The following is a 55,143-nucleotide window of genomic DNA, read 5'->3' as shown; positions in this document are numbered from 1 at the left end:
TTGCCTGCATCGAAATCAGCATCGCCGCGGCGATCGCCCGAATGTCCTGACGGCGCTCCGCCAGGGCCGGAATATCGATTGGCATCACATTCAACCGCCAGTAGAGATCTTCGCGGAACCGGCCGTTTGCCACTTCGTCTTCAAAATCCCGGTTCGCCGCAGCGACGATCCGGACATCCACCTTGATCGGAGCGGTTTCGCCAACCGGAAGAATTTCGCCTTCCTGAAGCGCGCGCAGCAATTTGGCCTGCAGCATCAGCGGCAGCTCGGTAATTTCATCAAGAAACAGCGTTCCGCCATCGGCTGCCCGGAAGAGTCCTTCGGCAGCGCCGGTGGCACCGGTAAATGCACCTTTCTTGTGACCGAACAAAATCGCCTCAACCATGGTTTCGGGAAGTGCGGCACAGTTTACCGCAACGAAGGGCTGGTCTGCACGTTCGCTCTGGTTATGTACGAACTGCGCCATGCCTTCCTTGCCGACACCGGTCTGTCCCATGATCAGGACATTGGCATCACTTTTGGCAACGCGGCTGGCAAATTCCATCTGTTTCGCACTGGCAGGTTCGCCAACGGCCGGGCTATTGCCGCCACGGACCGCTTCGGAGATCAGCGCATGACCAAAGGCCATGTCTTCAAATCCGAATTCGATCCGCAGCGGCAAGCCATCATTAGCGGGGACTAATGACGGGGGACCAGCTCGGAAACCGATAATAATGTCTCTGTAAGTGGCGCGGTCCATCTCGGTATCGAGAAGCACACGCACATGATCGCTTTTCTCGCGCTTGATGTCGGCATTCACGGTCGCGTCAATCCAGGCGCCCCGCAGCCAGTCGAGCAATGTTGGCAGTTGTTCCTTTACCGCTTCGCTGATTTCGCAATTGATCATAATGTCCCCGTTCCCACTTCCATTTTGATCCAGGCGATTGGTCCGTTTGCCTGGCCCAAACCAATATGCAAAGCGCGTGCCAGTTTAAAATCGTTGTTTTTCAACAGTTTATTTTAAGGTGCCGGAGAGTGTCGGGTTTTCGACAGTTGGAAAACCGGGGCGTTCGTCGGCTTTCCGACAGAAAAAATCGCTCCCCTCATAGCCGAAACCGCCAGAAACAGCCCCCGGCAATCGGGTATTTTCCACAATTTTTCAGCTACTTGTGAATTTATCTAAAGGAAACCCCATGGTCACCGTTAACGCTTCTGAGGCCGCTTTGGATGAACTGAGCCGCCCCGACCAGTGAAGTATGAAAGGAATACCAATGACTGTAATAGGAACAAACGTGTCGGCGCTGCGTGCGTCCACCGCTTCCAACTCGGCGGAGATGAGTCTTGCAAAGTCCATCGAACGCCTGTCCACGGGACAACGTATCAACAACGCAGCTGACGATGCTGCCGGTTTGGCCGTTGCCACCCGCATGACCTCTGAAGTTCGTGGCCTGAACATGGCCATCCGGAATGCCAATGACGGCATCTCGCTGGCTCAGACCGCAGAAGGCGGCATGAACGAAATCACCAACATGCTGCAGCGTATGCGCGAACTGGCTGTTCAGTCTGCCAACGGCACACTGTCTGCTGGTGACCGGACCAACCTGCAGGCCGAAGTCGGCGAACTGATCTCCCAGATCGGTGATGTGGCTTCGCGTACCCAGTTCAACGGTGTTGCACTGCTTGACGGTACCAACGCATCGCTGGCCATTCAGACCGGCTCCAATGCTGCAGAAACGGTTTCGATTGCACTGACCGACGTTGATGCAACCGCACTGGGTGTGAACGCAACGTCTGTTGCCACGGTTGCGGATGCCAACACGGCCCTGACCACCATCGCCACCGCCCTGGATACGATTACCACGGCACAGGCTACGCTTGGTGCGTCCCAGAACCGTCTGCAGACCACGGTCAGCAACCTGACCGACCGGGTCACCAACATCACGGAATCGCGTTCGCGGATCATGGATGTGGACTTCTCGGCCGAGACCACAAATCTCGCCAAGTCGCAGATCCTGAGCCAGGCTTCCACAGCCATGCTCGCACAGGCGAACCAGAGCCAGCAGGGTGTTCTTTCCCTTTTAAGGTAAGCCCGGACGCCGAGGTGGAGGCTTCCTTCTGAGACGGTACTTGAGACCAGCCGTCCAGGAGGATCCCACCGGGCAGACGAAAAGAAACCCCCAGTCCTCCCGGGCTGGGGGTTTCTCTTTTGGGGAACAGCAAAGAAATTTTATCTGTCGTAATGACCTGCCAGCATCTCCCGCAACTTGTCGGTTGCACTTTTCTTGATCTGGCAGACCCGGCCGGCGCTGATGTCCATCGTCAGCCCGATTTCATCGAGGTTCATTTCCTCAACAAAATAGAGCTGCAATACCATCGCCTCGCGTTCCTTCAGCTTGCCGATGCACAGAGCGAGCACCTCTTTCATCTGCTTGCGTTCCAGCACGTCATCCGCCTTGTCTTCGACATCGGCAAACCACATGTTGTGATCCGAATAGACCTCATCCATCGAATCGATCGCGATATTCTGTGCCCGGTCATATTGTTCCCGGAAGGTCTCGATATCCATGTTCAGCGCCGCCGCAATTTCGATCTCCGAGGGCGCGCGGCCCAATTCCTGTGACAGCTGGTGCTCGGCTGCCTTGACCTGTTTCTGCAAGGCCATGGCCGAGCGGCAGATATTGCTGATCTTGCGGATATGATCGATCATCGCCCCGCGGATACGCATGCTTGCATAGGTGGCAAAACCATAGCCGCGGTCTTCATAATTCTGCGCAGCTTCAACCAGCGCGACCATGCCGATCTGGATCAGATCCTCCAGCTCAACCGATTTCGACATCCGGCCATGCACATGCCAGGCAATCTTGCGCACCAGCGGAATATGCCGGGTTGTCAGCTCCTCGGGTCCGGCATCGCCCGGATTGCGGTTATAGGTCAGTGACTGGGGTGGAACATGTTGCATTTCCCGCATTTCCTCTTCAAGAATCTGACATCATCTGACCGGACTGCGGGTCAGGAAGACTGTTGGGTTCGCCGGTGCCGACACTGGCCACCACTTCCACCGCCTTGTCATCAGGCAGTTCAAGGAAGGACAGCACCGGTGTCTCCGGGAACCGGGGTTTGAGCAGCCGGGACAGGGCCCGGCGGGCAATCGGCGAAGTGATGATCGCGAAGCTGCGCGCTTCCGCCATGATTGGCATCGCGGCATTTTCGATCGAGGTGACAATGCGCTGCGCCAGATTGGGTTCGATGGGATGCTCGGCTTCCGCACCGACTTTCATCGCCTGGGCGAGAAGGGTTTCCAGCTCGCCATCCAGCGTCACCACCGGCAGCGGCATGTTCACCGGGACCAGCGACTGGATGATGATCGAACCAATCCGCTGCCGCACACCTTCGACCAGCGTCGGCAGATCCGCATCGGGTTCGGCCGCTTCGATCATTGCCGAGCAAATCCGGCGGAAATCCTTGAGCGGCACGCCCTCGGCGAGCAGCGAGCGGCAGATCGCCGAGACCATGAACAGCGACAGGGGCTGCGGTGTCAGACCTTCGACCAGTTGCGGTGCGCTGTCCTTGAGATGCTCCAGCAATTTCTGCGCTTCGTCCATCCCAAACAGTTCGCTGGCGTTGAGGCGGATCATCTGGTTGAGATGCGTCGCCACCACGGTGGAAGCATCAACAACCGTGTAACCGGCGATGACAGCCTCGCTGCGCTTGTCCGGCGAAATCCAGAGTGCATCCAGACCGAAGGTTGGATCCTTGCAGGGCTGCCCTGCAATTTCGCCCTCAATATCCCCGCTGTCCAGCGCGAGCAGATCATCCGGATAGATCTTGTCTTCCGCAAGGATCATCCCGCCAATCGTGATACGATAGCTGTTCGGTTCGAGCGCCATATTGTCGGTGACACGGACCAGCGGAATGACAAACCCCAGTTCCTTGGAAATCTGTCGGCGGATTCCGGTGACCCGGCGCATCAGCGGTTCGCCCTTGCGCTCGTCGACCAGCGGCACCAGTCCGTAACCGATTTCCAGTCCCAGCTGTGCGCCTTCCGATACATCGTTCCACTCGATCAGATTGGGATTTTCCGGTTCAACGGGCGCAGGCAGCTCTTCTGGCTGATCATCCTTGTTGCGCAATCGCCAGGCGATAAAGGCGGCCAGCGCACCGGCCGGCAAGATGATCAGATGCGGCATGCCGGGCAGCATACCGAGGATCAGCAATATGCCCGCCACCGGGGTCCACGCCTTGCTGAGTCCGAATTGCGAGGAAATCTGACCGGCGAGATTGTGGGGTGAAGCGACGCGGGTGACGATCGCCGCCGCGGCAATCGAAAGCAGCAGTGCCGGAATCTGGGCAACCAGTGCGTCACCGATCGACAGCAGGATATAGCTTTCCGCCGCCTCCCCGATCGACAGGCCATGGCTGACTGTACCCAATATGATGCCACCGATAATATTGATCGTCAGGATCAGCACGCCGGCAATGGCATCGCCTTTGACGAATTTCGAGGCACCATCCATCGAACCATAAAAGTCCGCTTCTGTCGCAACGTCCTGCCGCCGCTCTTTCGCTTCTTCGGGGCTGAGCAGGCCGGCATTGAGATCGGCGTCAATCGCCATCTGCTTGCCTGGCAAGGCATCGAGAGTGAACCGGGCGGACACTTCCGAAACGCGTCCCGCACCCTTGGTGATCACGACCAGATTGATAATCATCAGGATCGCGAAAACAAATATACCGACGACATAGTCGCCGCCGATCAGGAAGCTGCCAAAGGCCTCGATTACCTTGCCGGCGGCGTCACCACCATTGTGGCCGTCGACCAGCACCACGCGGGTCGAGGCGACATTCAGCGCCAGGCGCAGCAGCGTTGCAAACAGCAAAACCGTTGGAAAACTCGAGAAATCGAGCGGCTTGTTGGCATTCAGCGCCACCATCAGGACTGCGAGCGAAATCATGATATTGGTGATGAATCCAATGTCCAGCACGGTAGCCGGCACCGGAAGCACCATGAATATCACCATCATCAATGTGGCAACAGGGAGCACGGAGGCCTGAATGCCGCCGAGCCAGTTGATTTTCTTGGGGGCCAGCTCACTCATCGGGGTGTCGCTCCGAGAGAGGCGAGAAGCATGTAGGCCATATGTGCACTTTCATTGTAGGTCGGGGTCGAAGCTGCCACCGGCCGGGCAGCACGCTGGCTGGCCAGCCGGACATAATCGGCAGGTTGGACGGTGTTGGTGACAGGAGAAGATTCCCCGCCGGGAGCGGAAGGCCGATGAGCCTCCACGCCCGGTGAGAACCGTTCCAGCTTGGCGGCAAATCTTTGCCGGATTTCGTCAAAGCTGCGCGGAGCGCCGCCTGTGGTATAGAAAATCGATTTGTTGGCACCGGCTGCCCGCATCATGTGCGGTGCCGCGGCACCGTCGGGATTGCGCTCGTGCAAAGACAGGAATTTTCGCGCACCGGCAGGACCGAGAAAATGGGCGAGATACAGGTCCACCGGAGCGGCGCGTTTGCCAAGGCGGCCTTCCAGATAATCCTTGTTGTCCGACGCAAATTCCGCCGCCATCAGCGACGCGATTTCGGGATTTTTGCGCAGGTCCAGGATCTGGCTTTTCAGGCTGCTGTCGGCAACCTGAAAGCGGCCTCTGCTGTTTTGGGAAATTGCCGCTCGCGCCCAGTCGAGGCCATGTTTGTGGCCATGCTTTTCGATCACGCCAAGCCAGCTTTGATCAATAAACTGAAACAGTCCGGTCGCACTGGAGGTCCGGGCCCTGGCCTGGGGATCCAGACCGCTTTCGATTTTGGCCTGTCCGAGGAGATAGTTGAAATCCACCCCGGTACGCTGGGCAGAACTGGCAATCGCCCGGGTCACGCGGTCGTGACCGATGCTCCCCGCTGCCGATATGTTTGCCATGATATTCCCCAAAATTTGTCTTCGGGAATATCAAAGCAACTACCGTGCCAGTTTTGTTGTTGAAGCGAAAATATATTGTGGTTTTTATGCCTGTTCCACAATAGGTTAACAGGAAGCTGTCAAAGCGGGCTGTAGGTCTGGCTGTCGCCCTGGTTGGCGATCATGAACATCCGCGCGCGGCACATGTCGTGCAGGAACCGGATCCGGTAACGAGCCGCGAGATTAAGCTCCTCGATCTCGCTGATTTTTTCTTGCGACAGGGAAGTGTCGGAGCCCCCGCTTCTTGCGCGCAGGTCATCCGATGCCTGCTGCAATTCTTCGCAACAGATCAGAATCTCGTCGGCCGAATGGCCGTCCAGCGCTGCCACAAGATTGCGCTGCGCGGCTTCAAACTCGGAAATATTGAGGGAAGCCATCAGTCCCGCCCGCTGTCCAGATCCAGCGCGATCATCTGCTGGGCGATCTTTTCCGGATCAACCGGATAACGACCTTCCGCAATCGCTGCCTTGATCATGGCAATTCGCTCTGCATTGACCGGTGCGCCCTGGCTGGCAATTTCGGCTGCCACGCTGCGCACGACCGGCTGGGACGGATCCGTTTTGGCTTTTTCGCCCTGACCTTCGCTTTTCGCGACTTTCGGGGCAGCAAGATTCCGGGCCAGATCACTGGCGGAAATTCCCTGTTGCGAAATCGGTTTCATTGCTCGTGTCCTTCAAAATATTCTCGCGTATGCCTGATAACGGCCGCTCGCGGGATTTCTTTAACAAAAAATTTATGGGGTCGGCAGAATGACCTGCCCATTCCCCGTGACTTCGGCCAAAATCCGCGGACTGCGGCGATCCTGGCGGACGGCAATCAGGTCGCCAATGGCCCCGTTTTCATCCGCGATCATCTGCTTGCTGAGCGAAAAACCCGCGCCGCGATAGACCAGAATGACATTCTGACCCCGCCGGATCAGAATTTCGGCTTTCTCCGGTTGTGCTGCCCGGGATTTTCCCTGCGCATCCATGTTGAGCGGCACCCTTATGCGCCAGCCCAGCTCCGGACACCGAACGATGGCCGCTCCAAATACCGGGCCTTCTACCCGCGGTTCTGCCGGACATGTTGCGAGGCGCAGGCGATTGTCTACTGCCGTTCTCGCTCCACCTGGCTCACCGATTTCAGCACCGATTGTCTCCGAAACCAGCCGGTCGAGACCGGCCGTGTCCTGAAACTGGCTGGCTGCGCCAGCGGGCCCGGAAACCAGGGCCAGCGCGGCAGCGGTAACTGTCATTGTCGTTCGGACCATGTGCATCATCAATACCTCGTCACATTAAATATCGGAGCTTCCGAAGCAAAAAGGATGCCAGTTATGCACGAGGCTGACGAAATGCCTATTTCGTGCGCAGCTCCAGCGTGACATGCGCAGGGCCTTCGCTCACCGCAGAATCTGGCATGCGAGGTACAATCCGGTCTTCGGCCACACCATTTTGACGCAGCTGCCAGGCAATCGAGGCCGTCCTCGCCGCCGCCAGTTCCCATCCCTGCAACCGGTCTTCCCGGGTTTGTTCGACGGGAACACGGATGTGGACGATATTCTGACTCTCTGAAACCTGGCGGGAAAGCGTCTGTATCCGGACGATGCCTTCGGCGGACAGCCGTGCTTCCTGGTTTTCGAATATCTGGTCAACGGGCATAGGCGGCAGTGAAGCCACTAGGCCGGGTCCGCCAAATGTATCGGATACGGCCTCAAGGACGCGATTTCCCTCAAGCTTGTTGGCAATCAGCAATGCCATGGCACCCAGCATGATCAGCACAAGATCCAGAAATGACGTCAGCCAGCGGGGCCGGTGCATCAGGCGCATTGGCTAAATCCATCGGGACTGAACCCGCGCCCGGAAACCGGCGACGCCACGCCCGAAAGGCCGGTTTGATATTCACGTTCGGCGATCCGGCACAGTTCCTCGGCAAATTCCCGCTGCCAGGCAATCTCGCTTTCCGAGGCGCGGGCCAGTCGGATGGCCAGCGGACCGGCAATCAGATTGGCGAGAAGCAGGCCATATAATGTGGTCAGCATCGCCACCGCCATCGCGCGGCCAATCGCCGCCGCATCTTCGACATGGCCAAACATCAGCACCAGACCAATCACGGTACCGATCATGCCAAGCGCTGGCGCAATCTCGGAAACGGTGGACCAGTATCGCGCGCCCGGAACGTGCCGGACCTCGCGCTCGTGAATATTTTTCATGGCCCAGTCACGAAAAGCAGCCGGGTTTTTCTGATTGGCCATTTCGCGGATTACCTGTTTGACAAACAGCGGATCCACCTTGACCCGGTCCGCGGTGTAGATTCCCCGCTTTTCGACCATGCGCTCGACCCGTTTCACGGCCGCTTTGGCAATTTGGGCATCGGCATGCTGGTCGTTACGGAATGCCACGGGCAAAGCCGACATGGCACTGGCGAAGCTGCGCCACCCTTCCTGGGTTCCGGCGAGAATGAGGCTTCCCAGCACCACCAGACACAGGGCCAGCGGATCCACGAACACCATCGCATTGGTCAGACTTTGCTGCATAAACCACCTGCCCCTTCCGGACGCGCATATGTAAACCGGCAAATCCTTGCCGCTTCCGGATGCCGTGTTGCCGCATCTCCGGAAAACCGGCGCAAATCCGCGACACGAGCCACCCAAATTCCATCATAAGGCAAACTGGCACACCGTTTGCATGTTCGTTGGGGCTACTCGTGCCACACAAGCAAAAACGGCGGGAGAAGCGAAAGATTTAACGCGGACGAGCAGAGGCTCGCCAGGAAATGGACGATTGATATGCCCGGTGCAGACAAGATATTTGGCATCCACGGAACCGCACTCGCCTTGCGATCCCAGCGGCTCAACATGCTCGCCTCCAACATCGCCAATGCCGGAACACCCGGATACAAGGCGCGCGATCTCGATTTTGAAAAAGCCATGGCGATGACCGACCAGGGCAAATCGATGAGCCAGATCATGGCGACAAGTTCCGGTTATCGCACGCCGCTGCAGCCATCGATGGACGGCAACACGGTCGAACTTTCGACAGAACAGACCCTGTTTGCAGAAAATGCCGTGCAGTACCGCACCACGCTCTCTTTTCTCGAAAGCCGGGTGAACGGCATCAAGCGCGCATTGAAAGGAGAATGACAATGTCGGGTCCGATGAACATTTTTGATATCAGCGGTCGCGCCATGTCAGCCAATCTGACGCGGCTCAACACCACCGCTTCCAATCTCGCGAACGCGCGCACCGTCTACAGCAATGAAGAAGATGCGTTTCGTTCACTCAAGCCCGTGTTCCAGACGGCCTATGACCGCGCTGGCGTGGCGACGGTCGATGTCGCCGAAGTTGTCCAGTCCGACATGAAACCGGTCAAGAAACATGATCCGCACAACCCGCTCGCCAATGAGCAGGGATATGTCTGGGAAGCCGGCGTCGATGAAGCCGCCGAGCTTGTCGACATGCTCGAGACCGCCCGACACTACCAGAACAATGTTCAGGTGATGCAAACCGCCAAATCACTCATTCTCGAAACCATAAGGATGGCAAAATGACGTCAATTACCAGTAATATTCCAAGCGATCTCACGCTGGCCCAGCCGGCCAATGCGACCGGCAACAGCGAGTTGAGCCAGGAGTCTTTCCTGAAGCTTCTGACTGCCCAGCTGCAGTACCAGGACCCGTTCAAGCCGGTCGATAACCAGGAAATGGTTGCCCAGATGGCGTCGATCTCGACCAGCACCGGGATCACCGAAATGAAGGAGTCGCTTGAAGCTATCGCCAGTTCGCTGAATTCCAGCCGGCTCGCTGACACGGCGAGCTGGATAGGGCATAGCATTCTTGTGCCTGGCCAGTTCGCGGTTGCTGACACCAACGGAAATTATGGCGGCGAATTCAATCTCAATGAAGACACGGACAGCCTGTCCATCGACCTGCTGAACAGCAGCGGCGAGATTGTCCAGTATGTCGAGCTGGGCGCCCAGAAAGCAGGCCCGATCGCTTTTTCGTTCGATACTGAAAATACCGATCTCGGACGCCTGCGTGTCCGCGTGAATGGCGGCCAGATTTCCGATCTGGCGACCTGGGTGCCGGTGGCATCCGTTGCCTCACCCGCCAGCGGACAGGATGCCAAACTGGTGACGCCTGTCGGCAATTTTGATCCTTCAGAGGCACTGCGCCTCGGATGATGCGACAAAACTCAACTATCAAAGGAGTAGACTATGTCATTTTTTACATCACTTAGTGGCCTGAAGGCGGCGCAGACGAGCCTGTCGGTGATATCCAACAATATCGCCAATACCAGCTCGACCGGCTTCAAGAAAAGCCGCGCGATTTTCGGTGACCTGTTTGCCTCTGCACCGACCCAGTCAACCAAGATGATTGCGGGTCAGGGTGTCCGGCTCAACGGCATTACCCAGCAATTCACCCAGGGGACCCTGGAGTCCACCGACAAAACGCTCGACATGGCGATCGCCGGTGACGGCTTTTTCATGGTGCGCGGACAGCCGCCTCGCCAGGATACCAGCTTTACCCGCAATGGCGCCTTTGCGGTCAATGTTGATCGCGAAGTGGTCGACACACTCGGCAATATTGCACAATTGCTGCCGGTCGATGCCAATGGCGCCGTTACCTCGACCAATCTGGCGGACGCGTTTGACTTTGTGCTGCCCGACACCGATCCCGGTGACGCGACAGCCATTTTGTCCAATATCAACGTCAATAATGAAGGCACGGTGACCGCCACATTTTCCAACGGCAACCAGATTGCCCTTGGAGCGATGGCAATGGCCAGCTTTACCGCCATTGAAGGCCTGCGTCCGATCGGTGATGCGCACTGGCAGTCGACCGGAGATTCCGGCCCGCCAGTAATCAACCAGGCGGCCAACGGCCCGCTTGGCTCGATCCGTTCGGGTGCCCTGGAAGGCGCGAATGTCGATATCACGGAGGAACTTGTTTCCCTGATCTCGGCGCAGCGGAATTTCCAGGCCAATGCCCAGGCGATCGAAACCGCCAACAACATGACCCAGACAATCGTGAACCTGCAGGTCTGATTTAGCAGGTTCCTCGAGTGCGGCGGCGCCCTGATCGGTCTGGTTCCCGATCTGCGCGCCGCCGGCTAACCGCCGACAGGAGAGACAGCATGGACAAGATGATCCACACCAGCCTGAGCGCGATGCGCGGTATCATGAACCGCCAGACGGCTATTGCCAATAACATGGCAAATGCCGACACGATCGGTTTTCGCGCGGAAGTGGTCAATGCCAGGGCCCGGTATCTCGATGGCCCGACACATGACAGCCGGGCCCTGTCGAAAGAAAGCGTCCTGACGGCTGACATGAACGGCGGACCCGTGAAATCTACCGGTCGCCCGCTGGACATTGCGCTGGATGGAGATGCTCTCCTGGCCGTACAGGCACCGGACGGCGATGAAGCCTATACACGGCGCGGAGATCTGCAGACGACCGACAGCGGCCTGCTGGTCACCGGTGACGGACATCCGGTGCTGGGCGAAAGCGGACCGATCACGATCCCGCCCAATGACAGCATCAACATCAGCTCCGACGGCGCGATCTTCATTGTTCCGCGCGGTGGGGATGCCAGCCAGCCCCAGGAGCTCGACCGGCTAAAAATGGCCAGCCCGGCGGGCAGCGATATCATCAAGCATAATGACACGCTCTTCCGGGTGAAGGATGGCGGGATTTTACCCGGCGATCCGGACGCGCGGCTGACGGCCGCGTCACTGGAAGGATCCAATGTCAACATGTCTGCCGTGCTGGTCGACATGATTGAAGCCAGCCGCGCCTGGGAGACCCAGGTCAAGCTGCTGACAACGGCCAAGGATCTCGACGAAAGCGGCGCGCGCATCATGAGCATGCCGACCTAGAAACAGCCTGATTCAGAACGGAAAGGACAGATTATGAGCAACGGAGCATTACAGGTCGCCCGAACCGGGCTGGACGCGCAGAACATGAAAATGCGGGTGATTGCCAACAACCTCGCGAACGTGAACACAACCGGATTCAAGCGCGACCGGGCGAATTTCGAAACGCTCGCCTATCAGCAGCAGATCACCCCGGGTGCCAAAGCAGATGCGCAAAATGACTATGCCGTCGGCCTGTCACTCGGCACCGGCGTGAAAGTCTCCGGCACCGCCCGGATCGACACCCAGGGTTCGCTGCAGATCACCGGCAATGCGCTCGACATCGCGATCGAAGGCGCCGGCTATTTCCAGGTCGAGCTGCCGGACGGACGCAACGCCTATACCCGGTCCGGCAATTTCAGCCTGACCCCCGAAGGCACGATGGTCACATCCGAAGGTCTGCCCGTGGTGCCGCAGATTACCATTCCCCCGGACGCGACCGGACTGACAATCGGCAGCGACGGCACGATTTCGGCGACGCTTGCCGGACAGACCGAAGCGACCGAGCTGGGGCAGCTGGAACTTGCGACGTTCGCAAACAGCGCCGGCCTGCAAAATATCGGCAACAATCTCGTGGTTGAGACCGGTGCAAGCGGCAATCCCATTGTTGGTGCCGGCGGTCTCGAAGGGCGAGGCAGCCTTCGCCAGGGCTCGCTGGAGCAATCCAACGTCAACATTGTCGAGGAGCTGGTGACGATGATCGAGACCCAGCGCGCCTATGAGGTCAATTCCAAGATGATCTCGGCCACCGACGAGATGCTCCAGTTCGTCAATCAGCAACTCTGAGTTTAGCAAAAGGTTCATGACATGACTGTTTTCCCAACCAAATTCGCCGCCCTCGCTGCCGGGATTCCGCTGCTTGGCCTGTCCGCCTGTCTGGGCGGAGGAGCGACCGGTCCGAACCCGGCCTATGCCCCGGTTCTGGCACAGCCCGCCCCGGCTCCCGCAGTGGCAAATGGCGCGATATTCCAGGCGGTCAACGGCTACGCACCGCTCACCAGCGGCGCGCGAGCCGCACAGGTGGGGGATCTTGTCACCATTACCCTGGTGGAGCGCACCCAGGCGACAAAGTCGAACAGCGCCACGACCGGAAAATCGAGCGACTTCGGCCTCACTCCTCCGACCACCGGGCCATTTTCGTTATTCTCGCCCAGCGATATTGCGCTGAGCAGCGATTCCTCGTTCAGTGGCAATGGCCAGGCCCAGCAATCCAATGCGCTGACCGGCGAGATCAGTGTGACCATCGCCGAAGTCTATCCCAATGGCACCATGCTGGTGCGCGGCGAAAAGCTGATGACGCTGAACCGCGGGGAAGAGCAGGTCCGGATCAGCGGCATCATCCGTGCCGCCGATATCGGCCCGGACAACCGCATAGCCTCCAGCCGCGTTGCCAATGCCCGGATCATCTATGGCGGATCCGGCGAAATTGCGACCGCCAGCAAGCAGGGTTTCCTGACCCGCTTTTTCTCCGCCATCAGTCCGTTTTAACCCCCTATCGGGAGAACCGTTGTGGCTCGACTTTTTTCAAACCGGATCATCAGCCTGATCACCATCTTCATGGCAGCCCTGTTGCTCTTCCCCTCGCCGGCCATGGCCGAGCGGATCAAGGATCTGGGCACCTTCCAGGGCCTGCGCGCCAACCAGCTGACTGGCTATGGCGTGGTGGTCGGCTTGCCGGGCACGGGAGATGACAGCCTCGAATATGCGACGCTCGGCGTGAAAGGCATGGCCAATCGTTTCGGCCTGACCCTGCCTCCCGGCATTAATCCCTCGCTCAAAAATGCGGCTGCGGTCATGGTGACCGTGGAACTGCCACCATTTGCCAAACCTGGTCAAAGGCTGGACGTCACAGTGTCGGCGATCGGCAAGGCCAAGTCGTTGCGCGGCGGCACTCTGATCATGATGCCGCTCTATGGCGCGGATGGACAGGTCTATGCCATGGCCCAGGGCAATCTCGCCGTTGGCGGGCTTGGCGTCGGGGCTGCCGACGGGTCCCGGACCACGGTCAATATTCCCTCGGTCGGACGGATTGCCGGCGGTGCCACCGTTGAACGCGCCGTCGACACCGGTTTCAACCAGTCGCCCTATCTGACTTTCAATCTCTCCGAATTTGACCTGACAACCGCGCTTCGTGTGGCCGAGGCAATCAATCAGAAGTTCCCCGAAGCCCGGGCCGAGGCGAGCGATGGCGTGTCCATCCGCATTTCTGCTCCGGCATCTGGCAATGAGCGGATGATGATGATGGGGCTGATCGAGAATATCGAGGTCACTCCGGCCGACGCACCGGCACGCGTCATCATCAACGCCCGCACCGGGACCGTTGTGATCAATGGTGCCGTCAGGATCAGCCCGGCAGCGATCAGTCACGGCAAACTGACCGTTAAAGTGGACGAGAACCCGACCGTTATACAACCTGAACCCTTCAGTCGGGGCCAAACTGCCGTCGAACCATCGAGCGAAATCACGATTGAAGAAAAAACCGCTCCAATGTTCGAACTGGCACCCGGTGCCTCGCTGTCGGAAATGGTTGCAGCCATCAACGCCATCGGCGTCACGCCTGGCGATCTGGCTGCCATATTGGACGCGCTCAAACAGGCTGGCGCACTCAAAGCGGAGTTGATCATCATATGACCAATATTCCCGGTCCCGCAGCACAAATGGCCGCGTCCCACGCGTCCCTCACCCCTGCACGGCCTCCCCTCGACCCGTCTGCCGGTGCGACGGCGGACAAGGCCGCACAGGCCGAGGAAAAGGCGGAACTGAAAGCGGCTCTCCAGGCCTTTGAAGCGATTTTTGCCCGGCAACTGGTTTCGACCATGCGCGCCGGATCGCTCGGTGATGACCTGTTCGGCAGCGCAGCCGGTGACCAGTTTCGCGACATGGCGGATAGCCGTCTTGCAGACGACATGGCCTCGAAAGGGGCACTGGGCCTGGCCGACATGATGCTCAAGCAATTTGGATATGATGATGAATGACCTGTTTGCCATCGGCCAAGGGGCGCTCAAGGCTTTTACCCACTCGCTCGCGACCGTTTCGCAGAATATCAGCAATGCTGAGAATCCGGACTATGTCCGCCGCTCGACACAGCTCGCCGATGCGACGCTGACCGGCCGGACCAACCCGCTCTATACCACCAGCAAGGAACATAATGGTGTCCGCATTGTCGGCATCGCCCGCTCTGCCGACGAATTTCTCGAAGCTTCTGTCCGGCAAAGTGGCAGCGCCCTGATCCGGACCGAAGTTACTGCCCAGTGGCTCGGTGCGATTGAATCGGACCTCGGCAATGGTGGTCAGGATGTTGGCGGAAAACTGACACAGCTGTTCAGCCGCGGCGAACAGCTCGCGGCGGCGCCGTTTGACAATGCCCTGCGTCAGACCTTCATGGCGGACATCCAGGAGACCGCAGACGCCTTCAAGCGGACTTCGCAGAGCCTGACCCTGACGTCCGACCTGATCTATCAGTCGGCCGAACAGGAAACGGCCAAGCTCAATACCGCAATGAGCCAGCTGGCCGAAGTCAATTTCCAATTGCTGAAATCACGCGACGGGACGGCCTCCCAGGCCTCGTTGCTCGATCAGCGGGACACTGCTCTGGCAGTGATCACGGAACAGCTGAACGGCGAAATCAGCTTTGGCGACAAAGGGGTCGCCAGTGTGACCTATGCCGGCCAGCCTCTCGTGACGGTCAACAATCCCGCCACGGCTTCGATCAGCCGCAATGCGGATGGCAGCTTCGCCCTGGCGATTGACGGTTCCGCCGTCGCCGCACCTTCTGACGGCGCGCTGGCAGGGCTCAGCACCTCGGCGCAGACTCTGGTTTTGCGTCAGCAGAATCTGGAAACGCAGGCGCAGACCTATGTGGATGATATTAATGCCTGGCAGGCGGCCGGGGAAACCGATGCTGGCGCCGCTGGCGGACCATTGCTGTCGATGAGCGGAGATGCCTCGACCATCGCGGTGCTCAGCGAGGATTCCGCGGATCTTGCCCTGGCAGCACCAGGAGGCGCCGCCAACGGGAATATTCTCGCACTGGCCAGTTATCGCGGCCCAGGCGGCAGCGAGCAGGCCTGGACGACTCTGGTCGGCAACCATGCCATAGGCCTCAATGCCGCGCGCGGTGCTGAAGAAGCCGCGACCGCGTTTCATGCCAATACCAGCCGCGCCCGGGATGATGTATCTCGTGTAGACCTCGACCGCGAGGCAGCCGATCTCATCCGTCTGCAGCAGGCCTATTCGGCGGCTGCACGTGTGATTCAGGTCGCCCGGGAAACCACCCAGTCGGTATTGAACATATTCTGATCAGCAGGAAGTGACCATGGAATCCGTTAACCGCAACCGCGCCCCATACGCCATTCAGCAGCAGCTCGATATCTCGCGGATCATCAGCGAAAAGCAGCAGGAAGTGAGCACCGGACAAAAGATCGACCAGCCGTCGGACGATCCGGCGGCCTGGCTGGAAATCTCCAACATCGCCCGGCGTCAGGCAGATGAAAGCGCCTGGCAATCCAATATCGGCCGGGTCGAAACGCGGGCCGGCAGCGCCGAAACGTCGCTTCGCTCGATTTCCAGCGGATTGATCCGGATGCAGGAACTGCTGATTCAGGCCAATAACGACACTTACAGCCAGGCGGATCGCGAGACGATCGCGATCGAAATGGAAGGGCTGCTCAACACATTTCGCGACAGTCTCGCCGTCAAGGACAGCTTTGGCGGAGACGTTTTCCAGAACGGACCACCGCTGGAAATCCCGATCAATGAAGATATCCTGGTAATTTCGGCACCCAGCATCCAGACCGTGACAGAGAATATTCCCCTCGGAAATGGTGGATTCTCGGACTTTGAGACGATCATCACGGACACCATAGCGGCCGTTCGCAGCGGCACCGCGCAGGATCGCACAGATGCATTCCAGCCGCTTCGCAATGTCGAAAACCGGATCACCGACATGATCGCCCAACAGGGAATTGTCGGTAATCGCCTCGAAAGCGCCCGTTCCTATCTGGAGGAAAATGCGATCACGCTGACCGAACGCCGTTCGGCGCTGGAAGACACGAATCTGAGCGAAGCCATTTCCCGGATCCAGTCCCTGCTGGTGAATCTGGAGGCCGCACAGGCCGTCTATGGACAGATCGAACAGCGGACATTGTTTGATTATCTCGGTTAATCGCATCTCAACCTAAAAGTCCCGCGGCAAATGCCGTTATTCCCTAGTGAATTAGAACTTTTTCCGGTTTTCCAGCGGGAAGACCAGATCCATTTTGACCGGGGAAAACCGACATGTTTCCAGCCATAGGCCTTGTTGTACTGATTGTAATGGTCTTTGGGGGCTTCATCATTTCGGGCGGTGATATCGGCCCCGTGCTCAAAGCTTTGCCTGTGGAAATGACCATCATTGGGGGCGGCGCCATCGGTGCGCTGATCATCGGCAACTCCAGCCCCAAGCTGAAAGCGCTGATGGGCGGCGTGACCAAGGTTTTCAAGGGCCCGAAATATGTCAAAGAGGACTTTCTCGACTGCATCTTCCTTGTCTCCAAGCTGATGAAACTGCTCCGTACGGACGGGCCGGTGGCCGTCGAACCACATATTGAAGATCCCCAGAGTTCAGCCATTTTTGGGGAATTCCCGAAATTGCTCGAGGACGAGACCCTGGTGCACCTGATTGCCGACACCTTGCGATTGGTGGTCATTTCTTCGGGCACGCTGGACATTCACGCGGTGGAAGACGTCATGGACAATGGCCTCAAGACTCATCATCACGAAGCGATTGAACCGGCGGACAACCTGCAGGGCCTCGCCGATGCGTTGCCAGCACTGGGGATTGTTGCCGCTGTTCTGGGTATCGTCAAAACCATGAGCGCGATCGACCAGCCACCGGATGTTCTGGGCGCGATGATCGGTTCGGCTCTGGTCGGAACCTTTTTGGGCGTCTTGCTGGCCTATGGCCTGGTTGGTCCTCTGGCGAACCGCTGCAAGCAGGTCATCGAAAGCGATGCCGCCATTTACCAGATGGTCAAGCAGATCATCATCGCCAGCCTACACGGCCATCCGCAACCGCTCGTCATCGAGGCGGCCCGGTCGAGCCTGGCCCATGCCAATCAGCCAGCCTTTGCCGAAGTGTTTGACGGCATGAGGGGACGCTAGACATGGCTGCCAAGGGCAAACAGAATGAACCGCCTCCCCAGCCGATCATCGTCAAGAAGATCATCGAAGAGGGCCATGGCGGGCACCATGGCGGCGCCTGGAAAGTGGCTTATGCCGACTTTGTAACGGCAATGATGGCCTTCTTCCTGATGATGTGGCTCCTGGGCGCGACTGACGAAAAACAGCGCAAGGCGCTCGCCGACTATTTCACACCCACGCTCGTGGAAATGAAGCAGGCCAGTGCGGGTTCCAATGGCATGTTTGGGGGCGACTCCCTGACATCCAAGGACAATTATCCTTCAAAAGCATCGCAGACAGGCACTCGCTCCATCACCATCCCCCGGGACTCCACCGGAACCAATGACAGGGGTGGAAAGGATGATATTGACCGGGATCGCGAGAGGTTCGAGCAGCTGAAACGCCAGCTGAAGGAACGACTGGAACGGTCCGAAGAGGGCGCAAAACTCTACAAAAACCTGCGTTTTGTTGAAACCCAGGACGGGTTGCGGATTGATCTGGTCGATCAGGCAGATTTCTCGATGTTCATGCTCGCTACCGACATTCTAACCCCCAAGGCCGAACGTCTGATCCGGGAGATCGGCAATGCCGTTGTGGACATGCCCAACGACATTATCGTTCGCGGACATACGGACAGCCTGCCCTATGCGTCGGGCAAGACCATGAACAACTGGAAACTGTCCGCCGCACGCGCGGAAGCGACACGTGCAGCGTTGATCCGAAATGCCGTTCCTTCGGGACGTTTCTCCCGCATCGAAGGTGTGGCGGATCGAGAGCCGTTTAACACCAGCGACAAATATGACTCCCGCAATCGCCGCATGGCAGTGACGCTGGAATGGCGAAAAGGCGAGCAGCGATCCCTTGCGCTGGCCACACAGCGAAAGCCTGCGCCATGACCGAACGCAAGTCTCCAACAGATCGCCAGTCCCTATTGTCGGAAGCAGATCAGTTGATGGAAGAGGCCCTGGCGCTGCTGGACGGGGCGCAGGCCTATCTGCCGGCAGCCAAGCTGGATGAGGCTTTGTCAACGCTCAGGCTGCGAACGAACACAAACGGTTCCTGATCAGCTGTTTTGTCCGGGCGACTGGGCAGCATATCCGTGCCACTGCTGCGTGAGTTCACCCAGATAGTCACGCATGTTTTGATATCCTGAATTGGAGAGACGGACATATATCCGCCGCTTGTCAACCGGATCCGGTTCACGCCGGATCAGCTTTTTCTCGACCAGCGTATCGATCCATCTCTGTGCCGTACTTTGCGGCGCGGCAGATGCGATGGACAGACTTGTGATGCTGATTTTCTTTCCCTCGGCCTCGGCAGCGAACAGATCCAGCAGCATGTCCCATGCCGGATCAGAGAACAGCAGCGGGGGAAACAGTTCCTCCCGTTTTCTCCGATCCGAAATCAGCATCCGCGCAAATCTTGCAAGGGATGCAGCCTCCTTGTCATTCCTTTTGGTCATGATGATCAGGTCCCCCACGAACTAGATTCCCGCTGTTCTTGAATTGTTTCGGGCGCTAGACATATCCCAGCTCTTTCAGGCTCGACCAGCCGCTGGACGATAATATGACATGGTCGTGCAATGTGATCCCCAGCTCGTCACCCGACTTCTTCAGGCGTTTCGTCGCTAAAATGTCATCACGGCTCGGAGTAGCATCTCCCGACGGATGATTGTGGGTCAGAATGATTGCTGATGCATTCAGGACGATCGCCCGTTTCAGGATCTCCCGCGGGTAGATCGGTGCTTCCGCTACCGAGCCGCGCGCCATGATCTCGTCGCAGATCAAATGGTTTCGGACGTCCAGGAAGAGGACCCGGATCTGCTCCGTATCGAGATGGGCCATCTGGGCCTTGAGATAGTGGATCAGGTCATCGGATCCCGAGATGACCGGACGTCCCTCGATTTTCGACCGCAGGGCTTCGGCCAGGGCAGCCTGTACCAGCGCCAGAAAGGCCATTTGCGGATCGTCGCCCTTGGCTTCAGCGCTGGCTACCAGAACTGCAGATAATGACCCGTAACGCCGGAGCAGATCGCTGGCGAGTATCCCGGGCTCTTCGACAAGCGCAGAAGCTAGGAGTTGCTCCAGGATTTGTCGGCCCCGAATTTCTTTAGCCGCTGCTGGTGCCGGTAAGTCCCGATTGCCAGCAGAATGAGCATGGGATAGCTCCAGATTGCGATTACTGCCCCATAGGCCTGCGGGAGCAGTTCGGGAATGAAAATGATGGGCAAGTGCGAGATCACTTGTATTACCTGCATGGCGCTCATCCATAATGGCCAAAATCTTTCTGCATAAAGAGCCATGGTCACAAACGCGATCAGCATGGCCAGATCTACCAACAATATCCCAAACTCGACATTTCCAAATCGCTGCGCCAGCGGAGAAACAGCCAGGGTGGAAAGAAATAGTCCGGGGATAAAAATCGCGACGGCAATCCGTTCCGGTTTTCCACCCCACACCAGCGCGTAGGCATTGATTGTCCAAAAGAGCGTGAGAAAAAACTGGATCCTGGTCATGTCCCGATCCGACCAAAGATTATCGACCGGGTCAAGACATGACCAGCATTCCGTCAGTTCAGACGGCGCGAAGCTGAGGCGCGGGCTGTTCCTCGGCATCGCCCATCGGAGGACATTCGTGATTATCACCCCAACTGACGGCCTTGAGACCAATATCCGCCTGATCTTGCGCCAGGTCGGCATGGGCTTCAACGACAGTGCGATATGTCTGGGTCACGCCGGTGGCTGCATCGAGCAGCTTTTCCGAGGCGTCCATACCAGCGGTGAGGGGCATACGGGTCCCCGGAGCCATTCTGGCATTGGCGATATTGCTCATCAGCTCTCCCATATGCTTCATCGTGGCATTGAGTGAGGCTTCCACTTCGTTGATACTTTTGGCGATGGGGGCGGCTGCTCTCTTGCGTTCGTTCAACATAGATACTCCTTGTACGGCCTCTTGCAGGGCCGCTGCTTTGTCTCAGGAGATATCAGGTCCGGCTGATGAGTGTGCTGATCAAAACTGCTGCCAGACAGATCAGGGCGAAGGTCGTTGCGAGCTTCGTGGTAAGATCTGCAATGGCTTTGAGCCTCTCGCGCTTGCTCAGATCGTTGCCGACATCTCCTTGCCTAAGAAACGGGATCGACCAGGCCATGCTTCGACTGGTGGGAGCAAACTCGTAAGGAGCCTGCATTTCCCGTAATGACGAAGGCATTTTCGTGTCGTGCCCAATTTGTGTCTGTGCTTCAGACATCGCATGGACTGGCGGAGATTCAGGCTTTTCAGCAATACCAAATTCTTTGTACCCAAAATTTTTGGGGCTATTTTTTTCGCTTTCCCCGAAAATTCTGGCAGCTTCGCGGCTGCTGGTGACGTTCAGTTTCTTGCGAACCGAGCGCAAGCGCTCATTGAGGCTGTTGGGAGTGATGTCGAGTTCATAGGCCGCGGTCTTCGCATCATAGCCGCGCAGAAGCAGTCGCAGAACGACTTTCTCCTTTTCCGACAGCTGCTTTACACCCGATTGCCCCATCACGGCCAAAGGTTAACCGAAATTTGCCCACAGGAGAAGTCTGTTTCATGCCCGTTTGATAAACCCCGGAAATAAAACGTGAAAAATCGGCGACCGTTTCAATTGCGATCAGTTTCGCGATCAGGCGTCGAAACATGCCTTTCGCTCATTCCTCTTCAGCAGGAATCTCGTCGAAAATAACGGCCTGGTTACGTCCGTGCCGCTTGGCATAATAGAGGGCAATGTCCGAATTTCTCAACAATTCCCGGGCACCGGTCTTGTTGTTGAGACTGGCAATACCGGCAGAGAAAGTCACCGATCCGATGGGTTTCTTCGTCTCGCGATTCGTCAGCGATCGGCTGGCGGTATGCTCCCGGCAATTGTCGACAATTTCCCGCGCTTCGCTGGCATTCTTGCCTTCGAAGAGCAGCACAAACTCTTCGCCACCGTGACGCGCCACGTGGCAGCTGCCATTGGCCATCTTGTTCAGCTGCTTGGCAATTTCCACAAGCACCCGATCGCCTGTATCATGCCCGTGCGTGTCATTAATCTGCTTGAAATGATCAATGTCAACAAAGGCCACGGAAAGATTGCTGGCATGTTTGTTGGAGCGCTCGACAGCGGCAGCAAAATGCCGTTCAAAAGCCCGGCGGTTGTTCAGTCCCGTCAGCTGATCCACTTCCGCGCTTTCCTTGGCCTTTTGCAATTCTTCATTCATCTGGGTCAGTCGCTGGCTGGCGGATTTCAGCTTTTTCTCCGCTTTCTTGCTGCGATCCACCATGGCGTTGGTGATTTGCAGCAGGGCTTCGAACCGTGAAGCCCAGCCCTCGTCATCGGGATCCATTGAGTCGAGGCTTTCCTGCAAGGCCACGCCATATTCGGCGCTGTCATTGCGCGATTTGCTCAATGTTTTCTCACCGGTCGAGATCAGGTCCTTGCCTTCATTGACCAGCTGCTGAATGCCGTCGGAGCTCATCGTCTCGCTATGCTTGGCAAGCAGTTCGTCCACCTGTTCGGATGTGAGATGCCCAACCCGGCCCAGAATTTCTTCCGTGGCACAGCGCAGCGTGAAATTTGTCCCAAAATGATATTCCCAGGCCAGCGTGTAGTTTGTCGGCGTGGGTTCCAGATCCACTGTCGTCAGAAATGCTCCAATGCGGTCCAGTTCACCGGGATTGTCAACGGTTTCGGTTTTGGGCTCCTGCTCATGCCCGCTGCGCCGGTCTCCGTCCTTGCCAAAAACCGATACGATTTGCCCGGCCAGTGCGGCAAGTGTTCCCTGTGAATTTTGTGTCGCGGTTGTCATTGTCTCTACTGCTTCTTTCGGGTTCTGAATGTGACGTTCACTATAAAATACGGCAGTCAGGCGGGGCGATTTAGGAAAATCTTCTGTGCGGATGAGAAACGGGTTAGACTGCCATGTTGATATTATGGAGCCCAGGTGGGCCAAACATCTTTTGCTACCCTCAAAACTGCCGGAAATCCGGGAAAATGGAGTGTGTTCTTTGACCGAAGTTAAAGCGGAATCGATCATCTCCCAACTGGGAATGCAACCCCACCCGGAAGGCGGGTTTTTCGCTGAAACCTTTCGTGATGATTATTCCACGGCCATTTTTTTCCTGCTTCGGGCGGGTGAGAAATCCCGCTGGCACCGGGTGAAAGGCAGCGTGGAGATCTGGCATTTTCACGCCGGAGCGCCACTGGTTCTCCAATTGTGGGTCGAAAAGGGTGCTGTCGAAGATCACGTCCTGGGCTGCGATCTGGAGGACAATCAACGTCCCCAGCTTGTCGTGCCGCCTGGTGCCTGGCAGACAGCAGAAAGTCTCGGCCAATGGACACTGGTCAGTTGTACAGTGGCTCCCGCATTCGACTTCGCCAATTTCGAACTGGCGCCCCCCGGCTGGCAACCGCCAGAGACGGGATCAGATATCCCGGAATCCTGATCGACCTTGATCGTGTAACCGGCTATGCGATTGGTACGAACCGTAAATAACAATAATATGGGGTGCGGATCCAGTCATGAAGAAACTTTTGCTCATCGCCATTCTGGCAGCTGTCGTCTGGGGAATTTTCCACTATGACCTTCAAAGCTATCTGAATCTGGAAACGCTGAAGGCGCAGCAGGAAAATATCGACGCCTTTTATCGCGAGAATGCCTTGCTGGTGATTGCAGCTTTCCTCGGCATCTATATCACGGTCACTGCTCTTTCCATTCCGGGTGCGGCGATCATGACGCTGGCTGCGGGCGCGATATTTGGTGTCGTGGCCGGTACGATCATCGTGTCTTTCGCTTCCACAATTGGCGCCACACTCGCATTCCTGACATCCCGTTATCTGCTGCGGGACTGGGTCGAGGACAAATTCGGATCGCGGCTGAAAAAGATCAACGAAGGGGTCGAAAAGGACGGGGCCTTTTACCTGATCACGATGCGCCTGGTGCCGGCCTTCCCGTTTTTCATGATCAATCTGCTGATGGGTCTGACCAAGATGAAGGTCTGGATCTATTTCATTGCCAGCCAGATCGGCATGCTCGCTGGCACCATCGTCTATGTAAACGCGGGTACCCAGCTCTCACAGGTCAGCTCGGTGCGCGAAGTCTTTTCACTGTCGGTCCTGGGATCCTTTCTCCTGCTGGCCATCTTCCCGTGGATTGCCAAGGTCATTATCGGCATGTTCAAACGCCGGCAGATCTACAAGGGCTGGACCCGGCCGAAATCCTTTGACCGCAATGTCATCGTCATCGGTGCCGGGTCTGCCGGTCTGGTCTCGGCGGTGATTGCCACCACAATCAACGCCAAGGTCACGCTGATCGAGACCGGGAAAATGGGCGGCGACTGCCTCAACTATGGCTGCGTGCCTTCCAAAGCCCTGATCAAAAGCGCCAAGGTGGCTGACCAGATCCGTCACGCAGACAAATATGGCCTGTCATCTGCGGAACCCGCCTTTTCCTTCCCCGCAGTGATCAGGCGAGTGGAAGACATTATCGCGGCGATTGAACCGCATGACAGCGTCGAACGGTTCGAAGGCATGGGTGTCGATGTGGTCAAGGGTTATGCCCGCATGGTCGACCCCTGGACCGTCGAAATCGAAGAAGCCAATGGCAGCAAGCGCAAGCTCACCGGCCGTTCCATCGTTCTGGCAACCGGCGCCTCGCCTTTTGTTCCACCGCTCCCCGGTCTGGAAGAGACCGGCTATCTGACCAGCGATACACTTTGGGAACAGATGGCGACGCGCGAGCGGGTTCCGGGCCGACTGGTCGTTCTGGGCGGCGGTCCGATCGGATGCGAACTGTCGCAATCCTTTTCCCGACTAGGATCCGATGTGACGCTTGTCGAAATGGGCGACCGCGTCATGTCGATCGAGGACGAAGATGTGTCTGAAGTCGCGGCCGAGTCTCTTGAGGCGTCGGGTGTCGAGCTGCGGTTCGGTCACAAGGCCGTAAGAACCGAAATGGATGGCGACCAGAAATATCTGGTGGTCGAAAATGCCAGCGGCGAGGAACGCCTTGCCTTTGATGACCTGCTCATCGCTGTTGGTCGCGCCGCGCGGCTGGAAGGCTATGGCCTGGAAGAACTGGGTATCGAGACGGGCCGGACGCTGGTCACAAACGAGCATTTGCAGGCCACCTTCCCGCATATCTATGCCGCCGGTGATGTTGCTGGCCCTTACCAGCTGACCCACAACGCTTCGCATCAGGCCTGGTTTGCAACCGTCAATGCGCTGTTCGGTCAGTTCAAAAAGTTCAAGCCCGGCTATGAGTATCTGCCCTGGACCACGTTTCTCGATCCGGAGATCGCACATGTTGGCCTCAATGAGCAGCAGGCGCGGGAAGAAGGCGTCGAATACGAGGTCACCAAATATGAACTGGATGATCTGGACCGGGCCATTGCCGAAAGCGCAACCCAGGGTTTCGTCAAGGTGCTCACACCCCCAGGCAAGGATCGCATATTGGGCGTCACGATTGTAGGTCAGAACGCCGGGGAGCTGCTCACCGAATTCACCTTCGCGATGAAGCATGGCATGGGCCTGGGTAAAATCTTGGGGACCATTCACACCTACCCGACGATGGGCGAAGCGAACAAATTTGCCGCCGGAGAATGGCGCAAGAAGCACAAGCCGGAATGGGCGCTCAACCTGCTCGAAAAATATTTCCGCTGGGCGCGCAGCTAGGTGCGATCTGTCATTCGCGGAAAGTCTGGCGGGCGAGAATGCTACGCTGTATTACCGTTATAACACACATCACTGCGTAGACCAAAGCAATCTGCACAAACCAGCCGGGAAAAAGACACATCAGCAGAAATACCGTTATCGTCTCGGTCCCTTCCGCAATCCCGGTACTGTAGAAGAAGCTTTTCTCCCCATGTGCGTCGGTTTCCGCGCCTTGCTCTGCAGCGGTGACGGCGAAGGCCAGAAAACTGATGCCGGTAATGGTGAAGGCGGATACGAGGACCAGCGCGGCCGGCAACAGCCGGGGATCTGCCAGTCCAAAAGCCAGAGGTACAGATACGTAAAAGACAAAATCGCACACAATATCCAGATAGCCGCCAAAGGCGGTCTTGCGGGTCGCACGGGCCACAGCACCGTCCAGTCCGTCCAATATACGGCCGGCGAGAACCAGACCGAAAGCCAGGCCATAATATCCGGCATACATCGCGCCAGCGCCGCCCAGCCCCACGGCCATTCCCAGCAATGTCACAATATTGGCGGAGAAGCCAGCCCGCGCCAGAGCGCGCCCCGCAGCATTCAGCGGCGGGTCAATCAGTGGGCGGAGTTTGGCATCAAGCATGACGTCCATCCTCGACTGGCGACAGCGGCTGGTGTTCTGACAGCATCACACCCATGTGATGATTCCGATCACTGCACCGGTCATCGCGGTAGCACAATTGCCGGCGAACCAGCTTTTCATGCCCAGCCCGGCAACTTCGGCCCGGCGGCCGGGTGACAAGGTTCCGATCGTCGAAATGATCAGGCCCACGCTGGCGAGATTGGCGACACCGCACAGAGCATAGGTCACAATCAGCTGCCCCTTCGCACTGAACGTGTCCGCCGGCAGCGCGGCGAGTTCCAGATAGGCAACATATTCGTTGAGGATCGCCTTGGTCCCCATTAGCGAACCGGCCGCTGCGGCTTCTTCCCAGGGCACGCCGATCATCCACATCAGTGGCGCAAAAACCCAGCCAAAAATCCGTTTCAGCGTGAGCGCTTCGCCGGACACGAGCGGAAACAGCGCCAGAAACTGGTCGATCAGCGCGACAAAGGCGAAAATCACGATGATCACCGCGATCACCGCGAGGAACAGCTGCACACCATCCATTGTGCCGCGGATGATGGCATCAAAACTGCCCTCATATTTCAGACCAGGCTCCTTGTTGTCGGTATCGGTATTGCCGTCGCCCGGAATCATCAGCCGCGCCAGCAAGATGGCGGCGGGCAGCGAAATGAGCGAGGCGGAAATCATGTGTCCGACGGCATTCGGAACGGTTTTGGCCAATGTGGTGGCATACAGCACCAGTATCGCACCGGATATGGTCGACATGGCCAGTACCATGATTGTGAACAGTTCCGACCGGCTCATCCGCTCGAAATAGGCCCGCACGACAAGCGGGGATTCGACGACGCCAAGAAAGATGTTCGCGCCGCCACTCAACCCGACGACACCGCTGACCCCCAGCGTCTTGCGCAGGGCCCAGGACAGGCCTCGGACGATCAGCTGCAATACCCGCCAGTGCCACAGCAGGGCGGCAAGAGCCGAGAAGACGATGACCAGCGGCAGGATCTGGAAGGCAATGATCAGTGGCGGGGCTGCACCTTCGCGCAACTCGAACGGGAGGTCCGCGCCACCAACATATCCGAACATGTAGCTGGAACCGGCCAGCGTCGCCTGCTCGATCGCCTGAACGCCGCTATTCGCCAGTCCGACAATATCCCAGACGAAAGGCACCCGAACAATGGTCAGTGCGAGGACGAACTGCACGGCGATTGCACCGAAAATCCAGCGCCACCCGGGACGATCCTGACGGTTTTCCGACCATAACCATGCCATTGCCAGAATGAATGCGATCCCGATTACACCCTGGAACTGGCTGAAAAACTGGAGCACTGACAATCATTCCCGCAAACTGGTGGAGCCGTGCACCACCATGGCGGAATTTTGCGTCAGCGCAACCGGGTTGTGTGCGCGGTTCAGGAAGACGCGGCGGCGACGGCCCCCATCATCAATTCCTGATCCTTGCGAGTCGGGTTGCCGCGCAGGCACAGACCGCCATTGACCTGCAGATTTTCGCCGGTCATGAAACACTCGTCACTGGCCAGGAAAACCGCAGCAGCAGCGATATCCTCGCTCGTCCCGATTCGGCCAAGCGGGTAGCGGGCTTCGAAGGACTCGACGAGCCCGGGAACCTGATCCACACCGGCTGTCATCGGAGTCCGGGTGAGGCCCGGCGAGATACTGTTTGCGCGGATTCCCTGATCTCCAAATTCATGGGCGACACAACGGATCACATGATCGCTGCCGGCCTTGGTTCCCATATAGGCGGCATGGTCGTTGAGCATGATGGTGGCGGTGGCCGAACTGATCTGGATGATCGACCCGCCAGCCGGATCATTTTCCGCCATCGCCCCGATCATCGCCTGATAGAATTGAAACGGCCCGACAAACTGCAGGGCCGACATCATTTCCAGCTCTTCCCGCGTGTTTTCCATGAACGGTTTCAGGAAGCCCAGGCCGGTCGCGTTGACCGCAATGTCGACGCCGCCCATCTTGTCCTTCGCGGTTGCGGCCAGGGCCTGGATCTCGTCTTCCTTGTTGAGATCACACAGGGCATAGTGGCCACCGAGTTCACCGGCAAAACGCTGGAGCTCTTCTTCCTTGCGGCCGGCGACAAGCACATCGGCCCCTTCGTCGTGAAATCGCCGGGCAATTACCTGCCCCATATTGCCGGCACCCGCCGCGCCGAGCACAATAGCTCTCTTGCCTTCCAGACGTCCCATGATTCCTGCTCCTCAGATTTTGTGAATTTCTGCAGTCATTCTTATCCGGCAACGGCAACTGCGCCACTGTCATTATGGCTATCGGCATGTCTTCCGGGCAAAGAAAAGGCCGGGTCAGCCCCCCGCTGCCCCGGCCATCTTTGATCAACGGGAGAGTTGATCAGAACTTGAAGCTGGCCTCCACAAAGACCTGGCGACCACGGTTCTGGGTGACGACCGAGTCATCACCGACCGGGATGCCAAATGCATTGGCTGGAGCCAGGAACGGACGGCCACCGGATGTATTGATCCAGATTTCATCGGTCAGGTTGACACCGACCAGGGCCAGTTTCCACGCACCGTCCGGAGCACCAATCGATACCGATCCGTCAAGCGTGACATAGCTGTCCTGCCTGATGTCGTTGATCGAGTCTTCGTTGGTGAAGTAGGACCCGGTATAGGCGGCGTTTCCGCTCAGGCCAAATTCGATCGCATCGCCCATCGGGATGGTCCAGTCAAAGGCGATATTCCCGGCAAATTCCGGAGCACGAGCCGCCCGGCGACCGTCAATATCTTCACCCGACGTCGTGACAAACGTGTCCGAGAATTTTGCATCGGTATAGGCCAGAGCACCGGAGAAGTTGAGTCCGTCAACCGGAGTTCTCCAGGCCCATTCGACATCAACACCCTTGGTTGTCAGCTCACTCGCATTGAATGTCTGGAACTGAATGATCGTGGCATCGAAATTCTGTACCTGAAGATCGTCAAACACATAGTAGAATAATGACGTGTTCAATGTGATCGAACGATCAGCGAATTGGGCTTTGACACCGACTTCACCACCGAGACCGGTTTCGGAATCGAAGATCAGGCCACTGAAGTCGTTGGTGGCTGCAGCGATACCGAGGCCAAATGAAGGCAAGGCACTGTTATCGATGCCGCCAGATTTGAAGCCAGTCTTGAACGCACCGTAAATATTGACGTCCGGAGTGGCCTGATAGCGAATGGAGACTTCCGGTGAGAAATTGTCATCATCAAAGTTGATCGGTCCCGAGAAGAATCCACTGGTCAGGAATGCGCCGCCGCCAGAGAGGAACGCATGCGAATAAGGCAGGCTGATGATGCTGGTCTTGCTTTCGTCGGTCCAGCGAATACCCCCGGCAATCTGCAACTGATCAGTCAGATCGAGGGTGACACTGCCAAAGAACGAGAGCGCTTCTGTCTTGGTGTTTTGCTGTTTGAACCAGTCAAAGGTGTTTCCGGTAATCGGATCTGGCGCAATCAGCGAAATATTGACTGCCTGTTGCGAGGTATCGAAATCAATTTCGCGGCTCTCATAAAATGCACCAACCATGAAGTTGAAGATGCCGTCAAAATCACTGGACAGGCGCAGTTCCTGGGTGAACTGTTCGGTGCGGTTGCGCGGATCACTGTTACCCACGCCGAGCGGTACACCGACACCATTGGTTGCAGCCAGCGCTGGTGGCAGTGCTGCCGGACCTGTGCTCGAGAACGGAACCGCAGGCCCCACACCCACGTAGCTGTAGGAATCAAAGTCCACGGCATCCAGATTAAGATAACCTGTCACCGAAGACAGGGTGAGACTGTCTGAAACATCCAGATCCCAGCTCAGCCGACCGAAGATGATATCCGTTTCGCCAAAGGGCCGGCCATCGAAATTGGCACCTGCGCCGCTTCCGTCTGGAATTCGGCCAACCAGCGCCGCAGCAGGGTCTGCGGTCGGATAGAGATTGTCATTTGTGTTACAGTCCGCATTGCTTGGGACAGCAACGGTGAACGGATCGACCGCGTTCCCCAGAAGAACGACCTCGTCAGCCCGTCCGTTGGGACCGCAATCGATGTCCGAATGCGCAATCGCACCGTCATTTTCGTTGCGGATATAGTTCAGCTTCAGATTGGCGTTGAAATTGTCGGTCGGATCCCACTGAAAGGTCAGTCGGCCCACAAAATCCTTCAGGCCGCGACTGCGATTTACTGCAGGGGTTGCAGGCGTCAGCTCCACATAATCTTCAATGTCGGTATATTGGGCAGCAATCCGGATCCCGAGTGTATCGGTTACCGGGCCGGAAACATAGCCGCCAACAACATAGCCTTTTTCTTCAAACTCATATGAGGCCTTGCCGCCGACTTCCCAATTTGGAGTCGGATTGGCGGACCGAATGGCAAAAACACCAGCCGATGCAGATTTACCGAAGAACAGGGATTGCGGCCCCTTCAGGACATCAATCTGCTCGACATCAAAAAAGCCGGCCTGGACGATGCGCATGGTGCTGACCTGAACCCCGTCAAAGTCAAATGCGACCGCCGAGTCAAAGGAGGCAGAAATATTGGATGAGCCGACGCCGCGGAGACTGATCTGCCCGCCGGAACCGGAGCCGCCAACCTGAACATTCAGCGCCGGAACACGGCTGACCACATCAGCCACCTGGTCCACCTGGAACTTGTCCAGCGTGTCGCCACCGATGGCGGTCACGGTCACAGGAACTTCCTGCAGAGTTTCAGTCTGTTTGCGAGCGATCACTGTGATAACATTTTCGTCATCATCTTCAGCTGCCGCCTCCTGTGCATAGGCAGGTGCGGAAAATCCAGCCATTGCAAGACTGGCGGCTGACCCCATCAGGAACCGCCTGGCGGCTTTCGTGTTGAAGATGGATTCGTGGCGTTGCGAACGTGACATCATAGCTCTCTCCCAAATTGCACCGGCATCCAGATTTCCGGTCCATATCCTAATAAATCGGCGGTTTTTCCGCGCTGTTATGAGAGCTACCTTAAGCAGGACTGTGCCCCTGCTCAGCTAGCCAAAATGATAGCAAATATGCAAAACTGTGATATTCCCGCAACAAATGAACAGCGCAGCCCGGAAATCCGGCAATTCCGTAGGGGCCAGATGGCCCATCCCTGTTCATTCTAATAGCGGTCCGCCATGTTGTGCCCGACCGGCATTTGGTTCTATTCCCCGACATCAACAAAAACGCATGGTGCCAGCGATGGGCAAATCAGGAGGATGACATGGGACGACTGGACGGCAAGATCGCCATTGTAACTGGAGGAGGTTCCGGACTGGGCAAGGCAATCAGCGAAGCTTATGCCGGCGAAGGTGCGCGGATAATGGTCACGGACATCAATGCGGATAGCGCACAAAGCGTGGCCAATGCCATCGGCGATCAGGCGTTCGCCATGGCGCAGGATGTCGTCAGCGAAGAGGGCTGGGCGCAAGTTTTTGCCGAAACGGCAGAACAATTAGGCACGCCACATATTCTCGTCAATAATGCCGGCCTCGTCATTCCGGCAACAATCGAGGATTGTACGCTCGACCAGTTTCGGCACACATGTGCCGTCATGCTTGATGGCGTTTTTCTGGGTTGCCGGGAAGCCGTTCGCGCGATGAAATCACAGGACGAACCCTGTTCAATCATCAACATGAGTTCTATGGCCGCACTACAGGGTTACTCGCCTTTCCTGTCCTATGCTGCAGCCAAAGGTGGTGTGCGCTCAATGACCAAGTCGGTCGCGCTCCATTGCAAGGAGCAGAATTATCCGATCCGTTGCAACAGTCTCCACCCGTCTGGCATCGACACGCCAATGGTGCGGCAGGAGGCAGTAGGTGCAGAAGGTGACGCGACGCCGGAAACCGGCATGATCCCGTTAGGCGGTCTCGGACATCCAAGCGATGTGGCCAGTCTGTGCGTCTATCTCGCTAGCGATGAATCGCGCTTCATGACGGCTGGAGAATATCCCGTTGAGAACGGAACACTGCACCAGCCACAAATGTAGTCAGGCGCTGGCTGCGCCCATCACTCTCGCCATCTCGTTCTGGAACTCGGCGAGATCGAAATAGTCACGCCATTTCGCGATCTTGCCATTTTCCATCTCGAACGTGCCCATGACCCGAATGGCGATCCACTCGCCGTTGATCCGGAACTTGTCGGTGCGTTCGGTCAATACCGTATCGCCATCGGCCGCGATATGGTGGACAATCCATTCCGCGCCGTCCGATCCCATCCCGGATCCATCAAAAAAAGCGCGCACGGCGCCAATGCCCTCACATGGCTCCATCGGGATATTATGGTAGAAAATATCGTCAGCCATAGCGGCATAGATGGCATCATAATCGAGACGATTCCAGGCATCGATGAAGTCGAGAACCAGTTGCTTGCTGTCCGTCATTTCGAATCTCTCCTGTTTCAGGACTCTGGTGAAACGTCGAGGATCATCTTGCCCTGATTGCCGCCAGAGAAGAGTTTCATGAACGCATCATAGCTGTTCTCGATGCCCTTTTCGATATCCTCGTCATGCTTGATCTTGCCTTCCGCCAGCCATTGACCCATTTGCGCAATGCCTTCCGGGAAACGCGGCGGATAATCCCGAACGAGGAATCCTTTGATCGTCGCCTGACGGGAAATCAGATACCAGAGATTCCGGATCCCCACCGGTTCGGGACTGTTATATTCGCTGATCAACCCGCACAGGACAACCCGGCCATGTTCGTTGATCGCGGTAATCCCGGCATCAAGAATTTCGCCGCCGACATTTTCCCAGATAATGTCCACACCGTCCGGCGCTGCAGCGGCAATTTCCTTCTCCAGATCAGCCTGGCTCTTCCCGCGATAGTCGATGGCGGCATCAAACCCATATTCGTCGGTGAGCCGCGCGCACTTGTCGGCGCCACCGGCTATACCAACAACCCGGCATCCCTTGATTTTGCCGATCTGCCCGACCAGAGATCCGACAGCTCCAGCCGCGCCGGTAACCAGCAGGGTTTCGCCTTCCTTCGGCTGGCCATCGTCGATCATGCCGAAATAGGCGGTCATCCCGACGGCACCCAGAACCGACAGGAAATTGGTCGGTGACGGCACCAGCGACGCGTCAACCGGGGATGTAAAGCCGCCGGCCTCGACAACCGAAAACTCCTCCATGGCTGCCAGACCCACGACCCACTGCCCTTCCGGAAAGTCGGGGTTTTTCGAACTGTGGACACGCCCGACGGCACTGGCACGGACAGCGGCCCCGATCGGAATCGGCGGCATGTAGCTTTCGGCATCACTCATCCATCCTCGCTGGGCCGGATCAAGCGAGATATAATGGTTGCGCACCAGAAAGGCACCGTCTGACAATTCCGGGAGGTCTTCCTCCACCAGCGCGAAATCACTCGGCTTGGGTTCCCCATCGGGGCGACTGACGAGCGTAAACTTGCGGTTCTTGGTCATAGGGAATTCCTCTGGTTAAACGGGATTGGATTTCTTGATTTTCTTGGCGAGCGACCATTTGTGGACTTCGGTCGGTCCGTCATAGACCCGGAATGCGCGCACTTCGCGGAAGACCTGCTCGACCACGGTGTCCTGACTGAGGCCGGTGCCGCCCATGACCTGCACGCATTTGTCGGCGATGCGGAACAGCGCCTCAGACACGGCCACCTTGGCCATCGAGCTTTCGGTGGTCCCAAGCGCGCCCGTGTCGAGCACGCTTGCACACCAGTCGATCATCAGTTCCGACTGCTTCAGGTCAATCTGGTTTTCGGCGAGCATGAAACCCACGCCTTCATGATCCACCAGCGGCTTGCCGAAAGCCTGACGGCGGCAGGCATAGTCGGTCGCGATTTCCTGCGCCCGGTCACAGCAGCCCAGCCAGCGCATGCAATGGGTCAGCCGCGCCGGGGCCAGCCGGACCTGGGCATATTTGAACCCCTCGCCGCTTTCGCCGAGCATCTGGTCCGCTGGCACCCGCAAATTGTCGATCTGCACCACCGAATGGCTGCCGGGCATCGAACTGTCGATCGTGTCGAGCACGCGCTCAATCTTGATCGCAGGATCGGGCAGATCAACAAGGAACATGCAGGCGCCATCGTCAGACTTGGCCATCACGATCCCGACCTTTGCCCCTTTGGCGCCGGTAATAAAGGTCTTGCGTCCGTTGATGACCCAGTGATTGCCATCCGGCTTCGCCGTCGTCTTCATCATCATCGGATCGGATCCGGCACCATTCTCGCTGGCCGGTTCCGTCATGAAAAAGGCCGAACGGGCCACGCCCTCAACCAGCGGCTTCAGGAACCGTTCCTTCTGTTCGGGAGATGCGCATTTGCCCAGCAAGTACATATTGCCCTCATCCGGTGCGAATGTGTTGACGGCCAGCGGTCCCAGCGGAGACAGACCGGACTTGCGCAGCACCAGCGCGGTTTCGAGATGCGTCAGATGACTGCCATCTTCACGGATATGCGGGGTCAGCACACCGGCTTCCCGGGCCAGTGCCCGCATTTCCTGCACCAGTTCATCCGTCGGACCATGATCCTCGCAGCGCGGATCCTTTTCAAAGGGAAAAATCTTGTCACGGACAAAGGCTTCCACCTTTTCCGCGATTTCACGCGCTTCGCTGTTGATATCGTTGCTCAATGCCTATCCTTTTCGAACAATGGGTCTTGCCGGTCCGATTCCGGCACCCGCTGGCCTGTCCCTTAACGCTGAAAGATATCCCGAAACAAGTTGGGAAATCGGGGCGCGGAATCTAGCGCTGCAATATGGTCACGGCCGAGACGCCGGGAGCGCCATAAACCTGCGTATAGGCGGTCTTCGGATCATCGGGCACCTGACGCTCACCGGCGGTTCCGCGCAACTGCACGACATTTTCATAGACTTGCCGCAGCCCCGACGCGCCGATGGGTTCGCCGCATGCAAGGCAGCCACCATCGGTATTGACCGGCAATTCTCCGCTGATTTCCGTGCGACCCTCGCGAAGCCACTGTTCCTGATCGCCATGGGCACAGAATCCGTTTTCGGCCATGTGCATGATTTCTGCGCCGGCTTCCGTGTCCTGCAGCTGTGCGACATCAATATCTTCCGGACCCATTCCGGCCTGCTCGAATGCCGCCTGCGATGCGAGTTCCGTGGCAGTCCCACCGCGTTCCACGTCGATGGATGCGGCAAAGACCTCAAATGATCCCGGAGGACGGGTGCGCATGACCGAGGTTTTCAGCTTGATCATCGGTCCGCCCAGCTCTTTCGCTTTCTTCTCGCTGGCGAGGATCAGTGCAACCGCGCCTTCTGCCGGAGAGCAGAACATATATTTGTTGAGCGGATCGGAAATCATCGGCGCGTTCATGATGGTCTCCAGATCAACCTCGCTGCGCCGCCAGGCGTGATCGGTTTTCGCCCCGTTGCGGAACGCCTTTTCAGCGACCCGCCCGAGTGTTTCATTGCTGAGATTATTCTCGTGCATGTAGCGCATGATCTTCGCGCCGAAAAACTGGGTGGTCAGCATGTAACCCGCCTCGCCATACCAGTTGGGCAGGCCATAGGATCCCGGATCGGCGTTGAAAGCGCCACGCGGATGTTTGTCGAACCCGACGGCCATGCCAATGTCATATTCGCCGGATTTAATCGAACTCGCCGCCGCGTTGAGCGCCGAGCCCCCTGTGGCGCAGCCGTTGGAGACATTGATAAACTGGATTCCGGTCAAGCCCAGTTTCGAAACCATCGTGTCGGCAGCACCCGAAGCGGCAGATCCGCCAAAAGCAAATTCAATATCTTTCCAGTCGATATCGGTATCCGCCAGCGCCTGCTTTACGGCGAACACGCCCTGGTCCATGCCATCCCGGCCTTCGGTCCGGCCGAAGGGGTGAATGCCTGCTCCCACAATATAAACGTCTGACACTGTCTGTCTCCTTGTCCGCCTTGTCTAAACAGGCCTGAATGCATGAATGAGTTTCTGATCTTCGGCCGGAGCATCGGGATCCAGCGGGATCGCAGTAAGTTCCACTTCCATGCCAATCCGGACATCTTCCGGCTCGATCCCGGTCAGGCGCGATTCGACCATGGTCTGGCCAGGCAATTCGACATAGGCGACCACATAGGGCTTGAAAGTCTCCGGGTCCGTCGGTCCGGCATAGGGAGTCTTCGGTGGAAAACGCTGTACCGTGTAGGTCCAGACCGTTCCACGCGAAGCCAAGGCGACGGGCTCGATATGGTCCGATTCCGTCAGTGGTAGCGGAAAGAATATCTGCCCGGTTTCCTTGTTGCGCGCACCAATCAGGGCGCTCATGTCCTCGGTAAACAGATTGTCAGCGATCGGCTGCGCGGCCATCCATGCTCTCCCTTTTTCGCTCCCGGTCTTAAGCCAAAGCCGCAGCGCCAATAACTGCCAAAACGGCTAGGCTGTGCTCAGGTCTGCGACTAATAGCCGGGATGAACCGCCAGCATCCCGCCATCGACCAGCATGTCACTTCCGGTGACAAAAACAGCGTCATCGCTGGCCAGATAGACCGCTGCACCGGCCAGATCCGCGCCCTGCCCAACCCGGTTAAACGGCGACATCGCCGCAACCATGTCCATCATGCCGGGAACGACCTTGGCCGCTTCGTCGATAATCGCTGTGTGAGTCGCGCCGGGGACCAGATTGTTGCAGCGGATGTTCAGGCCCGCCTGAGCGCAATGCACCGCCACCGACTTGGACAGCATGCGCACCCCGCTTTTGGCAGCAGTATAGGTGACGTCGCTGGGCAAGGCAGCAAAGGCGGATGTGGAAGCAATATTGATGATCGAACCGGAAGACCCGCCCGGATTTTCCTTCATCAGCCGGATGGCATTCTGACAGCCCAGCATCACTCCCGTCAGGTTGATCCCGAGCAGACGATGCCAGCTGTCCAGATCGACCTCCTCGATCGACTGGCCGATCACGATCCCGGCGTTGTTGACCAGGATATCGAGCCGCCCGAATTCCGCGCCAGCCCTGTCCATCACCGCTGACCAGCCATCGGCACCCGAGACGTCCTGTTCCATGAACAGTGCGCCGGCGGAACCGGCAACCTGCTGACCAAGATCGACCTGGATATCAGTCGACAGAACCTGCGCACCTTCAGCAGCGAAGCGCTTGACTATCGCCGCGCCAATACCGGATGCCCCGCCGGTAACAATGGCGGTCTTTCCCTCCAGCCTGCCCGTCATTACTCTTCTCCTTCACCCTATCAAATCTGGCAGAGGCGTCTTCGCACTGCCTCGCCTTATTCTGTCACTGCATAACAGGAGCAGACCGATGCCCACCGCCGAGGAAATGACCGAAACCGTGAACGCCTATCTGGCGGCGATCAACGCCGGAGACATGCCCGCCGTCATGGAACTCTATTCGGCCGATGCGGCGGTCGAGGACCCTGCCGGAACCGAACCCAAACGCGGTCCGGACATTCTGGACTTTTATACCAACGCCTTTTCCGGCGGTGCCAAAGTCGCACTTACCGGCGCCATCCGGCTCAGCGCCAGGGCGGCCGCCTTCCCTTTCCGTGCCGAAATCACGCAAGCGGACAAGTCCGTGCTCATTGTCGAAGTTATCGACATTTTTGAATTTGACGAAACGGGGAAGGTGCAGAAGATGACTGCCCATTTCGGACCGGCCAATATCACCCATCGTCCGGCCTGATTGCACCGCGGATCAGTAACCGGCCCGCTTGGCCAGCCGATCGGCATGGAAGCCGGCATCACCGAACATCTGCTGCGCCATGTGAACCCGCTTGAAATACAGACCCACGTCATATTCATCCGTCACGCCAATACCGCCATGCATCTGAATCGCCTCTTTCGTGGCCAGCTGCGCGGTCTGGCCGGACTTGGCCTTGGCCATCGAACAGACCGCACCGGCAGCTTCAAAATCATCATCCAGTAGCTGCAAGGATTTGAGCACGGCCGATTTCATCATTTCGATTTCTGTCGCCAGATGCGCTGCGCGGTGCTGCAATCCCTGAAAGGATCCGATTTTCTGGCCGAATTGCTCGCGCTCTTTCAGATATTCGGTGGTCATGTCGAATGCCTGTTGCGAGGATCCCGACATTTCGGCGGCAAGCACCGCCCGGCCAGCCGACAATATGCCTTCCAGCGCCGCATAACCGCCGCCGACTTCCCCGATAATGTCATCGCCCGTGACTTCAAGACCGTCCACCACGATATCCGCAGCATTCCGGCTGTCGATCATCGGCGTTTTCGATCGCGATATTTCCGGTGCATCGGCATCGACCAGGAAGAGGGTAATGCCCTCTTCGTCGGTATCCTCGCCCGATGTCCGGGCGACAATGATCAGCTTGTCGGCAACATGACCATCAGCGACAAAAGTCTTGGATCCGGACAGGACATAGCCATTGCCCGAAGTCTTCGCAGAAAAAGCTATTGTGCTGGGATCGTGGCGCGGACCTTCATCCACCGCCAGAGCAAATATCTGGCTACCGTCACAAATGGCTCCGAGATGGTCGGTTTTCTGCTCTTCGGTGCCATATCGCTGTATCGCCGTGGCGCCGAGAACGGCCGTGGAAAAAAATGGCGATGCGGTCAGGTTCTTGCCCATTTTTTCGGCCAGCACACCGGCACCGACATAACCGAATTCGCTGCCACCAAATTCTTCATCGACGATGATGCCGGCCCAGCCCATTTCCGCCATGTCGTTCCACAGCTTGCGGCAAAACCCTTCTTCCGGCTTGTTGTCCCTGACCTTTCGAAACGCCGTTACCGGCGCGTTCTCATCCAGAAATCCCTCCGCAGAATCCTGCAGCATTTCCTGTTCTTCGGTCAGTATCAGTGCCATGTCAGTTCCCCTCGCCGCTGGCTTAGCTTGGCAGTTCCAGGACACGCTTGGAAATGATGTTCAGCTGAACCTCGGTTGTCCCTCCCAGTATCGAATAAGCCCGGTTATACAGCCAGGTATTCGCGAGGCTGCCATATTCGATACCGTCCTCGCTGATTGTCGCCGCAACCGTACCGCCAATATCCATGCGCAGTTCGGTGCCCTTTTTGGTCAATTCCGATGCCGCATATTTCAGCATGGATGACTTGGCACCCAGGCCATTGCCGGCATTGGCTTCGTCGTTCATCCGTTCGACCGTCAGATTATAGGCCCAGTCGTCAATTTCCGCCTGGGAAATCCGTTGGCGCAGTGCCGGATCAGACAAGCGTCCAGCCTCGTCCAGTCCGATCTGGTCGGCAGCAAAGCCGCCAAGGCTTTCCGGGCCGGTGGTCCCGCGCAATGGCGACATCGTTCCCAGCATGCCCCGCTCATGGACCAGCAAATTTTTGGCCACATCCCAACCGCGGTTGACCTCACCGACGACCGACAGATTATTCTCGCCATAGCTTTTGGGCACTTTGACATTGTCGAAAAATGTTTCGCAAAAGGGCGAATGTCCGGAAATCAGGATGATCGGTTTCACGGAGATGCCTTCGCTCGCCATGTCGATCAGTATGAAGGTGATACCCTTATGCTTGGGAGCATCAAAATCTGTGCGGACAAGGCAGAAAATCCAGTCGGAGATGTCCGCGTTTGATGTCCAGATCTTCTGACCATTGATGAGCCAGTGAGCACCCTTGTCTTCGCATTTCGTCTTGAGTGAAGCGAGATCTGAACCGGCCCCGGGCTCGGAATAGCCCTGACACCAGCGAATCTCGCCCCGGGCGATGGCCCCGAGATGCTGCAATTTCTGCTCATGCGTTCCATAGGCCAGAAGCGCGGGCCCGAGCATCGAGATGCCGAAATTGCTAAGCGGCTTGCGCGCATTGATCCGCAGACGTTCTTCCTCGAGGATCTTGGCTTCATCCGCAGACAGCCCCGCGCCCCCATATTTCTTTGGCCATGTCGGTACCGTATAGCCCTTTGCCAATGCGCGCTCGAACCAGAGCCGCTGTGCCTCCGACTGGAACTCCCATTGCCGGCCACCCCAGCATTGATTCTCCGCGGTAATATCCCCGTCCCGCATTTCCTCGGGGCAGTTTTCTGCGAGCCATGCTCTGGTCTCGGTACGGAATTCTTCCAGTTCGGTCATATGCTGCTTTCCTGTAACCCCCTAGTCATATTGCAGACATTGCCGGGCTGGCACTGCGCAAATAGTTAGCCAGCCCGGTCCTTCCCTTTACATCACGGTCTCAGTCGAGCCGCAGCAACTGTTTCCCGAAATTCTGACCGGCAAACAGGCGCTTGAGGGTCGACGGGATGTTGTCAAATCCTTCCTGGATGTCTTCCTTGAAGGTGATCTTGCCCTCCTTGATCCATTGCCGCATCCGCTTCTGTGCGTCAGGATATTCGCTCATGTAGTCGAGAACAATGAAGCCTGACATGCTCGCTCGCTTGAAGATCAGATTGAAGTAGTTTTCGGGACCGGCCGGCATGTCACCCTGCTCATAGCGCGAGATCCCTCCGCAGATCGCCACTCGTGCATGCATCGCGAGATGGGCCAGCGCGTCGTTGAGGATCTTGCCACCGACATTGTCGTAAAAGACGTTGATTGACTGGTTGCAATGCTCTTTGAGGCCCGCACGGACATCTTCATTCTTGTAGTCAATCGCGACATCATAGCCGACATCATCGGTCAGCCATTTGCACTTTTCTTCACCACCGGCGATGCCAATTGTCCGGCAACCGGCAATTTTCGCGATCTGGCCAACCATCGAACCGGTCGCACCCGCTGCTCCCGACACCACGACGGTATCGCCGGGTTGCGGCCTCCCATGTTTGAGCAATCCAAAATAAGCCGTCATGCCCGTGGTACCCAGCGCGCCGAGATTGGCCGCGAGCAGCTCGTCATCGGGCACCTTGTTGAGCTCGCCGCCCGGCACATGCGCATAATCCTGCCAGCGCAGCATGCCCATCACCTTGTCGCCCTCGGCAAAGCCGGGGTGGCGGGACTCGATGACCGTTCCGATCCCGCTTCCCCGCATGACCTCACCGATTTCGGTCGGCGCGACATAGCCACCGATATTCTCCATCCAGCCCTTTTGCGCGGGATCGAAACCGAGAATCTCGTTTTTTACAAGGACATGACCTTCGGCGCATTCCGGCACCGGTGTCGTGACTTTCTTGAAGTCATCATCCACCAGTCCCCGTCCCTTGGGGCGCCCGTTGATCAGCCATTGCCTGTTATCGGTCATCTTGCTCTCCGTTTTCGTTTTGCCCGGTTTCGGGGTTGCGGGTTGATAGAACAGTCATGCGCGTCGGGATAACTGCCAGCTTTGATAGCTGTCACGGGCTGGAAAATTGCCCGGCCTGTGGCATACCGGTCGCATGAAGAAGATTCTGTTCACATTCATCCTGCTTGTGCTGCTTGCAATTGGCGCTGGCGCACTGACCCGACAGGCGATGGGCTGGAATGACGGCATGACACAGGCCCGGTCCGAAATTCACGCGGCCACGCTGGACGGAAAACTGTATATCGCTGGCGGGATCGGTCTGTTCCGGGTGCTCGACAGCTGTGAAGTGCTGGATCTAACGATGGACATCTGGACAAGCTGCGGACGCCTTCCGCGGCCCCTGCATCATGTCGCGATGGCCGCCGATGACACCCATGTCTACGCGTCAGGCGGCTATGTTTCCCTGCCGTTCAACGCGGATCCCGAAGCCGGCCTGTTCCGCTTCGATCCGGAGGCTGGCCAATGGACGGAAATCAGCAAACTGCCGCATCCGATTGGCCAGCATAGCATGACCCATTTTGATGGCGGCCTGTTCCTGATCGGCGGGCAGGACAGCGGCCGCGATCTCGATACGGTCTGGCGCTATGACATCGCCGCGGATCGATGGGAAGCCATGGCGTCGATGCCGACCGCTCGGCATTCGCATGCCATCGCCAAAAGCGGCTCGCAGCTTTTTGTCACCGGCGGACGCAGTGCTGCACTGGGCACCGAAATCCGGCTGATCGAAATCTATGATCTGGCCGAGAACAGCTGGACAAAGGGGCCAGACATGCCGACCGGCCGGGGCGGACATGGCGCTGCGGTGGCATCGGGACGATTGCATATTCTGGGCGGAGAATCCCTGACCGAGGGCCGGTTGTTACCGGATCATGATATTCTGGATCTCGCCACAGACAGCTGGATCTTCGGCCCCGAAATGTCGCAACCAAGGCACGGATTTGCCATTGGCGAAATGGCCGGACAAGGTGGCCTGACCATTATTGGCGGCGGCGCAAGGGTTGGTATCGAGACCATATATTCGGTAACCGGCACGGTTCAGCGGGTCGGACTGGAATGACGGTCGTCGCAAGCGGGAGGGGAAAGTGACAATGCGAACCAGCGAGCAACAGGGCGTTTTGCTCTACGCCTTCACCTGCGGTCACATCACCTTGCCGATGAGCTTTTTCCTCGATGGTGAACCCGGCAAGGCCAGGGTGCCGGCCTGTGTGTTCCTGATCGATCATCCCAAAGGCCTTGTGCTGTTTGACACCGGGTTTAGTGACCGGTTTGTCGGCATGGAAAAAGGTCTGGGCAAGATTGTCGACATGCCCGACGGCGCGAACATTTCCGACCGGCTAAAAGCGATTGATGTGGATCCGGGACAGATAGACTATATCATCAATTCCCACCTTCATATCGACCATGCCGGCGGCAACCATATGCTCCCCAATGCGACGATTATCGTGCAAACACCGGAATGGGACTTTGGACTGAGCGGAGAGGACAGTGCCTATGACAAGGTCGATTTCGATCTCGGACAACCGGTGAAGCGCATTGATGGCGAGCATGATCTGTTCGGAGATGGCACTATCGTCATTTTTTCGACCGCCGGCCACACCCCCGGACACCAGTCGGTAAGGGTCCGAACCGCCACGGGCGAAGCGGTACTTGCCGCAGATTGCTGCAATATGCGAAGATCTCTCGACGAGATGCATCTGCCCGATCACTGCTATAATGTGGACCAGTATCGCGGATCACTGGAGACGCTTTCCCGGCTCCGCCGCGCGGGGGCACAGGTTTTCTATGGCCATGATCCCGAATTCTGGTCACAGGTTCCACAGGCGCAAGAGCTCGATCTCAACACTCTGCCACCCGCCTGAACAGACGCTTTCGAGCTTGTCACTCCCTATAACAATAGTGGTTATGGGTGCGCCCTGCGCTATGTAGATTTGCAAGCAAAGCCCCTGCAGAGGGCAGCCACCAAAGGAGCGAAGCCTTGAGCAACACACAGATGGCAGACAAAGATGTTCTGCTCGACATTTTTACCCGCGCAGACCTGATCATGCAGTCTGACCGGCGGTTCCGCAAAATGATTGGCGCCGGGCAGCTGCAAATTGTCTACTATCCGGTGCGGGGTCAGGAAGTCGTCTCGGCTGCGATGATGGCGGCGATCAATCAGGATGACTATCTGGTCACCATCTATCGCGGCCTCCATGATCAGCTTGCGAAAGGCATCCCATCGAAAGACCTTTGGGCCGAATTTGCCGGCAAGGTCACGGGCACCTGCAAGGGCAAGGGCGGACCGATGCACATTACGCACCCGGAAACCGGCGTGATGGTCACCACCGGTATTGTCGGTTCCGGAATCCCGATTGCCAATGGTCTGGGGCTGGCCAGCCAGCTGGAAAAGGACAACAAGGTCACCGTCTGCTGCTTTGGCGATGGTGCGTCGAATATCGGGGCCTTTCATGAAGGACTCAACATGGCCCAGATCTGGAAACTGCCGGTGATTTTCCTGTGCCAGAACAATCATTATGGCGAGCATACTCATATGCGCGACACGACCGGATCCAAGACCATTGCTCAGCGCGGCGAAGGACTGGGCATGCGTTCGGTGCGGGTCAATGGCAATGATGCAAGCGAAATGTATGCCGCGGCGAAGGAAGCGGTCGATCATGCCCGGGCCGGCAATGGACCAACCCTGATCGAGGCGATGACCTTCCGGTTCCACGGGCATCTGCTTGGCGATACCAGCCACTATATTCCAAAGGAAGAAATGGAGCAGGCGCGCGAAGACGATCCTATGCCAATCCTGCGTCAGCAGCTGCTCGACCTGCAGGTCAGCGAAGCGGATATTGCGGCAATCGAGGCCAAAAACACCGCCACGATTGATGAAGCGGCGCAGTTTGCCCTCGACAGCGACTACCCGCCCGGAGACGAATACCGGATCGATGTTCTCGATGTGGAGATTGCAGCATGAGCGACGAAAAACCACAGGAAATCATGTTCGCACAGGCCTGCAACATGGCGATGGCCCGGGCGATGGCAGACGATGACAAGGTCATCCTGCTCGGTGAGGACATTGCCGACAAGGAAGGCGGCGGCGTGTTCAAGGTTACTGCCGGGCTGTCCGAAAAATATGGCACCGACCGTGTCCGCTCGACCCCGATCTCCGAGCAGGCAATTGTCGGAGCCGCGGTTGGCTCTGCGCTGGTAGGATATCGACCGGTGGCGGAAATCATGCTGATGAACTTCATCACGGTGGCCATGGACCAGCTGGTCAACCACGCGGCAAAGCTGCGGTTCATGTCCGGCGGCCAGACGAGCGTCCCGCTGACCATCCGGACCACTACGGGTGCTGGCACCGGACTCGGCGGACAGCATAGCGACATGCTCGAAGCCTGGCTTGCCCATGTGCCCGGCCTGAAGGTTGTTGCGGCCTCCAATCCGGCGGATGCCTATGGCCTGCTCTATTCTTCCATCATGGATGACAATCCGGTAGTGTTTATTGAAAACACCCCAACCTATTTCACCAAGGGTCCTGCCCCTGCTCCCGATCATGTCGTGCCTCTGGGCAAGGCTTCGGTTCCACGGGAAGGCACTGATATCTCGCTGATCACCTATGGCCGGGGCGTTGGCGCGTCCCATGCCGTTGCCGAGAAGCTGGCGGGCGAAGGGATATCCTGTGAAATCATCGATCTGCGGACGATCGCCCCGTTTGATGAAGAAACCGTTTTGAAGAGCGTCGCCAAGACCAGGGCAGCGGTTGTCGTCCACGAAGCGGTGAAGAATTTCGGAACCGGTGCGGAGATTTCCTCGCGCATCCACGAGGAACTGTTTTCTGATTTGAAGGCGCCGGTCGGCCGGGTTGGATCGGGCTATGCACCGGTCCCGTTCTCACCGACAATCGAGAAGGCCTGGATGTTCAGCGAAGATGATATTGAACGCGAAGTTCGGAAAATTTTGGGGTAAAAATGGCTACGGAAATACGCATACCAAAACTGGGTTTCAGCATGGAATCGGGAATACTGGCGGAATGGCTTGTGCCTGACGGGTCTGATGTTTCCGAGGGCCAGGACATTTATGCTCTGGAAAATGACAAGTCGACCCAGGAAGTGGAAAGTCCTGCCAGCGGCAAACTCAAGATTATCGTCAGTGAAACGGGAGAGGAATATCCCGTTGGCGAACTGATTGGAATCATAGAATAATCACATCCCGTACGGGCGCTGTTGACATACTAACATTTTGGTCAGTAATGTTTGGTTGACTGGAAAACCAAACAACGTAACACGTCGCGACCAGTCACACGACACAGGCAGGGACAAGCGCCGCATGGCCAAGAATTTCGTAGAAGATATCCCGCGTATCGGGCGTGAACGTTTTCGGAAAAATCTCGACAGCGTCACCATCACCAACGCCCAGGAAATCCGCAAAGCGGCGGAGGCCATTCACGAGATTGCCCAGGCCTACGGATTTCGGATCGCAGTCAGTGCGGATATCTCGTCCAAGGCCCATCTGGTCGATGCCGATGGAGAACTGCTCAACAAGGATGTGTTCGGCTGGGTCGCAGAGGGCGAACGCTGGTGGGAAGATACCCGCCTGGCGCTCAGTTCGCCGCTCCCACGCGCCTGCCGCTATGAAAGCGAACCAATGTGGTGCAACGCGGAAGGGTTTCACGGCCACTGGTCCAACGAATATCTGGATGAAATCGACCTGCGCGAATTTTACGAGAACCAGACCGGTGCCACGTCCCTGTCCAAATGTGCCATTTTGATCCCGGTGCACCTGCCTTTTGGACAAATTGGTGCGGTGAGTTTTATCCCCAATGAACTGGAAAGGACGGACCTCAGTGAGGAGTTCCGGCTTTATTCCGATTTCCTCGCCATCGTCACTCGCCGTTTCGTGACCGGATATGTTCTGGCCATGCGCGAGAAGCACCGCATGCCTGCCAATTGCATCCTGTCAAAACGCGAGGCGGAATGTCTGCACTGGGCCGCAATCGGCAAGACGGACAAGGAAATCAGCATGATCCTGTCGCTCAGCCATGCCACCATCCGCTATCATGTGAATCGCGCCGGACAAAAACTGAACAGTGTCAATCGCGGACAAACCATCTTCAAGGCAGGTCAGCTCGGATATCTCGGCGCGACAGACTAGATTCCCGGATCCCGGTCAGCGCCGCAATATTGCGAATACCGCCGTCATCGTCATCAGAACCGTGTCTCCGCACATGATACGCCCGCTGCAATAGGCGGTCCGCTTGCTGATCCGGTCGATATCGGCATGGGCCTCGACCCAGTCATCCAGCTTCGCTGCCGCCAGATAACTGGTGTTGAGATTCATCGTCGCCACCGGCAGCGGCGGATCTTCTGCTTCATGGACCTGCAAGCTCAGCGCAACATCTGCCAGCGTGCCGAGAACGCCGCCATGGGCGACCCTGATATGGTTGATCTGACCCTTGTGAATGCGCGTGCCGACCACGATCCGGTCCGGGTCATGCCGCACATAATAGGGGCCGGCCATGTCGAGAAACGGGCTGGAAAAGCGTGCCCGCTCAAAACCTTCCGGAATGTCGCTCAATGTCAGGCCGCAGCTTTCGTGCGTTTCGGACTTTTGGGCGGTTCGTCCGATTCCAGCCACTCATTCAAGGTCTCATGGAAATGGCGGATTTTCGATTCCTGATATTGCGCGAACATCGTCTTGCCATGCGGATGATTTTTCACACCCTTCTGGACCGCCTTGTGGTTGAGATAGTCCTGGTTGAAGATCTTGAGCAGATAGCTGCCAAAATTCGGGGCCAGGGTATAATCATCATGCAGATCAAGGAAGGTGCATTCCGCCGGCTCGGGACGCTCCGCGCCTTCGGGCAAGGGCAGCATGTACATGACTTCATGCAAGGACTGCTCGGGATTGTCGCCATCCGGACGGAAGCGATAGAAGATCGGGTTGAAATCCGCCCAGGGGCTGATGTTCGGAAACACGCTGTAGAATATTGAATCGTTCAAATCCGCGTCGGCTATCTCGTCGACATAGTCGCCCCAGACCTCACGCATGTCCTCGCGGCGGGCACCCGCAATCGCATCACGATATTCGCGCGGCGTACCCGGCGGGAACGGCGCATCCATGTCCTCTTCTTCGGGCGCAATCTTGCCACCGACCCAATTGCACATATGGGTATCGGCATTTTTGACTTCGCCTTCGATATAATTGGCTTCCATGTCGAACACGCCCTTTTTGCCGTTGGGAAATTCGACTTCGACACGATTCTCTTCCAGCCGCCGATAAATATGGTTGTTGATCGGGTGGAGGAAGCTTTTGAACAATTTCCCATCAGGAAATGCCGTCGGGTCGGGATTTTCGAGACTGGTATGCGGGCTGGGCGGGCCGGAGGCCGACATCGCCCGCGACATGTTGTGCCAGACGTCATATTTGCTGTTCGCATCGGAGAATGTCGGCATCAGCACCGGATGCGTGCCAACGACATGATAGCTTTCCATGAAGGCTTCCTGTGCGATCTTCCAGTTGCACGGCAGCCGCTTGACCAGATGCGCCGCCTTGTAGCGCCGCTCAAACGGAATCCGGAAGTGACGATCAATGTCGCCGAGGAAATCTTCCAGCGGTTCGCAATCCGGGTCCGGATTGATGAAGATGAAGCCGCCCCACTGGCCAACTTTCGCTTCGGTCAGACTGTGCGTTTCTTCGCTGACTGTCGGGAAGTCCCATTGACAGGGCACTTCCTTCAACTTGCCATTCAGTTCCCAGGACCAGCCGTGAAAAGGGCAGCGCAGCGCCTTCAGACCCTTTTTATCGGCATCACAAATCGCCCGGCCACGATGGAGGCAGGCATTGGGAAAGGCCTTGTACTCGCCTTCCGCTGCGTGAACGATAATGAAGGACAGACCTGCTATGTCATAGACATGGGTGTCTCCGACATTGGGAATGTCATCGCGGTGGCAGGCCATCTGCCAGACCCGCTTCCAGAGCTTCTCGACTTCCCGGTCATGCTCCTCCCTGGTCCAGTAACGGCTGATCTCGACCTGGGTAACACCCGGTTCCATTGGCGAATCTTCCAGATAGACCGCTGGCGGCGGCACCGTATCGCCTTCGAGGATCTCATTATAGGAAATCCCGTTCGACCGGTTATGACCTGTAAGCGTCTCGACCATTATCTTCTCCTGAAAACCGAACTGTTGTTTATGGCAAGCAAAATAGCGCAACTCCGCGGTTCCGCCACTAGTGATTCTGGCAGCATTCCCTACTGTTTTTGAGAGGATAGTGCGCGCGCCTTACCTGTGTATCCTGCGGATCAAGAAGCAGACATGAGTCTGCCCCAAAAAGGAGAGCATTTTCGTGAAACTCTATTCGAGCCTGGGCCCGAACCCGCGTCTGGTGCGCATGTTCCTCGTCGAGAAAGGCATCGAAGTCGAACGCATTCATCTGGACATCATCACCGGTGAGAACCGGAGCGACGATTACGCCAAAAAGAACGTCATGCAGACCACGCCAACGCTCGAACTGGACGACGGCACGCTACTCACCGAATCGACGGTAATTTGTGAATATCTGGAAGAAATCCAGCCGAATCCCGTTCTGATCGGTTCAACACCGGAAGAGCGCGCAGAGACGCGGCGCTGGGCCCGACGGATCGATCAGGAGATTGCGGTGCCAATGACCATGGGATTTCGTGGCGGTGGGGGCCGGCCGATGTTCGAACCGCGAATGAATGTGGTCAGCACCGAGGCGGCCGCCGAATTGTCCGCCATGTCCGACAAGCACTGGCTGTGGCTGGATGCGCAACTCGGCGACAAGGACCATATCTGCAATGACAAACTGACACTGGCCGACCTGGTGGCGTTCTGCTTCATCAAATTTGGCGGAACGGTAGGCTGGTCCCTGCCCGACGGCGCGGATAACCTGACCCGCTTTGCGGCGAAGATGGAAGAGCGGGACTCGGCCGCAATCTGGCGCGGCGAAGAATGACCGGATCGCCCGCCACCCTCGCAAAACTCGGCACAATCATGCAGATCAGCTATGTGCCGAATGATTATGATGCGGCACTTGACTACTGGACAACCAAAATGGGCGCCGGGCCGTTTTTCCATACTGAGGGCGTGCAGGTGGAGAATGTCAAATTCCGCGGCCAGCCGTCCGACATTCAGTTCTCGATGGCGATTGGATACTGGGGTGACATCCAGGTCGAATTGATCCGGCCGGACAATGACGCCCCGTCCATGTTCCGCGAATGGCGCGAAAAAGGTCTGCAGGGCGTGCAGCACCTGTGCCTGATTGTCGATGATCTCGCCCATGCCCGTGCCCTGACCGAGGAAGCCGGCGGCGAGGTTATTCAGGAAGTCAGCCTGCCCGGTGGAGTCGGTGGTGCCTTCTATGCCGATTATGGCGGCGGCCCCGGCACGATAATCGAATATCTGCAGATCCCGCAGCCCGGCCTCGACGGCTTTGCCGCGATGCGTCAGGCGCATCTCGACTGGGATGGCAAGACAAACCCCGTGATTGGAAGAGATTGATGAGCGAACCCGCCGAACGCCGCCCCGACCAGAAACCGATCAAATGCGTGCTGGTCGCCGCTGGTCAATATCATGACATTGACTTTGCCCGGCTGGAAGTCCTGAAACTGCTCGCCGAAGATGACCGCATCCGCGTGCGCATATTCGAGGATTACGAGAATATCGCCGCGATCCGGGATGCCGATATCCTTATCAGCTATACCTGCAATGTCGTGCCGAGCGCCGAGGCCCAGAAAAATGTGCAGGATTTCGTCAAAAATGGCGGCCATTATTTCGCCCTGCACGGCACCAATGCAGTCCTGAAATTTCTTGACGATGGGCTGGTCGACGCGCCCGATGACATGCCGGTCCTGGCCGATACGCTCGGCACCCGGTTCCTGTCACACCCGCCGATCATTCCCTTCACCATCCGCAACGCCCAGCCGGATCATCCACTGGTCAAGGGAATCCCGGAAACATTCGAAACCACGGATGAGCAATATCTGGTCGAGACCCGAGCAGAGCTCGATGTGCTGCTCGATACGGAATATGACGGAGAGGCCAGTCTCGAAGGCTTTGTCCACGGCGACATGCCGAAGGAACGCCACCCGGTCTTCTACATCCGCCGGATGGGCGAAGGGGCGGTACTGTATCTGACCATGGGTCATTGCCGGGGCCATTATGACATGGAACCGGTTCTCGACTGGTGGCCGGAGGTTGACCGGTCAGGCTGGGAACAACCGCTGATCTACGACTTGTTGCGCCGCGGAATCAAATGGATCTGCGAACCGACAATCGCGAAATTCTAGACGTTTACACGAACCCCAACAAAGGAGAGCAAAATGGATTTGGGACTCAAGGGCAAGAAAGTCATTCTGACAGGCGGCAGCCGCGGACTCGGTCGTGCCGCGCTGGAACATTTCGCAAAAGAGGGCGCCGACATTGCGTTCTTCTCACGCGATGCCGAGCAGGTGGCGGCCGCAAAAAGCGAACTCGAAGCGCATGGCGGCAAGGTGTTTGCCGAATCTTTCGACATGAACGACATGGACGGTTACCCGAAATGGCTGGAAAAGGCTGCTGGCGAACTGGGCGGTTGTGACATTTTCATTCACAATGCCAGCTCGTCGGGTGCCGGCGCCACGGGCGACTGGGAAGTCACTTTCAACACCGACATTGTCGGCGCCGTCAAGGCGATGGAAGTGCTCGAGCCACATCTCGAAAAATCCGATGACGGCAGCGTGATCTTCATGTCTTCGACCGCCGCCTTCGAAACCTTTGTCGCACCTCAGGCGTTCAATGCGATGAAAGCCGCGCTGATCACCTATGGCAGCCAGCTCAGCCAGGCACTGGGTCCCAAGGGCATTCGCGTGAACATGGTGTCTCCGGGCCCGATAAAGTTCCCGGGCGGTAACTGGTCCCAGATCGAAAAGGGCATGCCGGAATTTTACGAAATGACCAAGGCCGGCTTCGCGCTGGGCGATTTCGGCGGTGCGGATGATGTTGCACGCAGCGTCGTGTTCCTCGCCAGCCCCGCGTCGAGCTACACAACCGGCGCGCACCTCGTCATCGACGGCGGCTTCACCAAGCGCGTCCAGTTCTAGCAACATGTTGTGCCCCGGCGAAGGCCGGGGCCCATCTCTCCCGGATTCGTCCGGATGAAAGCTTTGGAGATGGATTCCTGCCTCCGCAGGAATATCAGTCTAGTTGACCGCCCGGTCTTTTCCTTCCCAATAGGGTGCGCGCAGATCCTTGCGCAGGATCTTGCCCGATGGATTGCGCGGCAGGGCCTCGATAAAGTCGACCGATTTCGGGCATTTATATCCGGCAATACGTTCGCGGGCATCAGCGATCACGTCGGCTTCGGTCACCTCCTGCCCCTCCTTGACCACGACACAGGCCTTGACTGCCTCGCCCCATTTTTCATCGGGCACCCCGATCACTGCGACATCGGCGACTTTCGGATTGGCGTAGATCGCGTTCTCGACCTCGGCCGGATAGACATTTTCGCCCCCCGAGATGATCATGTCCTTCAGCCTGTCCTGAATATAGAGATAGTCGTCCTCGTCGAGATAGCCGGCATCGCCGGTGTGCAGCCAGCCTTCTTTGTCCAGCGTTTCCGCCGTTGCTTCAGGGCGGTTCCAGTAGCCCTTCATGTTCTTCGCCGAGCGAGTAGCGATTTCGCCAATCGTTCGCGGCGGCAGGGTTTCCTTGCTCTCCGGATCGATAATCTTGATCTCCACGCCGGGCAGCGGGGTTCCGACCGACCGCATTTTTTCGTTGCCTTTCGGATCATGATCTTCCGGGTTGAGCGTCACAATCGTCCCGCTGGTTTCGGTCATCCCGTACATCTGCACAAAGCCGCAGCCGAGCACATCCATCGCGCGTTTCATCAGCTCGAGAGGGATCGGCGACGCGCCGTAAGTGATATATTTGAGATCCGAGAAATCGACCTCGCTTGCGCGCGGATGGTTGAGCAGGATCTGGATTGCCGCCGGAACCATAAAAATCTTGGAGATATTATATTGCTCGATCAGCTCCAGCGCCTGGGTCGGATCATATTCGGGCAGAACGATGGCACTTCCGCCGGCAAACATCACGGTGAGGCCAGTGCCAGTGCCGCTGATGTGAAAACATGGCATGGCGAGCAAGGTGATCTCTCCCGGTATTGGCTTCTGCCAGTCCATCAGATCCTCTTCCTTCGTCTCTGAGGAGCGGGAGGAGAATATCGATCCACTGGTCATGATCGCGCCCTTGGGGTGACCGGTGGTGCCAGAAGTATAGAGTTGCAAGGCGTCGTCATCTTCCGCGCACTGGACCATCGGATCGACCGCATCAAACCCGTCGCGCCAGGCCGGATAGCCGGCAAATTCGCCTTCCGGCTGTTCACTGCCGAGGATCAGCTCGACATGGTCGAGATCCTTCTCGATCTTCCTGACCAGATCGACAAAGCCGGGACCGATGAACAGCAGTTTCGCCTGACAGTCGTTGAGAATATAGGCCACCTCAGGCGGCGCTAGCCGCCAGTTGACGGGCACCATGACCGCGCCCAGCTTGGCTGCTCCCACCATGATCTCGAAATAGAGATGACTGTTCTTGCCCATATAGGCGATCCGGTCGCCCTTCCCGACCCCTTTGGACGCGAGGGCCTGCGCGGCCTGGTTGCTGCCCGCATCGAGGCGGGCATAGGTCATTTCGTCGCCCTGGAAAGTGAAAACCACCTGCTCCGGCTGCTCCTGCGCCTGAAAACGCACCACATCTCCTATGGAAATAATCTCGTCTTCGGTCATGTCCTGTCCTTTTTCCTGCGATTCTCTGATCGCCTTGCACAGGAAACACATAGGGAAGCAGCGGCCGTCATACAGCCTGTCAGATTCACTAGCGCACGGCGCGGCCACCTTGCGATAAGGTCGTGCCATGAAACAGCTGGGCCTGCATCAGATCACGATGATGGACGGAGGGGCCGAGGGACTTTTGCGCCATGCCATCGGGGCGGGTGTGAAAAAGCTGTGCCTCTTTACAACGTCACCGTTGCAGGACGATGGCAGCCCGATGTTTCCCGAGGTGAATGCCGCTGGCGCCGATGATTTTCGGATCGTGCTGGATGCACATGACATCACCATCATCAATGCCGAATATTTCCCGGTCATGCCGGACGGAGATGTTGCGGGCTACAAGCCGGCCATTGCTTTGGCGGCCGCACTGGGTGCCAGACGAATTGTCACCCATATCCATGCAACCGGAAGAATGCTCATCCAGCAGCAGCTGCACCAGCTATGCGATCTGGCCGAGGCCGAGGGACTGGATGTTGGCCTGGAGTTTACCGGCCTGTCTCCCGGGTGCGCCAGCCTGGCCGACGCAGTGCGCTGGTATCGCCGGCTGGACCGGAGCAATCTGGGAATCGCGGTCGATGCGCTGCATTTCTTTCGCACCGGCGGAACACTGGACCAGCTACGGGCAGTTGAACCCGAGTGCATCAGCTATGCCCAGATCTGTGATGGCCCACACTTGCGGGTCACAAATGATTACCTCGATGAAGCCATGAACCGCATGATCCCGGGCGAAGGAACCTTTCCGCTGCGTGAATTTGTCGCAGCCTTCGCGGATCATGTCGATTTCGATGTCGAAGTGCCTTGCACACGCCTGCCCGAAGGCGTCACCGCGACGCAATGGGCGGATAGGGCACTTGCAGCCAGTCAGGTCTTGTTTGAAACAGAGGAGAATAACCCATGACCCCCAAAAACCTTGCTGATCGCGCCCAGATCACCGACCATGTTCTGAAATATGCCACGGGAATCGACCGTCACCGGTGGGATCTGTACCGCTCCATTTTTGCCGACGAGATCATCATGGATTTTTCCAGCTGGTCCGGGCAACCGGCCGCTCCGATGGCGGCGGACGACTGGGTTGCCGGAGTCCGTGCGACACTGGAGCCATTTGATGCCACCCAGCACGTGCTGACCAATTTTGTGATCGAAGTGGATAGCGACGCTGCCACCTGTACCTGTTACATGGCCGCGCACCATCACCTCGTCACCGGCGACGTCCGGGAAATGCACTCCATTGGCGGATATTATGTGCACCAGCTGAAACGCGAAGGTGATGGCTGGCTGATCCATCACACGCAGCTGAATGTCACCTGGGAAATGGGTGATCGCGCGCTGTTCGAGCAAGCTGCTCTCAGAACAACCTGATTTCAGTTGCCCCCTGCTTGTCGATTGTCAATCGGGACGGGTGGAAGGGAATCTGGCAGCGGCAGATCGGACAGATCCAGCCAGTCATGGGCGATCTCCCCGGCCACGGGAGCGCCGAAATAGCTGTCGAGTACGGCAAAGGGCAATGCGAAAGGCCGACCCCAGTTGCTGTTCCACATCGCGGCCACACCGGTACGGCTCGCCGGGTCGAATATCAGTGTGGCCCGATATCCGTCCACTGCGCCGCTATGCCCGACCAGCTGGCGACCGCGATAAACAAAACGCCGCCAGCCCAGACCATAGGATGGTTCGGTCAGGGCCCGGGCGAGTTCGCCGCCATAGACGCGACCCGTCCGCACAACAGGGGCATGAGATGTCATCAGTTCCGGCGCCGACAAAATCTGGCCATTCTCTCCGATTTGTGCCCGCAACCAGCGCGCCATGTCGACAATATTGCTGCTGACACCTGCAGCTGCCGGCAGCAGGAAATAGGATTCCACCAAAGTCCGCACCTCATCTCCCCGATGCGGTCGCGCCCAGTTTGCAGCAGCGGTCAGGCCCCGCAACCCGAAGC

General features: G+C 57.6%; 63 protein-coding genes (2 of these 63 running past the window's edge). 31 read left to right on the top strand and 32 right to left on the bottom strand.

Annotated features, from left to right (window positions below):
* Nucleotides 1-886, bottom strand: the 5' portion of a protein-coding gene (locus tag BUQ90_RS05725; RefSeq protein WP_074204104.1) for a sigma-54 interaction domain-containing protein. The gene continues 386 nt to the left of window position 1, outside the view; 886 of the gene's 1,272 nt are visible here — the first part of the coding sequence; its start codon is at nt 884-886; the stop codon falls past the left edge of the window.
* A gap of 364 nt (nt 887-1,250) precedes the next feature.
* Here BUQ90_RS05725 and BUQ90_RS05720 point away from each other — a divergent pair, with 364 nt between their 5' ends.
* Nucleotides 1,251-2,066, top strand: coding sequence for a flagellin N-terminal helical domain-containing protein (locus tag BUQ90_RS05720; protein WP_074204103.1), 816 nt, complete (start codon nt 1,251-1,253; stop codon nt 2,064-2,066).
* A 140-nt stretch (nt 2,067-2,206) separates the two neighbouring features.
* Here BUQ90_RS05720 and BUQ90_RS05715 read toward each other — a convergent pair whose 3' ends face one another.
* From BUQ90_RS05715 to BUQ90_RS05680, 8 genes are all read right to left on the bottom strand, one after another.
* The gene (locus tag BUQ90_RS05715; RefSeq protein ID WP_074204916.1) at nt 2,207-2,938 is read right to left on the bottom strand and encodes a sigma-70 family RNA polymerase sigma factor; all 732 of its coding nucleotides are present in this window, start codon (nt 2,936-2,938) and stop codon (nt 2,207-2,209) included.
* A gap of 16 nt (nt 2,939-2,954) precedes the next feature.
* A complete protein-coding gene (gene flhA / locus BUQ90_RS05710; RefSeq protein ID WP_074204102.1) occupies nt 2,955-5,072 on the bottom strand; it encodes a flagellar biosynthesis protein FlhA in 2,118 nt (705 codons plus the stop codon).
* The gene (locus tag BUQ90_RS05705) at nt 5,069-5,890 is read right to left on the bottom strand and encodes a lysozyme family protein (RefSeq protein WP_074204101.1); all 822 of its coding nucleotides are present in this window, start codon (nt 5,888-5,890) and stop codon (nt 5,069-5,071) included. Before BUQ90_RS05705 ends, flhA begins: the two co-directional genes overlap by 4 nt.
* A gap of 119 nt (nt 5,891-6,009) precedes the next feature.
* Nucleotides 6,010-6,306: a hypothetical protein gene (locus BUQ90_RS05700; protein WP_074204100.1), complete on the bottom strand. Its 297-nt coding sequence runs from the start codon at nt 6,304-6,306 to the stop codon at nt 6,010-6,012.
* Nucleotides 6,306-6,590 carry a flagellar biosynthesis anti-sigma factor FlgM gene (gene flgM, locus BUQ90_RS05695; RefSeq protein ID WP_074204099.1) on the bottom strand — a complete coding sequence of 95 codons (285 nt, stop codon included), beginning with the start codon at nt 6,588-6,590 and terminating at the stop codon, nt 6,306-6,308. The genes BUQ90_RS05700 and flgM overlap by 1 nt, the downstream gene beginning before the upstream one ends.
* A 72-nt stretch (nt 6,591-6,662) precedes the next feature.
* A complete protein-coding gene (locus BUQ90_RS05690) occupies nt 6,663-7,163 on the bottom strand; it encodes a flagella basal body P-ring formation protein FlgA (protein WP_239447359.1) in 501 nt (166 codons plus the stop codon).
* 100 nt (nt 7,164-7,263) lie between these two features.
* Nucleotides 7,264-7,734: an OmpA family protein gene (locus BUQ90_RS05685; RefSeq protein ID WP_074204098.1), complete on the bottom strand. Its 471-nt coding sequence runs from the start codon at nt 7,732-7,734 to the stop codon at nt 7,264-7,266.
* Nucleotides 7,725-8,441, bottom strand: a complete 717-nt coding sequence (locus BUQ90_RS05680) for a motility protein A (RefSeq protein ID WP_074204097.1) — start codon at nt 8,439-8,441, stop codon at nt 7,725-7,727. Before BUQ90_RS05680 ends, BUQ90_RS05685 begins: the two co-directional genes overlap by 10 nt.
* 252 nt (nt 8,442-8,693) lie before the next feature.
* Here BUQ90_RS05680 and flgB point away from each other — a divergent pair, with 252 nt between their 5' ends.
* From flgB to BUQ90_RS17665, 14 genes are all read left to right on the top strand, one after another.
* The gene (gene flgB / locus BUQ90_RS05675) at nt 8,694-9,047 is read left to right on the top strand and encodes a flagellar basal body rod protein FlgB (protein WP_074204096.1); all 354 of its coding nucleotides are present in this window, start codon (nt 8,694-8,696) and stop codon (nt 9,045-9,047) included.
* A complete protein-coding gene (gene flgC / locus BUQ90_RS05670; protein WP_074204095.1) occupies nt 9,044-9,454 on the top strand; it encodes a flagellar basal body rod protein FlgC in 411 nt (136 codons plus the stop codon). Before flgB ends, flgC begins: the two co-directional genes overlap by 4 nt.
* Entirely contained in the window at nt 9,451-10,086 is a 636-nt protein-coding gene (locus BUQ90_RS05665; protein ID WP_074204094.1) for a flagellar hook assembly protein FlgD, read from the top strand. The genes flgC and BUQ90_RS05665 overlap by 4 nt, the downstream gene beginning before the upstream one ends.
* A gap of 33 nt (nt 10,087-10,119) precedes the next feature.
* Complete coding sequence (locus tag BUQ90_RS05660) at nt 10,120-10,950, top strand: flagellar hook-basal body complex protein (protein ID WP_074204093.1); 831 nt, start codon at nt 10,120-10,122, stop codon at nt 10,948-10,950.
* A gap of 89 nt (nt 10,951-11,039) precedes the next feature.
* A complete protein-coding gene (locus tag BUQ90_RS05655; protein ID WP_074204092.1) occupies nt 11,040-11,783 on the top strand; it encodes a flagellar basal body rod protein FlgF in 744 nt (247 codons plus the stop codon).
* Nucleotides 11,784-11,816: 33 nt separating this feature from the next.
* A complete protein-coding gene (flgG, locus tag BUQ90_RS05650; RefSeq protein ID WP_074204091.1) occupies nt 11,817-12,605 on the top strand; it encodes a flagellar basal-body rod protein FlgG in 789 nt (262 codons plus the stop codon).
* 21 nt (nt 12,606-12,626) lie between these two features.
* Nucleotides 12,627-13,307, top strand: a complete 681-nt coding sequence (locus BUQ90_RS05645; protein ID WP_074204090.1) for a flagellar basal body L-ring protein FlgH — start codon at nt 12,627-12,629, stop codon at nt 13,305-13,307.
* Nucleotides 13,308-13,376: 69 nt separating this feature from the next.
* The gene (locus BUQ90_RS05640) at nt 13,377-14,450 is read left to right on the top strand and encodes a flagellar basal body P-ring protein FlgI (protein ID WP_239447392.1); all 1,074 of its coding nucleotides are present in this window, start codon (nt 13,377-13,379) and stop codon (nt 14,448-14,450) included.
* Nucleotides 14,447-14,794 carry a rod-binding protein gene (locus BUQ90_RS05635; RefSeq protein ID WP_239447358.1) on the top strand — a complete coding sequence of 116 codons (348 nt, stop codon included), beginning with the start codon at nt 14,447-14,449 and terminating at the stop codon, nt 14,792-14,794. The genes BUQ90_RS05640 and BUQ90_RS05635 overlap by 4 nt, the downstream gene beginning before the upstream one ends.
* A complete protein-coding gene (gene flgK / locus BUQ90_RS05630; RefSeq protein ID WP_084192503.1) occupies nt 14,781-16,118 on the top strand; it encodes a flagellar hook-associated protein FlgK in 1,338 nt (445 codons plus the stop codon). Before BUQ90_RS05635 ends, flgK begins: the two co-directional genes overlap by 14 nt.
* A gap of 16 nt (nt 16,119-16,134) precedes the next feature.
* A complete protein-coding gene (locus tag BUQ90_RS05625; protein WP_074204088.1) occupies nt 16,135-16,983 on the top strand; it encodes a flagellin in 849 nt (282 codons plus the stop codon).
* 113 nt (nt 16,984-17,096) lie between these two features.
* Nucleotides 17,097-17,960 carry a flagellar motor stator protein MotA gene (gene motA / locus BUQ90_RS05620; RefSeq protein ID WP_074204087.1) on the top strand — a complete coding sequence of 288 codons (864 nt, stop codon included), beginning with the start codon at nt 17,097-17,099 and terminating at the stop codon, nt 17,958-17,960.
* A 2-nt stretch (nt 17,961-17,962) separates the two neighbouring features.
* Entirely contained in the window at nt 17,963-18,874 is a 912-nt protein-coding gene (locus BUQ90_RS05615) for a flagellar motor protein MotB (protein ID WP_074204086.1), read from the top strand.
* The gene (locus BUQ90_RS17665) at nt 18,871-19,041 is read left to right on the top strand and encodes a hypothetical protein (RefSeq protein ID WP_159437033.1); all 171 of its coding nucleotides are present in this window, start codon (nt 18,871-18,873) and stop codon (nt 19,039-19,041) included. The genes BUQ90_RS05615 and BUQ90_RS17665 overlap by 4 nt, the downstream gene beginning before the upstream one ends.
* Here BUQ90_RS17665 and BUQ90_RS05610 read toward each other — a convergent pair whose 3' ends face one another.
* From BUQ90_RS05610 to BUQ90_RS05585, 6 genes are all read right to left on the bottom strand, one after another.
* Nucleotides 19,042-19,440, bottom strand: a complete 399-nt coding sequence (locus BUQ90_RS05610) for a MarR family transcriptional regulator (RefSeq protein WP_143182732.1) — start codon at nt 19,438-19,440, stop codon at nt 19,042-19,044.
* 55 nt (nt 19,441-19,495) lie between these two features.
* Entirely contained in the window at nt 19,496-20,023 is a 528-nt protein-coding gene (locus BUQ90_RS05605; RefSeq protein ID WP_239447391.1) for a JAB domain-containing protein, read from the bottom strand.
* A gap of 26 nt (nt 20,024-20,049) precedes the next feature.
* On the bottom strand, nt 20,050-20,493 hold the full coding sequence (locus BUQ90_RS17845) for a hypothetical protein (protein WP_074204083.1): 444 nt from the start codon (nt 20,491-20,493) through the stop codon (nt 20,050-20,052).
* Between the two features lie 58 nt (nt 20,494-20,551).
* A complete protein-coding gene (locus tag BUQ90_RS05595) occupies nt 20,552-20,908 on the bottom strand; it encodes a hypothetical protein (RefSeq protein ID WP_074204082.1) in 357 nt (118 codons plus the stop codon).
* Between the two features lie 52 nt (nt 20,909-20,960).
* Nucleotides 20,961-21,500 (bottom strand): helix-turn-helix transcriptional regulator, encoded by a 540-nt coding sequence (locus BUQ90_RS05590; RefSeq protein ID WP_074204081.1) that lies wholly within the window; start codon nt 21,498-21,500, stop codon nt 20,961-20,963.
* 145 nt (nt 21,501-21,645) lie between these two features.
* Nucleotides 21,646-22,785, bottom strand: coding sequence for a GGDEF domain-containing protein (locus tag BUQ90_RS05585; RefSeq protein WP_074204080.1), 1,140 nt, complete (start codon nt 22,783-22,785; stop codon nt 21,646-21,648).
* Nucleotides 22,786-22,984: 199 nt separating this feature from the next.
* On the opposite strand from BUQ90_RS05585, the gene BUQ90_RS05580 reads away from it, so the two are divergent.
* On the top strand, nt 22,985-23,422 hold the full coding sequence (locus tag BUQ90_RS05580) for a cupin domain-containing protein (RefSeq protein ID WP_074204912.1): 438 nt from the start codon (nt 22,985-22,987) through the stop codon (nt 23,420-23,422).
* 76 nt (nt 23,423-23,498) lie between these two features.
* Nucleotides 23,499-25,649 carry an FAD-dependent oxidoreductase gene (locus BUQ90_RS05575; protein WP_074204079.1) on the top strand — a complete coding sequence of 717 codons (2,151 nt, stop codon included), beginning with the start codon at nt 23,499-23,501 and terminating at the stop codon, nt 25,647-25,649.
* Between the two features lie 10 nt (nt 25,650-25,659).
* Here the strand turns inward: BUQ90_RS05575 and BUQ90_RS05570 are convergent, their stop codons facing one another.
* From BUQ90_RS05570 to BUQ90_RS05555, 4 genes are all read right to left on the bottom strand, one after another.
* Nucleotides 25,660-26,265, bottom strand: a complete 606-nt coding sequence (locus tag BUQ90_RS05570) for a CDP-alcohol phosphatidyltransferase family protein (RefSeq protein ID WP_074204911.1) — start codon at nt 26,263-26,265, stop codon at nt 25,660-25,662.
* 45 nt (nt 26,266-26,310) lie between these two features.
* Nucleotides 26,311-27,579 carry a NupC/NupG family nucleoside CNT transporter gene (locus tag BUQ90_RS05565; RefSeq protein WP_239447357.1) on the bottom strand — a complete coding sequence of 423 codons (1,269 nt, stop codon included), beginning with the start codon at nt 27,577-27,579 and terminating at the stop codon, nt 26,311-26,313.
* Nucleotides 27,580-27,662: 83 nt separating this feature from the next.
* Nucleotides 27,663-28,469 carry an SDR family NAD(P)-dependent oxidoreductase gene (locus BUQ90_RS05560; RefSeq protein WP_074204077.1) on the bottom strand — a complete coding sequence of 269 codons (807 nt, stop codon included), beginning with the start codon at nt 28,467-28,469 and terminating at the stop codon, nt 27,663-27,665.
* A 160-nt stretch (nt 28,470-28,629) separates the two neighbouring features.
* On the bottom strand, nt 28,630-31,149 hold the full coding sequence (locus BUQ90_RS05555; RefSeq protein WP_074204076.1) for a TonB-dependent receptor: 2,520 nt from the start codon (nt 31,147-31,149) through the stop codon (nt 28,630-28,632).
* 329 nt (nt 31,150-31,478) lie between these two features.
* Between BUQ90_RS05555 and BUQ90_RS05550 the strand changes: the two genes are divergently transcribed.
* Nucleotides 31,479-32,243 carry an SDR family oxidoreductase gene (locus BUQ90_RS05550; RefSeq protein ID WP_074204075.1) on the top strand — a complete coding sequence of 255 codons (765 nt, stop codon included), beginning with the start codon at nt 31,479-31,481 and terminating at the stop codon, nt 32,241-32,243.
* Here the strand turns inward: BUQ90_RS05550 and BUQ90_RS05545 are convergent, their stop codons facing one another.
* From BUQ90_RS05545 to BUQ90_RS05520, 6 genes are all read right to left on the bottom strand, one after another.
* Entirely contained in the window at nt 32,244-32,636 is a 393-nt protein-coding gene (locus tag BUQ90_RS05545; RefSeq protein ID WP_074204074.1) for a limonene-1,2-epoxide hydrolase family protein, read from the bottom strand.
* Nucleotides 32,637-32,653: 17 nt separating this feature from the next.
* Nucleotides 32,654-33,676 (bottom strand): NADP-dependent oxidoreductase, encoded by a 1,023-nt coding sequence (locus BUQ90_RS05540; RefSeq protein ID WP_074204073.1) that lies wholly within the window; start codon nt 33,674-33,676, stop codon nt 32,654-32,656.
* A gap of 15 nt (nt 33,677-33,691) precedes the next feature.
* Complete coding sequence (locus BUQ90_RS05535; RefSeq protein WP_239447356.1) at nt 33,692-34,855, bottom strand: acyl-CoA dehydrogenase family protein; 1,164 nt, start codon at nt 34,853-34,855, stop codon at nt 33,692-33,694.
* Between the two features lie 112 nt (nt 34,856-34,967).
* Nucleotides 34,968-36,113 carry a thiolase family protein gene (locus BUQ90_RS05530; RefSeq protein WP_074204072.1) on the bottom strand — a complete coding sequence of 382 codons (1,146 nt, stop codon included), beginning with the start codon at nt 36,111-36,113 and terminating at the stop codon, nt 34,968-34,970.
* A gap of 24 nt (nt 36,114-36,137) precedes the next feature.
* Nucleotides 36,138-36,542: a Zn-ribbon domain-containing OB-fold protein gene (locus BUQ90_RS05525; RefSeq protein ID WP_074204071.1), complete on the bottom strand. Its 405-nt coding sequence runs from the start codon at nt 36,540-36,542 to the stop codon at nt 36,138-36,140.
* A gap of 89 nt (nt 36,543-36,631) precedes the next feature.
* Complete coding sequence (locus tag BUQ90_RS05520) at nt 36,632-37,402, bottom strand: SDR family oxidoreductase (protein ID WP_074204070.1); 771 nt, start codon at nt 37,400-37,402, stop codon at nt 36,632-36,634.
* A gap of 88 nt (nt 37,403-37,490) precedes the next feature.
* On the opposite strand from BUQ90_RS05520, the gene BUQ90_RS05515 reads away from it, so the two are divergent.
* On the top strand, nt 37,491-37,871 hold the full coding sequence (locus BUQ90_RS05515; protein WP_074204069.1) for a nuclear transport factor 2 family protein: 381 nt from the start codon (nt 37,491-37,493) through the stop codon (nt 37,869-37,871).
* A 12-nt stretch (nt 37,872-37,883) separates the two neighbouring features.
* Here BUQ90_RS05515 and BUQ90_RS05510 read toward each other — a convergent pair whose 3' ends face one another.
* The 3 genes from BUQ90_RS05510 to BUQ90_RS05500 form a co-directional block, all read right to left on the bottom strand.
* The gene (locus tag BUQ90_RS05510) at nt 37,884-39,023 is read right to left on the bottom strand and encodes an acyl-CoA dehydrogenase family protein (RefSeq protein ID WP_074204068.1); all 1,140 of its coding nucleotides are present in this window, start codon (nt 39,021-39,023) and stop codon (nt 37,884-37,886) included.
* A gap of 22 nt (nt 39,024-39,045) precedes the next feature.
* On the bottom strand, nt 39,046-40,254 hold the full coding sequence (locus tag BUQ90_RS05505; RefSeq protein ID WP_074204067.1) for an acyl-CoA dehydrogenase family protein: 1,209 nt from the start codon (nt 40,252-40,254) through the stop codon (nt 39,046-39,048).
* A 100-nt stretch (nt 40,255-40,354) separates the two neighbouring features.
* The gene (locus BUQ90_RS05500; protein WP_074204066.1) at nt 40,355-41,356 is read right to left on the bottom strand and encodes an NADP-dependent oxidoreductase; all 1,002 of its coding nucleotides are present in this window, start codon (nt 41,354-41,356) and stop codon (nt 40,355-40,357) included.
* A gap of 133 nt (nt 41,357-41,489) precedes the next feature.
* Between BUQ90_RS05500 and BUQ90_RS05495 the strand changes: the two genes are divergently transcribed.
* From BUQ90_RS05495 to BUQ90_RS05470, 6 genes are all read left to right on the top strand, one after another.
* Nucleotides 41,490-42,452: a Kelch repeat-containing protein gene (locus BUQ90_RS05495; protein WP_074204065.1), complete on the top strand. Its 963-nt coding sequence runs from the start codon at nt 41,490-41,492 to the stop codon at nt 42,450-42,452.
* A gap of 31 nt (nt 42,453-42,483) precedes the next feature.
* Entirely contained in the window at nt 42,484-43,254 is a 771-nt protein-coding gene (locus tag BUQ90_RS05490; RefSeq protein ID WP_074204064.1) for an N-acyl homoserine lactonase family protein, read from the top strand.
* A 116-nt stretch (nt 43,255-43,370) separates the two neighbouring features.
* Nucleotides 43,371-44,354: a thiamine pyrophosphate-dependent dehydrogenase E1 component subunit alpha gene (locus BUQ90_RS05485; protein ID WP_338044514.1), complete on the top strand. Its 984-nt coding sequence runs from the start codon at nt 43,371-43,373 to the stop codon at nt 44,352-44,354.
* Nucleotides 44,351-45,346: an alpha-ketoacid dehydrogenase subunit beta gene (locus BUQ90_RS05480; protein ID WP_074204062.1), complete on the top strand. Its 996-nt coding sequence runs from the start codon at nt 44,351-44,353 to the stop codon at nt 45,344-45,346. The genes BUQ90_RS05485 and BUQ90_RS05480 overlap by 4 nt, the downstream gene beginning before the upstream one ends.
* Nucleotides 45,347-45,348: 2 nt before the next feature.
* Nucleotides 45,349-45,582, top strand: a complete 234-nt coding sequence (locus tag BUQ90_RS05475) for a biotin/lipoyl-containing protein (protein WP_074204061.1) — start codon at nt 45,349-45,351, stop codon at nt 45,580-45,582.
* A 124-nt stretch (nt 45,583-45,706) separates the two neighbouring features.
* Nucleotides 45,707-46,531: a LuxR C-terminal-related transcriptional regulator gene (locus BUQ90_RS05470; RefSeq protein WP_074204060.1), complete on the top strand. Its 825-nt coding sequence runs from the start codon at nt 45,707-45,709 to the stop codon at nt 46,529-46,531.
* Between the two features lie 15 nt (nt 46,532-46,546).
* Here the strand turns inward: BUQ90_RS05470 and BUQ90_RS05465 are convergent, their stop codons facing one another.
* Together BUQ90_RS05465 and BUQ90_RS05460 are read right to left on the bottom strand one after the other, a co-directional pair.
* Entirely contained in the window at nt 46,547-46,954 is a 408-nt protein-coding gene (locus BUQ90_RS05465) for a PaaI family thioesterase (RefSeq protein WP_084192500.1), read from the bottom strand.
* 2 nt (nt 46,955-46,956) lie between these two features.
* A complete protein-coding gene (locus BUQ90_RS05460; RefSeq protein ID WP_074204059.1) occupies nt 46,957-48,540 on the bottom strand; it encodes an aromatic ring-hydroxylating oxygenase subunit alpha in 1,584 nt (527 codons plus the stop codon).
* A 184-nt stretch (nt 48,541-48,724) separates the two neighbouring features.
* On the opposite strand from BUQ90_RS05460, the gene BUQ90_RS05455 reads away from it, so the two are divergent.
* From BUQ90_RS05455 to BUQ90_RS05440, 4 genes are read left to right on the top strand one after another with little or no spacing between them, the layout of a single operon-like run.
* Nucleotides 48,725-49,354 carry a glutathione S-transferase family protein gene (locus BUQ90_RS05455; RefSeq protein ID WP_074204058.1) on the top strand — a complete coding sequence of 210 codons (630 nt, stop codon included), beginning with the start codon at nt 48,725-48,727 and terminating at the stop codon, nt 49,352-49,354.
* Complete coding sequence (locus BUQ90_RS05450) at nt 49,351-49,899, top strand: VOC family protein (protein WP_074204057.1); 549 nt, start codon at nt 49,351-49,353, stop codon at nt 49,897-49,899. The genes BUQ90_RS05455 and BUQ90_RS05450 overlap by 4 nt, the downstream gene beginning before the upstream one ends.
* Nucleotides 49,899-50,687: a ThuA domain-containing protein gene (locus BUQ90_RS05445; RefSeq protein ID WP_074204056.1), complete on the top strand. Its 789-nt coding sequence runs from the start codon at nt 49,899-49,901 to the stop codon at nt 50,685-50,687. The genes BUQ90_RS05450 and BUQ90_RS05445 overlap by 1 nt, the downstream gene beginning before the upstream one ends.
* A 33-nt stretch (nt 50,688-50,720) precedes the next feature.
* A complete protein-coding gene (locus BUQ90_RS05440; protein ID WP_074204055.1) occupies nt 50,721-51,479 on the top strand; it encodes an SDR family NAD(P)-dependent oxidoreductase in 759 nt (252 codons plus the stop codon).
* A gap of 99 nt (nt 51,480-51,578) precedes the next feature.
* On the opposite strand, the gene BUQ90_RS05435 is transcribed toward BUQ90_RS05440, so the two are convergent.
* Nucleotides 51,579-53,165 (bottom strand): fatty acid--CoA ligase, encoded by a 1,587-nt coding sequence (locus BUQ90_RS05435; RefSeq protein WP_074204908.1) that lies wholly within the window; start codon nt 53,163-53,165, stop codon nt 51,579-51,581.
* 127 nt (nt 53,166-53,292) lie between these two features.
* Here BUQ90_RS05435 and BUQ90_RS05430 point away from each other — a divergent pair, with 127 nt between their 5' ends.
* Nucleotides 53,293-54,108, top strand: coding sequence for a sugar phosphate isomerase/epimerase family protein (locus tag BUQ90_RS05430; RefSeq protein WP_074204054.1), 816 nt, complete (start codon nt 53,293-53,295; stop codon nt 54,106-54,108).
* Nucleotides 54,105-54,569, top strand: coding sequence for a nuclear transport factor 2 family protein (locus tag BUQ90_RS05425; RefSeq protein WP_074204053.1), 465 nt, complete (start codon nt 54,105-54,107; stop codon nt 54,567-54,569). The genes BUQ90_RS05430 and BUQ90_RS05425 overlap by 4 nt, the downstream gene beginning before the upstream one ends.
* Nucleotides 54,570-54,571: 2 nt before the next feature.
* On the opposite strand, the gene BUQ90_RS05420 is transcribed toward BUQ90_RS05425, so the two are convergent.
* On the bottom strand, nt 54,572-55,143 hold the 3' portion of the coding sequence (locus BUQ90_RS05420; protein WP_143182728.1) for a serine hydrolase domain-containing protein. It continues 736 nt past the right edge of the window; only the last 572 of its 1,308 coding nucleotides appear in the window; its start codon lies off the right edge, out of view; its stop codon occupies nt 54,572-54,574.

Source organism: Parasphingorhabdus marina DSM 22363 (genome assembly GCF_900128895.1).
Taxonomy (GTDB): domain Bacteria; phylum Pseudomonadota; class Alphaproteobacteria; order Sphingomonadales; family Sphingomonadaceae; genus Parasphingorhabdus; species Parasphingorhabdus marina.
The sequence above is the reverse complement of the archived record's forward strand: the minus strand, read 5'-3'. Positions and strand labels throughout refer to the sequence as shown.

Coding starts and splice junctions, on each gene's coding strand:
- flgC (WP_074204095.1), top strand. CDS start 9,044: ATGACAATGTCGGGTCCGATGAACATTTTTGATATCAGCGGTCGCGCC.
- BUQ90_RS05715 (WP_074204916.1), bottom strand. CDS start 2,938: ATGCAACATGTTCCACCCCAGTCACTGACCTATAACCGCAATCCGGGC.
- BUQ90_RS05515 (WP_074204069.1), top strand. CDS start 37,491: ATGCCCACCGCCGAGGAAATGACCGAAACCGTGAACGCCTATCTGGCG.
- BUQ90_RS05500 (WP_074204066.1), bottom strand. CDS start 41,356: ATGACCGATAACAGGCAATGGCTGATCAACGGGCGCCCCAAGGGACGG.
- BUQ90_RS05570 (WP_074204911.1), bottom strand. CDS start 26,265: ATGCTTGATGCCAAACTCCGCCCACTGATTGACCCGCCGCTGAATGCT.
- BUQ90_RS05545 (WP_074204074.1), bottom strand. CDS start 32,636: ATGACGGACAGCAAGCAACTGGTTCTCGACTTCATCGATGCCTGGAAT.
- BUQ90_RS05705 (WP_074204101.1), bottom strand. CDS start 5,890: ATGGCAAACATATCGGCAGCGGGGAGCATCGGTCACGACCGCGTGACC.
- BUQ90_RS05550 (WP_074204075.1), top strand. CDS start 31,479: ATGGGACGACTGGACGGCAAGATCGCCATTGTAACTGGAGGAGGTTCC.
- BUQ90_RS05690 (WP_239447359.1), bottom strand. CDS start 7,163: ATGACAGTTACCGCTGCCGCGCTGGCCCTGGTTTCCGGGCCCGCTGGC.
- BUQ90_RS05480 (WP_074204062.1), top strand. CDS start 44,351: ATGAGCGACGAAAAACCACAGGAAATCATGTTCGCACAGGCCTGCAAC.
- flgK (WP_084192503.1), top strand. CDS start 14,781: ATGATGATGAATGACCTGTTTGCCATCGGCCAAGGGGCGCTCAAGGCT.
- flgG (WP_074204091.1), top strand. CDS start 11,817: ATGAGCAACGGAGCATTACAGGTCGCCCGAACCGGGCTGGACGCGCAG.
- BUQ90_RS05560 (WP_074204077.1), bottom strand. CDS start 28,469: ATGGGACGTCTGGAAGGCAAGAGAGCTATTGTGCTCGGCGCGGCGGGT.
- BUQ90_RS05440 (WP_074204055.1), top strand. CDS start 50,721: ATGGATTTGGGACTCAAGGGCAAGAAAGTCATTCTGACAGGCGGCAGC.
- BUQ90_RS05625 (WP_074204088.1), top strand. CDS start 16,135: ATGGAATCCGTTAACCGCAACCGCGCCCCATACGCCATTCAGCAGCAG.
- BUQ90_RS05610 (WP_143182732.1), bottom strand. CDS start 19,440: ATGACCAAAAGGAATGACAAGGAGGCTGCATCCCTTGCAAGATTTGCG.
- BUQ90_RS05655 (WP_074204092.1), top strand. CDS start 11,040: ATGGACAAGATGATCCACACCAGCCTGAGCGCGATGCGCGGTATCATG.
- BUQ90_RS05450 (WP_074204057.1), top strand. CDS start 49,351: ATGACCGGATCGCCCGCCACCCTCGCAAAACTCGGCACAATCATGCAG.
- flhA (WP_074204102.1), bottom strand. CDS start 5,072: ATGAGTGAGCTGGCCCCCAAGAAAATCAACTGGCTCGGCGGCATTCAG.
- BUQ90_RS05425 (WP_074204053.1), top strand. CDS start 54,105: ATGACCCCCAAAAACCTTGCTGATCGCGCCCAGATCACCGACCATGTT.
- BUQ90_RS05525 (WP_074204071.1), bottom strand. CDS start 36,542: ATGGCCGCGCAGCCGATCGCTGACAATCTGTTTACCGAGGACATGAGC.
- BUQ90_RS05490 (WP_074204064.1), top strand. CDS start 42,484: ATGCGAACCAGCGAGCAACAGGGCGTTTTGCTCTACGCCTTCACCTGC.
- BUQ90_RS05700 (WP_074204100.1), bottom strand. CDS start 6,306: ATGGCTTCCCTCAATATTTCCGAGTTTGAAGCCGCGCAGCGCAATCTT.
- BUQ90_RS05645 (WP_074204090.1), top strand. CDS start 12,627: ATGACTGTTTTCCCAACCAAATTCGCCGCCCTCGCTGCCGGGATTCCG.
- BUQ90_RS05640 (WP_239447392.1), top strand. CDS start 13,377: ATGGCAGCCCTGTTGCTCTTCCCCTCGCCGGCCATGGCCGAGCGGATC.
- BUQ90_RS05470 (WP_074204060.1), top strand. CDS start 45,707: ATGGCCAAGAATTTCGTAGAAGATATCCCGCGTATCGGGCGTGAACGT.
- BUQ90_RS05720 (WP_074204103.1), top strand. CDS start 1,251: ATGACTGTAATAGGAACAAACGTGTCGGCGCTGCGTGCGTCCACCGCT.
- BUQ90_RS17665 (WP_159437033.1), top strand. CDS start 18,871: ATGACCGAACGCAAGTCTCCAACAGATCGCCAGTCCCTATTGTCGGAA.
- BUQ90_RS05635 (WP_239447358.1), top strand. CDS start 14,447: ATGACCAATATTCCCGGTCCCGCAGCACAAATGGCCGCGTCCCACGCG.
- BUQ90_RS05430 (WP_074204054.1), top strand. CDS start 53,293: ATGAAACAGCTGGGCCTGCATCAGATCACGATGATGGACGGAGGGGCC.
- BUQ90_RS05680 (WP_074204097.1), bottom strand. CDS start 8,441: ATGCAGCAAAGTCTGACCAATGCGATGGTGTTCGTGGATCCGCTGGCC.
- BUQ90_RS05505 (WP_074204067.1), bottom strand. CDS start 40,254: ATGACCGAACTGGAAGAATTCCGTACCGAGACCAGAGCATGGCTCGCA.
- BUQ90_RS05585 (WP_074204080.1), bottom strand. CDS start 22,785: ATGACAACCGCGACACAAAATTCACAGGGAACACTTGCCGCACTGGCC.
- BUQ90_RS05615 (WP_074204086.1), top strand. CDS start 17,963: ATGGCTGCCAAGGGCAAACAGAATGAACCGCCTCCCCAGCCGATCATC.
- BUQ90_RS05460 (WP_074204059.1), bottom strand. CDS start 48,540: ATGGTCGAGACGCTTACAGGTCATAACCGGTCGAACGGGATTTCCTAT.
- flgB (WP_074204096.1), top strand. CDS start 8,694: ATGCCCGGTGCAGACAAGATATTTGGCATCCACGGAACCGCACTCGCC.
- BUQ90_RS05475 (WP_074204061.1), top strand. CDS start 45,349: ATGGCTACGGAAATACGCATACCAAAACTGGGTTTCAGCATGGAATCG.
- BUQ90_RS17845 (WP_074204083.1), bottom strand. CDS start 20,493: ATGACCAGGATCCAGTTTTTTCTCACGCTCTTTTGGACAATCAATGCC.
- BUQ90_RS05575 (WP_074204079.1), top strand. CDS start 23,499: ATGAAGAAACTTTTGCTCATCGCCATTCTGGCAGCTGTCGTCTGGGGA.
- BUQ90_RS05540 (WP_074204073.1), bottom strand. CDS start 33,676: ATGACCAAGAACCGCAAGTTTACGCTCGTCAGTCGCCCCGATGGGGAA.
- BUQ90_RS05590 (WP_074204081.1), bottom strand. CDS start 21,500: ATGGGGCAATCGGGTGTAAAGCAGCTGTCGGAAAAGGAGAAAGTCGTT.
- BUQ90_RS05595 (WP_074204082.1), bottom strand. CDS start 20,908: ATGTTGAACGAACGCAAGAGAGCAGCCGCCCCCATCGCCAAAAGTATC.
- BUQ90_RS05445 (WP_074204056.1), top strand. CDS start 49,899: ATGAGCGAACCCGCCGAACGCCGCCCCGACCAGAAACCGATCAAATGC.
- flgM (WP_074204099.1), bottom strand. CDS start 6,590: ATGAAACCGATTTCGCAACAGGGAATTTCCGCCAGTGATCTGGCCCGG.
- BUQ90_RS05520 (WP_074204070.1), bottom strand. CDS start 37,402: ATGACGGGCAGGCTGGAGGGAAAGACCGCCATTGTTACCGGCGGGGCA.
- BUQ90_RS05495 (WP_074204065.1), top strand. CDS start 41,490: ATGAAGAAGATTCTGTTCACATTCATCCTGCTTGTGCTGCTTGCAATT.
- motA (WP_074204087.1), top strand. CDS start 17,097: ATGTTTCCAGCCATAGGCCTTGTTGTACTGATTGTAATGGTCTTTGGG.
- BUQ90_RS05665 (WP_074204094.1), top strand. CDS start 9,451: ATGACGTCAATTACCAGTAATATTCCAAGCGATCTCACGCTGGCCCAG.
- BUQ90_RS05435 (WP_074204908.1), bottom strand. CDS start 53,165: ATGACCGAAGACGAGATTATTTCCATAGGAGATGTGGTGCGTTTTCAG.
- BUQ90_RS05555 (WP_074204076.1), bottom strand. CDS start 31,149: ATGATGTCACGTTCGCAACGCCACGAATCCATCTTCAACACGAAAGCC.
- BUQ90_RS05510 (WP_074204068.1), bottom strand. CDS start 39,023: ATGGCACTGATACTGACCGAAGAACAGGAAATGCTGCAGGATTCTGCG.
- BUQ90_RS05660 (WP_074204093.1), top strand. CDS start 10,120: ATGTCATTTTTTACATCACTTAGTGGCCTGAAGGCGGCGCAGACGAGC.
- BUQ90_RS05685 (WP_074204098.1), bottom strand. CDS start 7,734: ATGCGCCTGATGCACCGGCCCCGCTGGCTGACGTCATTTCTGGATCTT.